Here is a 57,671-nt window from a genome sequence, read left to right as displayed (position 1 = left end):
TGGGTTAATTACTGTATCAAATATAAGTGTTAAAATCTTACAAATAATAAAAACGTATAAAAATATCGACCAACAACATATTTAACCGATAAACTATTTATTGAAAATAACTTCTAATATTTCTATTTACCGGAATCATATTTATTGGTGATTCTACTTCTGGCCAAGTACCATCGGCATTTGCACATTGGTCGTAATCTGTAACCACCGTACAACTAGCACAGGTTCCAAAAGTTACAGTACTATCCATATCACTAACAGTGCCAAAGCAACCTGCTTGTGTTGAAGACCCGTTATTATTTAAAAAGTTTAAGTTTCCTTTTAAAACAGCCGGCCCATTAGAGGTTCCATACATTACAAACTGCCCATAATTAGTAGAAGTTGAATGGGTTGGCTGATTACTAGAACCCGGACCATATAATTTTACATCATATACAGCACTACTAGTAAACTCAACATACCCCTCGTTATAGAAGATTCCTCCACTACCCATGGTAATACCTTGTAAAGACATGGTACTATAATTTTCTATACTTCCGGTAGATGCAAAAGCCACAGAACTTTGCACTACCGTCATATCACCTGTATTAATAATAGTACCCTGCAAGTTAGCCCAGTTTTGACTCATATGTAGTGTTCCACAATTAGAGAAAAAACTCCCCACAGTATCATCATAATTAGCATGCGTACTCATATCTCCTTCATTCTTCATATGCAAGGTAGGGTCTGTAGAATACAAACCATTACAGCTAAATGTCCCGTAATTCTCAAACTTGTTAGGCCCATTAGAACCATAGGTCATATTGGAAGTCATCACTAACTCACCATCTCCATAATTATACAACTCTAATTTTGTACTCTGGCTATTCATTTCACCACTAATGGTTAATTTCCCTGTATTATTAACAATATTAGTACCACTATTGGATCCAATATTAAAGTTACCTCCAATGCTTAATTCACCAGAATTGGTTAAATTTAACAAACAACCACCAACAGATAAATCACTATAATATAAGGTTATGCTTCCTTCATTAACAATATTGGCAATATCAGTATCACTCAATAAAAACTGTTTACAAGCAATTGTTCCTCCTGATGAAACATTAATATCTAATGTATCCCCATTAAAATCAAAATCTTGCCATTGAGAGTTATTCGTTCCTGTAAACACTCCTCCATTAAAAATATTTAATGTAGGACTAAAAGGAATTGCATTAGGAGCATATAACTTACCCGAAACATTAAAAGTAACTGCATTGGAAGATTGATTACCCGTTGAAGCCCAACCATTACCACAAGCCAAAACAGCACCTGAAGGAATACAAATAGTCACATTATTTCCGAATGTAACAGTGTAATTAAAAGTAACGGTACCGCTTATGCAATACGTTTTATTAGGTAAAAAAGTGTAATAATCGGCATTATTAGCAGAAGTTAATGTAATATCCGCTCCTGTACAATCGGTACATTGTGCCTGCCCTACCCAAACGGTAAATATCACTAATAATAAGCTTAAAATCTTTTTCATAAACTAAATACTATTTTAAGCTAAAACTACTTAACTACCAATACAACATTGATGTACGACCATTCCGAAGCGCTACCAACTACAGTATACGTTAATTGACCTGTACTTGTTATAGATAACGAATCCGGATCAATAACTTCAGAATCAATAGCAGTCACATAATATTCTAAGTCGCTTGCTTCGAAGTACGGAATACTTCCACTTGCACCACTACTTGCGGCAATTGGTGTGTTAAATTGTGATTTATATGCCGAATATAAATCTACGGTTTTAACCCCGTTTGAAGAAACATCTAAATTAATACTAGGCATGTAAAAGAATCTCGTTGCAGCTTCTGTTTTTAAGCACATCCAATCTGGAGCAGCAGCAGTACCCACATTTTGACTTAAACAGTGATAATCGGTATTAAAAATCAATAATCCCGGTGCAGGATTAGCAATAGCATCTCTTTGAGTGGAAGTCATTCTAGGAATTAATAATCCAGCTTCTGTACTTTGAATATCCAATGCGGATGAAGAATTTGGGTTGGTTGTTCCAATACCCACTTGGGCTGTCATAACATTGCAGCATGCAATGAAAATAATAAGTAGAATAAATTTTTTCATGATGTAGGGAAATTTTTTCGATTGTAAATATACCCTACTACAATAGACTACAATAACATTGGAGAATTAAATCGTTTAAGCGAGGATAAAATCCGACAAAGTACTATTAACGGTTCTTTTATAAAATGTGAAATTTAGATTTATATACTCATCATTATTCTGAATATTTATTAGATAACTCAGTCTATTTGCAGAAGTCTTTACTTTATTGTAACATTACGGTTTGATTATTAAAACAACCTTAACAACCAATGGAAAGCCAAGAAATAAAACCACAAAACCCTGAAGAAGAACCGATTATTACTAATAAAAAATTAAGTATTGAGGCTTCTTTAATTCCTATCATTGCTTTGGTTGGTATGTTGGCTTTTAATGTTTTAGGCGTTTTTGGTGATGATGCTTTAAGTGGATCTAACCAGTTTATATTATTGCTTGGAGCGGCAGTTGCTGCTATAGTTGGGTTCGCAAACAACGTTTCGTACGATGCCATGATGGAAGAGGTTGCCCAAAATTTCAAATCTACTGCTAGTGCTATTCTCATCTTACTTTTTGTAGGTGCCCTATCAGGAACTTGGCTCATTAGTGGTATTATACCTTCTATGATCTATTATGGTTTAGATATTTTGAACCCTACCATATTTTTACCTGCTTCTGTAGTTATTTGTGCCATCATTTCTGTTGCTACAGGAAGTAGTTGGACCACTTCTGCAACAGTAGGTATTGCACTTGTCGGAATTGGAAATGCTTTAGGTATTTCACCAGGGATGACTGCCGGTGCTGTTATTTCTGGAGCCTATTTTGGTGATAAATTATCTCCTCTAAGCGATACTACCAATTTGGCTCCTGCCATGGCCGGTACCGACTTGTTTACGCATATTAGATATATGCTAATCACTACAGTACCTAGTTTAGTAATTACATTAATACTATTTATTATTATAGGGCTTACGCTAGATACTTCTGGAACACCGGATGTACATGAGATTAAAGATGCAATTAGCCATTCTTTTAATACCTCGCCATGGTTATTTTTAGTTCCTGCTATTGTCATTTTTATGATTGTTAGAAAAACACAACCACTTATAGCTTTATTAATAGGTACACTTTTAGGTGGCATTTTTGCCTTAATTTTTCAGCCAGATATTGTTGCGCAAGTAGCTGGAGTTGAAGCATTAGATTTTAAGAATGCATATAAAGGCATCATAAATGCGATTACTGTAGATGTTGCAATTGAAACTGAAAACACAAAACTTAATGATCTTTTTTCTTCTGGTGGAATGAACGGAATGCTGGGAACCATTTGGTTGATTCTTTGTGCTATGACCTTTGGTGGAATTATGGAAGCGATTGGCGCATTGTCTAGAATTACCGAAGCCTTACTAAAGCTCTTCAACTCTGTTTTCGGATTATTTGCCAGTACTGTTGCCAGTTGTTTGGCATTGAATGTAACCGCATCAGACCAGTATTTAGCAATTGTTGTACCCGGTAAAATGTTTGCAAAAGCCTATAAAGATAAAGGTCTCGCTCCTGAAAACTTGAGTAGAACATTAGAAGATGCTGGAACAGTAACCTCAGTTTTAGTTCCATGGAATACTTGCGGAGCTTATCAATCTAAGGTATTATTAGGGCAAGCCGGTTTAACCAGTTATATTCCCTATGCTTTCTTCAATATCTTAAGTCCGTTTATGACATTACTATTTGCTGCTTTGTCAATCAAGATTAAAATGATTAAAGATAAAGAGTAAACTCCATTCATTTTAAGAATATAACAAATACTAGCATTATATTTTACGAATTACCTGAATATTTAGCTTAAATATTTATTCGATTGTCGGTGTTTATAACTTCATAAGAAATAGTAATTATAATCTATTCTTACACTAGCAGTAATGCCTACTTTTGCAGTGTACTTAATTAATTATATAAAAAGAAACTTATGACACTAGTAGGTAAAAATTTCCCAAATTTATCAGTAGACGCTATGAACGAAATGGGCGATACTTTTAAATTAAATGTTTTAGAAGAAGCTAAAAAAAACAATAAAAAAGTTCTATTATTCTGGTATCCAAAAGATTTCACTTTTGTTTGTCCTACTGAGTTACATGCTTTCCAAGAAGCCCTTCCTGAGTTCGAAAAAAGAAACACTATTGTAATTGGTGCTTCTTGTGATACTCCAGAAGTTCACTTTGCATGGTTAAACACTTCTAAAGATAACGGTGGAATCGAAGGTGTTACTTATCCAATTTTAGCGGATAGCAACAGAAACTTAGCAAATACTTTGGGTATTTTAGATATTCAAAAAGAAACTTTCAACGAAGAAACTAACACGTACATTGTAGAAGGTGACAACGTTACTTACCGCGCTACTTACTTAATTGATGAAGAAGGTAAAGTATTTCACGAAGGTGTGAATGATATGCCACTTGGTAGAAACGTAAAAGAATTTATGAGAATGATTGATGCTTATGCTCACGTTCAAACTCATGGAGAAGTTTGTCCAGCTAACTGGGAAGAAGGTAAAGAGGCTATGAAAGCAGATAGAGACGGTGTTGCTTCTTACCTAAGCGCAAACTAAGAAAGTTTAATACAAAAAATAAAACGTTATGATTCAAGAATTAAGTCAAGATAACTTATCAGACATTGTAGCGGAAAATGATACAGTAATTGTACAATATTCTGCAACATGGTGTGGTAACTGCCGTATAATGAAACCAAAGTTCAAAAAATTGTCGAACGACGTTGAAGCAACTTTTGTTATCGCAGATGCTGAAAAGTTTCCAGAATCTAGAAAATTGGCTACCGTAGATAATTTACCAACTTTTGCTACTTTTAAAGGAGGAAAATTTGTGAACCAAGTTCAGACAAACAAGTTTGAAAACTTAAAAGAATTAGTAGATGAAGTTACCAGTAATTAAACATTTAACTCAGTTCATTGAAGAGAACGACGAAGATTATATCAACGAAACGCTTGAAGTTTTAGAAGCGCTTTGTGAAGTGTCCTCTCTTAAAGATGAAGAATTAGATGTCATCGGAGAGTTAATTTCTAACATGTACGGTGCATTAGAAGTTGACAAAATGATCAAAAATGATAAAATGTCACAAAAAGAAGCTCTTAACACTTTCATGAAACGTGTTTTAGGTTCTATCGACAAATAAAATAACCATCATTCATTTGATATTATCAAAGTCCTCTGTTTTCAGAGGACTTTTTTTATGGTTTATTTAAACTTAGTTTATGATTAAAATTTTACATTTGAAAAAACTAATAAACAATTATGGCTACAATTACATTTAAAGGAAGCGACGTAAACACAAAAGGAAGTTTACCTACTGTTGGTGAAAAAGCACCAGAATTTACATTAACTTCTACAGACTTAAGCTCAAAAACTTTAGCTGATTTTGCTGGAAGCAAATTAGTCCTTAATATTTTTCCAAGTGTAGACACAGGAGTTTGCGCAGCATCTGTAAGAAAATTTAATGAAGAAGCTTCTACATTAGAAAACACCAAAGTATTATGTATTTCTAAAGATCTTCCATTTGCTTTCAATCGTTTTTGTGGCGCGGAAGGTTTAGAAGACGTAATCTCATTATCAGATTTCAAAGGAGGTTTCAGTGCTTATGAAACAGAATTCACAGATGGTCCATTAGCTGGTTTATTATCTCGTGCTGTTGTAGTTCTTGATGAAGAAGGAAAAGTTCTTTACACAGAGCAAGTAGCGGAAACTACAGAAGAGCCAAATTACGAAGAAGCTATTGCTGCTTTAAAATAATTTGCTTCATGATCGATTTTATTACTAAAAGAATTAAAAGCGTAAAATATGCCTTCAAAGGCGCGTACCTTTTAGTAACCACAGAAGCAAGTGTAAAAGTTCAGGCATTTATTGCCATTGTTATGACCATTGCAGGTTTTGCTTTTGATATTTCCAGAATAGAATGGATTATTCAAATATTCACCATTGCATTGATCATGAGTATTGAAGGTCTCAATACTGCAGTAGAGAAAATTGCCGACTTTATACATCCAGAGCATCATCAAAAAATCGGTTTTATAAAAGATATTGCAGCAGGCGCCGTATTCATTACGGCAATTGCTGCTATCATCATCGGATGCTTCATTTATCTTCCAAAATTTTTCTAGCAGATAAACGTTAGTTTATTTGTATTTTTGCTCTCTTATTAAACCCCGAAAATATCTAATGGCTAAAACAAAAAGTAAAAAAACAACCACTACATCTAAATTCAAAATACCGGCTTTAGCCCTTAGCAGACCCTATAAAATCATTGTAGGAAGTTTGTTAATGCTATTTAGTGTTGCGTTGTTTATTTCTTTTATCTCCTATTTTTTCACTTGGAAACAAGATCAAAGCGAAATAGAACAGTTTGCCAATAGAGCTGCTCAAACTCAAAATTTATTGAAAAAATTTGGAGCTTCGGTAAGTGATTTTTTTATTTATGACGGCTTTGGTATCGCGGCTTTTATTTTTGCTTATTTATTCTTTGTCACTGGTTTAGCACTGTTTTTCAATTCTAATAAAAAAGCAATCGGAAGTAAATGGCTTTGGGGAGTTCTTTCCGCCACATGGTTAGCCATTCTATTCGGATTTTTTATTGAAAAAGCACCTCTTTTAGGTGGAACTATTGGTTTTGAAATGAATAGCTTTCTACAAGATTATGTTGGTAAAATCGGAGTTATTCTCATACTAGTTTTTGGTTTGATTTTTTATTTAACCATTAAAGTTAGACTCACTCCAGAACAGTTTGTAGATTTTTATATCAAAAAACGTGATGCTTACAAAGAAGCCGCAGCTTTAAAGAAACAATCTGCTGATGAATCACTTGAAAATGATCAAGATGATTTGCAATCAAATGACGAAACAACTGTTGCAACTTCCAATTTGGAAGAAATTCATACGGAATCAGAAGAAGAACCCACATTTAAGAAATCTTCTTTTGAAATGGCAATAGAAAATTCTACTCCTACCATAAAAAATCATTCTACAATCTCAAAAGATGATGATGTTGCTATTGAAAACTCTTTTGAAGTAAAAGTTGCCGAAGAGGAAGCATCAACCGAAACTTCAGCCATAGAATTGGATAAAGGAAGTAACCTACCTCCTACTCCTCCAAAAGAAGAGAAAGAAGATACAGATCTTGAAATGGAGGTTGAAACTACTGAGGAAGAAGAAGTAACTGATAATCTTGCTGATAAAATAGTAAAAGACTTTGGTGAATTTGACCCAACTTTAGATTTAAGTAATTACAAGTTTCCTATTTTAGAGCTTCTTGCCGAACATGGAAAAGGAAGTAGTATTACTATAAATCAAGAAGAGTTAGAAGAAAACAAAAATACCATTGTAAATACCCTTAAGAATTATAAGATTGAAATAGCACAGATAAAAGCTACTATTGGTCCAACGGTTACTTTGTATGAGATTGTACCGGAAGCTGGTATCAGAATTTCAAAAATTAAAAATTTGGAGGACGATATCGCGCTTTCACTTGCTGCATTGGGTATTCGTATTATTGCGCCAATTCCAGGAAAAGGAACTATTGGTATTGAAGTTCCTAACAAAAATCCATCAATGGTTTCCATGCGCTCGGTAATAGCTGCTCAGCGTTTTCAAACTGCTGAAATGGAATTGCCTATTGCTTTTGGTAAAAACATTAGCAACGAGACTTTTGTAGTGGACCTTGCAAAAATGCCTCACTTATTGATGGCCGGTGCAACTGGTCAAGGTAAATCTGTTGGTTTAAATGCTATTCTTACGTCTTTACTTTACAAAAAACATCCTGCGGAAGTTAAGTTTGTTTTAGTAGATCCTAAAAAAGTAGAACTTACGCTTTTCAATAAAATAGAACGTCATTTCTTGGCAAAATTACCAGATTCTGAAGAAGCTATTATTACAGATAACACTAAGGTAATCAATACACTAAATTCGCTTTGTATAGAAATGGATAACCGTTATGAGTTATTGAAAAATGCAATGGTTCGTAATATCAAAGAATATAACGCCAAGTTTAAGTCACGCAAACTAAACCCGAATGACGGACACAAGTTTTTACCTTACATTGTTTTAGTTGTTGATGAGTTCGCAGATTTAATTATGACTGCAGGTAAAGAAGTAGAAACTCCTATCGCGCGTTTGGCTCAGTTAGCCCGTGCAATTGGTATTCACTTAATTATTGCAACGCAAAGACCTTCGGTTAACGTAATTACCGGTATTATCAAAGCCAACTTCCCTGCCAGAGTGGCATTTCGAGTGACTTCAAAAATTGACTCCAGAACCATTTTAGATTCACCAGGTGCAGATCAATTAATTGGTAAAGGAGATATGCTTTATACCCAAGGAAATGCATTAACGCGTTTACAATGTGCTTTTGTAGATACTCCAGAAGTAGAAAAAATCACCGAATTTATTGGTTCACAACGTGCTTATCCAGAAGCGCATTTACTACCAGAATATGTTGGTGAAGATGAGGGTTCATCTCCATTGGACGTGGACATTGCAGATCGTGATAAATTGTTTAAGGATGCAGCGGAAGTCATCGTTACTGCACAACAGGGTTCGGCATCATTATTGCAAAGAAAGTTGAAACTTGGATATAACCGTGCCGGTCGATTGATAGATCAATTAGAAGCTGCCGGAATTGTTGGCCCTTTTGAAGGAAGCAAAGCCCGACAAGTTTTGGTACCAGATTTACTTGCATTAGAGCAGTTACTAGAAAATGAAAAAAATAATTAAAACAAAAAATATGAAGAAGATTGCATTAGCAATAGTGTTAATATGTATAGGAATGGGAGTTGCGAATGCTCAAAGTTCTCAAAAAGCAAAATCACTTTTAGACGAAGTTTACAACAAGGTAAAAAGTTATAATAATATCTATATTGACTTCAAATATGAATTAGATAACAAGGCAGAAGGTATACATCAAGAAACCAAAGGAAATGTTACTTTGGATGGTGACAAGTACGTTTTCAATTACCTTGGAGCTACAAAAATCTTTGATGGTAGTAAAATTTATACCATTATTCCAGATAACGAAGAAGTAACTATTGAAAGCAAAAATGCAGAAGATGAAGGTACAATTACACCTTCAAAAATGCTTACGTTTTACAAAGACGGTTACAATTATGCATGGAAAGAATCCAAAACAATCAAAGGAAGATCTATTCAATTGATTGAACTCACTCCTATTTCCTCTTCCGCAGAAGTGAAAAGTCTTTTATTGGGTATTGATACACAAACAAAACATATTTATAATCTAGTTGAAAATGGAGCCAATGGAACTTCTACAACTATTACAGTGATGAATATGAAAACAAATCAAACACTACCAAAAGGAACATTTGCTTTTGATAGAGATAAATATCAAAAACAAGGATACTACATTATAGACTAAAAAAGTTTATTAGCCGCACCAATTTTTGGGTATGAAAATTTTAGACAAATATATTTTAAAGAAGTTTTTACAGAACTTCTTTGGCGCATATATCATTTTAACCATCATCTTTATTTTTCAGTTTATCTGGATGTTTATTGATGATCTTGCCGGAAAAGGACTTGATCTGGGAATTATTTTAAAATTTCTTATTTACAATATTCCTGGACTTACACCTTTAGTTTTACCACTTACGGTATTGCTGGCTTCTATTTTAACCTTTGGTACATTTGCTGAAAACTATGAATTTGCGGCTATGAAATCTACAGGGTTCTCATTAATTAGAGCAATGAGACCTCTCATATTTTTCATGATCATTCTTAGCATTGTTACTTTTTTTATAAATAACAATCTAATTCCGGCTGCCGAACTTACTACTTTCAATCTTCGAAATAATATTAAGAAAGCTAAACCAGCGTTAGCCATTACAGAAGGTGCGTTTAATGACTTGGATATGTACAACATGAAAGTCGATGATAAATATGGCGAAAATGATCGATTTCTAAAAAATGTTGTAATTCATAAAAATTCCAAAGACAATAAGAATTATACAGTTATCAAGGCCAAAGATGGTGAACTGCTTAGTAGTGAAGAATCAAATATTTTGCAACTTATTTTAAAGGATGGATACTATTACGAGGATATTAAAAGTAACAATCCTAAAAAACGTGAAAATTATCCTTTTGCAAAAGCATACTTTGATACCTACACCATAAATGTTGACGTTTCCGGCTTTAATAATGAAGATTTAGATGAAGTAAAGATTGATAATACTTTTAAAATGATGAATGTTACAGAACTTCATCAAGCTGTAGATTCTATTGAAGATGGTTATAAAAACAACATGAATCAATTTGGTGAAAATCTTTTGAAAAGGTCGGGTTTTCAAGATATCAATACTAATATCATCAATAAAATTGATACTACTAAAGTTCAAGATTTTAGTAAAATAAATAGCTTAATTGCACTTGTAGATCCTGTTAAAAGAAAACAAGTTATTGATATAGCTTTGAACAGTACTTCGAACAAAATCAACACTTTAAACGGAAAAAAAGGAGATTATGCAATCCGAAAAAAAATGTTGAACAAACATATTATTACCTTTAATAATAAGTTTTCCCTTTCCGTAGCTTGTATGGTATTGTTCTTTGTTGGTGCGCCCTTAGGAGCTATAATTAGAAAAGGTGGTTTAGGTTTGCCTATCATCATTTCAATGATCATATTCTTGGCCTATCACTTTTTGGGAATGTTTACCGATAATTTTTCAGAAGATGGCTCTATTAGTCCGGCACTTGCTAGTTGGATTCCTACTTTGGTTATGCTCCCCATAGGAATTTATTTTACGGATAGAGCTTCCAAAGACCGTCCTATTGCAGATTGGTACAAGTACTACTCACCTTTCACAAGACTTTTTAAGAAAATCTTTAAAGCTTTGAACTCATTATAATACCTTTGTATTATGAAAACACTAGATAAACAAATACAATTGAACACCATTGAAGAAGCTATAGCAGACATCAGAAATGGTAAAATGGTGATTGTTGTAGATGATGAAGATCGTGAAAATGAAGGAGATTTTTTAGCTGCGGCTGAAACCATCACTCCCGAAATGATAAATTTTATGGCTACGCATGGACGTGGTCTTATTTGTGCTCCTTTAACCGAAAGCAGGTGTAAAGAACTTGGCTTGCATTCTATGGTAGTAAATAATACAGATCATATGGAAACTGCTTTTACAGTTTCTGTTGATTTAAGAGGTTATGGTGTTACCACAGGTATTTCAGCTGGAGATCGAGCAAAAACGGTCCAAGCACTTATAAATCCCGCTATAAAACCACATGAACTAGCAAGACCTGGACATATTTTTCCTTTAATTGCAAAAGAGGGCGGCGTTTTAAGAAGAACAGGACATACAGAAGCCGCTATTGATTTGGCTAGATTAGCTGGTTTTCAACCTGCCGGAGTAATTTGTGAAATCATGAACGAAAATGGTTCCATGGCTCGTTTACCTGAATTAGCAACCGTAGCAGAAAAATTTGATATTAAACTTATTTCTATTGAAGACTTGGTTGCTTACAGAATGCAACACGATAGTTTAATTGAAAAGAAAGAAGATTTCGATATTCAAACCAGATTTGGAGCGTTTAGATTAAGAGCTTATCAGCAAACTACCAACAATCAAATTCACATAGCGCTTACCAAAGGTAGTTGGAGCAACGGAGATGAAATTCTAACAAGAATTAATTCTACCATGGTGAACAATGATCTCTTAGGGACACTTACCAATAATGCCGATAAAAAATTAGACAATATGTTCAACGTTATAAATAAGGAAGGACGTGGTGCTATAATTTTTATCAATCAAAACAATCAAAGCAAAAGCATGTTAAGTCGTCTTTCAGAATTGAAAAAGCTACAAGCGGAGGGTGAAATGAAAGCACCTAAAGTTATGATGGACGATAAAGACTTTGGAATAGGAGCGCAAATTTTACACGATTTAGATATTTCAAAAATTAAATTAATATCTAATAGTCAACCAAAAGAACGTGTAGGTATTTCCGGTTACGGGCTGGACATTGTAGATTATCAAGCATACTAAATCATAGATTCGAAAAGAATAAAAAAGCTTACCAAATGGTAAGCTTTTTTGTTATAATTCTATTACGGTATCTTCAACATTTCTTCGCACCTTTTTAAAACCGGCAAACATATCATCAACCGCTCTGTAGCCTATTGGCATAATTAAAACTGACTTCAATTTTTTGTTTGATAACTGAAGTAATTCATCAAACTTTTGAGCATCAAATCCTTCCATTGGGCACGCGTCTATTCCTTCTACAGCACAAACCGTTAGTAAATTTCCCATGGCTAAGTATGCCTGTTTTGTAGACCATTGATGTATTTCTTCTATTGTTTTCTTACCAAAATCATTCACTAAAAAATCCTTATACGGATTTAATATTTCATCTGGAGTATCTCTAATACTTTTGACAAGTTTGAAATAATCATGAATAAATTCTGAAGTCACTTCCTCTAAAATTGCAAAAACCAGTACATGAGAAGCATCTCCCACTTGCTGTTGGTTAAATGCATTTTCCTGAAGTTTTGCTTTCAATTTTTCATCTTTTACAACAATCATGGTAACCGGTTGTAAACCGTATGAAGTTGCCGTTAAATTGAAGGCGTGTTTTAAAATCTCTATCTTGTCTTGAGGAATTTCTGTTCCTTTATCAAATTTTTTGGTAGCATAACGCCACTGCAGTTTCTCTATAATATTCATCTTCAACTTTTCTTTGGGCTTCAAAAGCATTACAAAATTACAACTCTTTTCAGGAATTATAAATTTCCGTGGATTTCCGGTATTCAGACGGACGTTTATCCATAATCTTAGTGAATGTATTACTAAACGTTGGAACGCTGTTATACCCCACCAAACCGGCAATTTCTGCAATGGTATAATTGGTTTCCAGAAGGTATTCCAACGATTTAAAAATCCTCAGCAACGTATAATATCTAATAAAAGACATTGAAACATCCTTCTTGAACAAACGATATAACGATTTCTCAGACATGTTAAATTTTGCCGCCAATCTTGTAATCTGCTGTTCTTCTTCAAGATGTTTGACCATATAATTGATGACACGCACCAAACGTTCCTCTGTTGCTTGCGGCAAGTTTAATAACAATGGCTGTGACGTGGTGGATTCTACCAAAACTTTTAATGCGTTTACTACCGCATATTTTTTGAATTCTTTTTTAAGAATATTGCCTTTCCAATTCTTTGTGTACATCAATAATTCTAAGAGAAGATTGTTTGTAGGATAAATTCCTTCTTTATAAAAAAAAGTTCCATCGGTATTTTTAAGAGGAAAATATAAATTACGCATGACCACTTTTGGCGAACTAGGATAAATAGCATGCTTAGTATTTGGTGGAATATACATAAAATGTCTTGCGGGCAAATAATGAGTAGCACTCGGCGTATGTACAAACACAACTCCGCCTTCGGTATACAAAAATTGTCCTTTTTGATGACTATGCCACTCTATAAATTGTTCTCCCATGAGATCATGATAACAATAGAAACTTTGTGGAATATGATCAACATCGGTAAGATAGTATTTTGAACTCATTACTTCATATTTTCAATAAACACCTAAATATGAACTAAATTAATACTTTAATGTCTTTTTTTAATAAAAAGACGATTATATACTTTGGTAACTTGCTATATCAAATTATGAAGTAAAAAATAGATCCAAGATATTTTTAATGATTTGATCAAAATAATTCCCAATTAACGCTAAAACCAAAAATATGAAAGACCAAAAACGAATACGTTATAGTAAGTATATAGATAAAATTACAACCGCGGAAATGGCCGCTACATTCATTCAACCTAAAGATGTTCTGGGTGTTAGTGGTTTTACCAAAGCTGGAGATAGTAAAACAGTTTTGCCTTGCGTTGCACAAAGAGGTTATAAAGAAAATCTGCAATTAACTGTGATAAGCGGAGCTTCGTTGGGTTACGATACTGATGCCGATTTAGCGAAAAGTGGAGCATTGTTAAAACGTTTACCTTTTCAGGCAGATCCTACATTACGAAAAAGTATAGATACGCATCAACTATTTTATGTAGATCAACATTTGGGACAAACTGCTGAAATACTTCAAAATTTACAAACGAAAATTGATGTAGCAATTATTGAGGCAGTAGCAATCACCAAAGAAGGCTATATTGTTCCAACCACTTCGGTAGGAAACTCAGCCACATTTACAGAAATGGCCGAAAAAATAATCATAGAAATCAATACTAGTTTCCCGGAAAATTTAGAAGGAATTCATGATATCAAACTTCAAAAACCACAACCCAATAGAGAAATCATTCCTATTACTCAGTCTTCAGATAGAATTGGTACGCCTTATATCAAAATAGATCCACATAAAGTAGCAGCCATCGTTTTTACAAAAGTTCCGGATGCTCCTGCACGCATTGCATCGCCAGATGCCAACACACAAGCTATAGCTAAGCATATTTTAAACTTTCTAGAAAATGAAGTAGCACTGGGTAGGCTCACTCCTTCTCTATTACCACTTCAAGCAGGAATTGGAAAAACAGCCAACGCCATTCTTTCTGGCTTTGTACATAGTAATTTTGAAAACCTCACCATGTATTCGGAAGTTTTGCAGGATAGTACATTTGAATTATTTGACGCTGGAAAATTGAAATTTGCCTCCGCCTCTTCCATTACGGTTTCCGAAGAATGTTTTGAAAAAGTTTTTACCAATTTTGAGAAATATAAAGATAAATTGGTACTAAGACCACAAAACATAAGTAATTCACCAGAGGTTATTAGAAGACTTGGGATCATTGGAATCAATACCGCTATTGAATTTGATATCTATGGAAATGTAAATTCCACTCATATTACCGGAACCAAAATGATGAATGGAATTGGGGGTTCGGGTGATTTTGCACGAAATGGCTATTTAAGTGTTTTTGTATGCCCGTCCATCTCAAAGAATGATACAATTTCACATATTGTTCCCATGGTTTCCCATACAGATCATACAGAACACGACGTGGACGTTTTGGTAACTGAGCAGGGTTTGGCCGATTTAAGAGGTTTGGCTCCTAGAGAACGTGCCAAATTGATTATAGAGAACTGCGCTCACCCTATTTATAAATCAGAATTAAAAACATATTTTGAAAGAGCCTCAAAATTTGGAGGTCAAACTCCACATCTTTTAGAAGAAGCCTTGAGCTGGCATCAGCGATTAAAATTACATGGAACCATGAAAAAAGTAAAGCAACAGGTAGCATCTCATTAAAAATATTAAAAAAAATAAATTGTAAATATTTTGTTATCAAATGATTACAAATTACTTCAAAAAAAATCTATTATTTTCTTTAAAAAAGTGTTTCAGGAACAAAAAATGTTTCTATATTTGCAACCGCAAAGGAGAAATGGCAGAGTGGTCGAATGCGGCAGTCTTGAAAACTGTTGAGGGTCACACCTCCGGGGGTTCGAATCCCTCTTTCTCCGCAGAGTGAGACTCACCTTATTTAAAAACCCAGTAAAACACTTGATTTTACTGGGTTTTTTAGTTTCTATCATTTTATTTAATATCAAATAAAACCAAATTATCACAACTAAAAAGGGACTGATTCGATAACTGTCGAATTTACAACCTACTGCCTCCCATACACTCCAAAACATGAAAAACTGTAGACTACCCTCTTTCTTCTGAATTCAAAATCATTCTCTTTTTAAAAATACTAGAATATAATTACCTTTGGAGCCAAATGAAGTATTGGATTCTCTACATAGCTATAATTACATTATTTGCTGCTACCGTTCCGTGTTGTAGCCTTGCAGACCTTTGTAGTGAAAATATTTCTCAAAGAGACCATACAAATCAAGATGATCATAATACGTGTAGTAACTGTTCTCCTTTTTTTGCCTGTGGTAGCTGTTCGGGCTGTGTACTGCCATCCGAGACCATTAAAAATGAAATTACTGTAACGCTTCCAGTTGAAAGAAAGAAAATTACACATTTCAAAACCATTACTCCCTTTCGTATTTTAAAGTGTATGTGGAAACCTCCACGCCATAATTCTATCCATACATAGGTTAACCACACATTTTTTATTCACTTTAAAATCAACTCATATGAAATTATTTTATGGGCTACTCTTGCTATGCTTTTATAGTCAAGTATCCCTTGCTCAACATAGTTTTCAGGTAATTGTAAAAGATCAAAATACTCAAGCCCCATTGATAGGGGTTTCGGTCCTAATTCCTGAATTACAACTAGGAGGCGCTACCAATTACAATGGTAAAGCAAGCATTACCAATATTCCGGAAGGAACCTATACACTAAAAATTCAATATCTTGGATATCAAACGCAAAGCTTTCGACAAGTGATTCCTACTGTTCAAACTACTCCTTTAACCATTTATCTAAAAGAAAATGAAGAAAAAATGGAAGAAGTTATTGTAACCTCTACCAGAAGTAGCCGAACTATTGAAGACATTCCTACCCGGGTTGAAGTGATTGCGGGAGAAGAACTGGCCGAAAAAGGAAATATGAAACCCGGCAATATTCGCATGCTTTTAAATGAAAGTACCGGAATTCAAACGCAGCAAACTTCGGCCACCAGTTTCAATTCGGGTATTCGTATTCAAGGACTCGATGGAAAATACACCCAATTGTTAAGAGACGGATTGCCTTTGTATTCGGGCTATTCCGGCGGATTAAGTTTAATGCAAATTGCCCCGCTAGATCTAAAACAGGTAGAAGTAATCAAAGGAGCTTCTTCTACTTTATACGGTGGCGGCGCCATTGCCGGTTTGGTAAACCTGATTAGTAAAACACCCGAGGGAAAACGCAGTCTGGATTTTATGGCTAACGGAACCTCTGCGTTAGGATTAGACTTAAGCGGATTTTACAGTGAAAAATTCGGAACCATTGGTACCACCGTTTTTGCATCGTACAACAAAGGTACAGCCTATGATCCGGCGGATATTAACCTAACCGCTATTCCTGAATTTGACCGATTTACCCTAAACCCGAAATTTTTTGTGTATCTCAATGATTTAGAAATGAATGTAGGATTCAACTATGTTACCGAAGATCGTTTGGGCGGAAATATGGCTTATATTGAAGGCGATGCCAACAGCGGTTATTTTGAAAACAATACTACCGACCGACTTTCTACGCAATTGAATGCTGCCTACACGCTTTCAGAACAAAGCAGTTTGCAACTAAAAAACAGCATTAGCTTTTTTGACAGAACGATTACCATTCCTGACTATGCCTTTTCCGGAAATCAGGTTTCTTCGTTTTCAGAAATCAATTACCACCGAAAAACAGAAAGTACCGATTGGATTTTTGGTTTAAATTTATGGACAGAAGATTTTACACATGAACCTTTTCAGAATGAAGAAAATCTCAGTTTTCAAAATACAACGGTAGGTGCTTTTGCTCAAAACACCTGGAATATGGCTGAAAAATGGACCTTAGAAACCGGACTTAGGACCGATTATCAATCGGATTACGGATGGTTTGTGCTTCCTAAATTTTCCCTTTTGTACGAACCTACAGAATTATTAACGCTAAGAACCGGCGGAGGTTTGGGTTACAAAACGCCTAGTATTTTTACAGAAGACAGCGAACGTTTACAATTTCAGCATATACAACCCATCGCTATCAATGATACCAAAGCCGAAGAATCTTTAGGTGCTAATATGGACATCAATTACAAATGGCCATTAAAAAGTACACTCGGAGTCACCACCAACCTTATGTTATTTTACACGCGTATTGATGATCCGTTAATGCTTACACCTGCCAACAACAATACCTACGAATTTACGCAACCCAACGGCTATTTGCATACTCAGGGAATTGAGGCTAATATGAAATTGAAATACCAAAACTGGAAACTATTTGTGGGCTATACCTATGCCGATGTAGATCAGCATTACAACAATACCAGAACACCTTATACATTGGTTTCTAAACACCGTCTCAACAATGTTTTGATGTATGAAAAGCACGAAAACTTTTGGATTGGTTTAGAAGGCTATTATTACAGTCCGCAAAAATTAAGTGATGGTGCTACCGGAAAAAGTTATTGGATTGTAGGTATTATGACTGAAAAACAATTTGGCGATCATTTCTCTATTTTTCTAAATTTTGAAAACTTCACAGATACACGTCAAACCCGTTTTGATACCATTTACACAGGTTCTATAGATAATCCGCAATTTAGAGACATCTACGCTCCGGTTGATGGTTTTGTAATCAATGGAGGATTTAAAATAAAACTATAAAGTAAAAGTCGGACTGTAAAATACGGTCTGACTTTTATCACTATTCTATCACTTTTTATCAACTCAATGAATTTATCCGAGTAAAACCTAAATAAGTTCAAATAGAAATTGATTCTTGTTTAGAATTTAATGCTTTAGTTTAATAAGCAAGCTATTTATCTAGTGTCTTAGCTATACATTTTCAACTTCAAAATCACTTGATTATTCTCTAGTTTTTCTCTTTAGTTTGCAATAGTTGTAATTCTTGATTTTAGTTATTTTTGACTTACAATAATCGGTATGAAAAACATGTTCCTCTAAGAATTTGATAGATTTTTCAATCTTTGACAACACCGGCTTTTTTGTTCTCAATTCAAGTTCTCTCCATACATTTTCATCACAATTTGTAAATTCAGTTGTCCCTACATGATAGGTATCAGCATCGGCTATTATTTTCTGTAATAACGTTTTGGGTACAGCTCCTGGCTTGGTTACCATAATACACTCTTCTATTGCCTTTATGGTTACCTGTGCTATCTCTTTGTTTTCAAAGTAAGATTTCATAATTGCTACACTTTTTTCTTCGTGTAAAGTGGTTTCTCCAAACAAATGTCCACAATCATGAAACCAGGCAGCGGTACTCACTATAAACTGATCTTGCTGATCCAAACCATAAAACATAGCCATTTCTTGCACCCTTTTTACAACTTGTTGGGTATGCTTAAGATTATGATAAACCAATTCAGTATACGCTTTGGTAGTATAAAGTTGCTCAACGTATGTTTTAATAGCTTGTAATTCTCTCATAACTAAAACATTAAAAATACAGACACTTCAATACTTAAAGTGCCTGTATGATAATCACACGATTTAGTTTTTTTCAAAAGTTAAATAATCTGAAGGCTCATCATCTTCTATATCACCTACTTCAATGGTAGTATCTGTAATACTTAAAATATCCCAATCGTCATTAAGATCTCTAAAGCTTACCGGAGAAGAAAAATATATGTTTAAATCTATATTGGTATCTGGTGGTGTATCATAGTCGTCATCGGCGACTACAGACCACGAACCTTCGTAGACTTGATTATTTCCATCAACTGCTACCATATTTCCTTCATTAAAAGTAAAATTATAGCCTTCAAAATTGATGGTTTTGTTGACTCCGTCTTCTTCAAAATTGGTTATTCTCCAAGTACCAGACATCAAAGCTGTTGAAGCAGGCGTGGTATCTATATCTAATGGAGTATCATCATCATCATTTTCACAGGAAGTAGTAATTAATACACTTGTTGCTAGCATAGAAATGGTTAAAATTTTTCGAATCATAATTTTTTTAATTAGTTAAACAATTTTTACTGCAAAGCATATGGCCTATTTGTGTTAGCTTATCTTTGCTTCTATTATAACAACCTTTCACTTTTGGTTTACCCTACCGTTTTTTTATTTTTTTTTGAGTAGGGTTTTTCAAAGTTTGAAGGTTGTATGTATATAAGATTGCATGTATGTCTAAAAAAAATATGTATCAAACCTGTAATGAACATCATTTTTCGTTCATCTTTAAAACATATGAAAAAAGCCTTCGGAATTTTCTTTACTACAAATTTGGTGATGAAGATCAAGCATTTGATACAGCTCAAGAAGCTTTTATAACACTATGGAAACATTGCAGTGATGTACCTTGGGAAAAAGCAAAAGGATATTTATTCACTGTTGCTTACAAAAAAGCATTAAAAGTAGTTGCCCATAAAAAGGTAGTGCTTCAATATGCTGAAAAAGTTGAACCTAATCTATCTACCAATGAAAGTCCAGAGTTTTTGATAGAAGAAGCACAATTTAAACAAAAATTACTCAACGCTATTGATGCCTTAAAACCTCATCAAAAAGAGGCGTTTTTAATGCATCGCATAGATAAAATAAAATATAGAGAAATAGCAGAAGCCTTAGATATAAGTGTTAAAGCTGTAGAAAAAAGAATACACCAAGCCATGCTAAACTTAAAAAAGCATATTGAACATCTCCATTAAACAGTATACTATGAAAGATGAAAATTATTTAGCAAAACTGTTAACAGATGAATTAACAGCTACTGAAAAAAATAAGATCCCACCTGAAGATCTACAGATTTTTGAGGCAATAAAAAAACATTCGGCCGAATTGGAGACTCCCTTAAACAAGGATGTTTCAAAAATGCTGGCTACCGTATTGCATTCGCCGAAAAAGAAAAAGAGATATCGTATGAGCATATTTCAATATGCATCTATAGCAGCTGCTGTTCTCATTTGTATTTCGTTAGGAATTTTTCTAAACAATCCTAAAACCACCTATTATGCTCAAAGAGGAACAGCTAAAAAAGTTGCATTGCCAGATGGCTCCGAGGTTCAACTCAATGCAGATTCACAAATTAGCTATAACACCAAAAATTGGAGCAAAGAACGCACCATTCAATTGGAAGGCGAAGCCTATTTTAAAGTAAAAAAAGGAAGCTCATTTCGTGTGGAAACCCAAAAGGGTACAGTAACTGTTTTAGGTACGCAATTCAATGTTAAAGATAGAGCTACATCACTTCTGGTAACCTGCTATGAAGGACGTGTACAAGTTTCCAATAACAATACATCTGTTATTTTAACACCAGGAAATTCCATTACTCTAACGAAAAACGAATGGATTGAAAACAAAACCTTCGTAAACCAACCAGAATGGACGCAACAACAAATTCGTTTTGAAAAAACACAGTTGCATGAAGTAATTGCAGAATTAGAACGAAAATATAACATTACCATACAAACAAATGGTTCTGTAAATAATAGTAAATACTATACAGGAACTATCCCTGCTAATGATTTAACTATTGCATTGTCCGTTATAGAACAGTCGTTTAAGGTTAGGTTTGAACAACAGAACCAAAATAGCTATACATTAAAAGAACACTAAATTGTCTCCAAAAATATTTCGCTTTTTGATCCTACATTTGTTTAGTTTTATTTCCTGGTCACAATCAGGAAACAACACTATTTCTTTAGCAGATGCACTTCATAGTATAGAGGCTAAAACTGCTATAAAATTCAACTATATTGAACAGGAAATTCAGCATATCACTCTTTCTTATATTCCCAATGGAGCTATTACACATATTATTGATGATTTAGAAAAACAAACTCAGTTGGTCTTTACAAAAGTGAGCGATCATTACTATGTAATTCAAACAAAAAAAGAGATAGTGAATGCTTCTTGTTTCCTTGTTTTAGATAGCTTACACAAACAGCCCTTAGCAAATGTGCAGATCTATTTTAAAGAGAGTCTTTCCACTATATTCACAGATCAAACAGGTAGGTTTTGCATACCAAATATGACCAAAGATGAGCTTGTTTTGTCATTATTAGGCTATCAAGATCTTACTCTTTCTGTACAAACACTACTTAAAAAACCAGCTACCGAAATTCTAATGCAACCAAAACTCTTAGAGCTTGAAGAAGTGGAAGTGGTACAACTGTTAACGCGGGGTATTCAACAACAACGCAATGGGAGCTATAAAGTGCATTCCAAAAATACAGGATTACTTCCAGGATTAACAGAACCCGATGTATTGCAAACCTTACAGCAATTGCCTGGAGCTATCAGTTTAGACGAAACCATCTCCAACATTAGTTTACGTGGCGGAACCAACGACCAAAATCTTATTTTATGGAATGGAATTCGCATGTATCAATCTGGTCATTTTTTTGGACTCATTTCAGCTTTTAATCCAAATTTATCTCAATCCATTACCGTCTTTAAAAATGCTACTCCGGCACAATACGGGCAATCAGTTAGCGGCACAGTTTTGATTGACACTCATTTAGAAAATAACCTAGCTAATGAAAACTCCATTGGAGTTAATTTGTTAAATGTAGACTTTAATACTTCTTTCAATACCTCTAAAAATACTATTTGGCAATTTAGTGGTAGAAGATCTACTACAAACTTCTATCAATCACCTACCTACAAAAGTTATTTGAAAAGAATTTTTCAGAACACTACGATTACCAACTTATTTCTGGATGAAACAGTAGCTTATCAAAGTACAGAAGATTTTTATTTTTATGATCTCACTGCACAAGTACATCAAAAAATTGGCAACACTTCATCTTTACAAATTAACAGTATTTTCATAGGAAATGATCTTGATGTAAATCAAACAATTACTGAAAACACTACACAAACTACAGAAAACAGCACGCTGAAACAGCATACACTTGCTGCCAATATGACTTTTTCAAAGCAATGGAATACAAAACTTGCCACCTCATTAACCGGGCATTTCAATACCTATCAAATTCAATCACACAATTTATTTATAGAAAATGTGCGTGAGTTAGCACAAGAAAGTACTGTTGAAGACAAAGGTTTTATTTTACAAAACACCTACAAACAAAATAGCAACGTCACGTACACCGTTGGTTATGAACTCTCTGATATTACTATGAATAACTTGAATAAAGACAACACCATGGTATTGAATAATGAGCGCCAAAACCTTACTACACATTCACTTTTCTCCCAAGCTACCGCCCAATTACAAAAACTCTACTTTACAGCAGGATTACGCCAAAGCTATTACAGCTCGTTAAAGCGCTATTATCTAGAGCCCAGATTCTTAGTTCGATACACTCCAAATACAAATATTTCTGTAGCATTACAAGGAGAAATGAAGAGTCAAGCCACTCACCAAGTCACACAACAAGAGGAAGATTTTTTGGGATTGGAAAAAAAACGATGGACATTGGCAAATGAAACCGATTTACCTGTTAGTTATAGCCATCAAATATCTACGAGTATACGTTTTACAAATAACCATTGGCTTCTTACAGCAGAACCATTCTTTAAAAATGTACAACACATTAACAGCAAAGCACAAGGCTTTAACAATCAATATGAGTTTGAAAATGCTTTGGGTATGTACACTGTCTATGGCATAGAATTTTTGGCTCAAAAACAGTGGAATACCATAACAGCTTGGATAAATTACCAATACAATCATAATAAGTATTCCTTTAAAGACTTACACCATACTTCATTTACGAGCAATCAAGAGGTGCCACATGCACTACGAAGTGGTTTTATTTATGATGACAAACAATGGCAATTTGGTATTGGAGCTACCTATACTTCGGGCAGGTACTATACGCAGCCTGCCTCTAGAGTACCTGTTTACGATGCAAATCAAAACTTAGTAATTTCCTATGAAAATGTAAATACAAGTCAATTGAATAACTACCTACAGTTCAACTCTTCTGCTAGTTTCACTCATTCCTTATCAAAACGATTAACCATAAAACTTGGAGTTTCTTGTCTAAATCTATTTAACTCCTCAGAAACGATTCATAAAAATTACCGTATCAATTCTCAAAACTCTACTATCCAAGAAATTAATGTTAGCGCATTAGAACGTACGTTCAATGGGTTTATTAGACTCTATTTTTAATTTTTCAAGCGTCCTTTTATAGTAGCGACAAATACTAAAACTTCACCTGTGCCTAAATTCGCATCAAACTTCCTTTTTGAGGATTTTTTGATTTAAATTTTCTAAGGCTAGTACTTAAAAACATTTAAATTTTGCATTTACCTATAGTTATGGTTATCTTCCATAAAAAATTATATTCCCTATGACCAAACACTATTATGCAGATATCTTGGCACGTACCTCTGAAGTTGCCAAAATGGGGAGTTGGGAAGTGGATTTGCAAGAAGAAACTATTTACTGGAGTGAAATAACAAAAATGATCCATGGGGTTCCTCTAGAGTTCGAATGCGATTTTGAACAGGCTATTGGATTTTATAAAGATGCTGATTCCTATAATACTATTACAACTGCATTTCAGAACGCCGTAGAAAAGCATAAAGAATATGACGTAAAAGTATTGATAACTACTTTACAAGGCCAAGAAAAATGGGTTAGAGCTATAGGAATTCCAGTTGTAGAAAATGGGATATGTATACGCGTTTACGGACTTTTTCAAGACATTGATTTAGAAACCAGAGAACATCAGAAATATGTTGAGGAACTTTCAAAATTTCAGGAAATTTTCAAAAACAGTTTTGTTGGATTGGCATTGGTAAATATAAAAGGAGAGTTTACCGAAGTGAACGACAATTTTTGTCAAATGTTAGGATATTCTAAACCTGAATTTCTCCAACGAAGTTTTAAGGATATTACGCACCCCGAAGATCAACCACAGGCATTACTTCATTTTAAAGAACTAAAAGAAGGCGCAGACCATATTTCAACTGAAAAAAGATATGTTACCAGAAATAATGCTACTATTTGGGCACAAATATTTGTTTCTCCGGTAAAAGATGAAAAAGGAAATACTTTACATTATATAGCCCAAGTAATTAATATAGACCAACGTAAAAAAGCTGAAATAAAATCTAAGGAATTACAAAGCGTTACAGAAGAACAAAATAAACGATTATTGAATTTTGCCCACATAGTTTCCCATAATTTAAGATCCCATTCTGGTAATATAAACATGCTTTTAGACATCGTTTATAATAGTATTCCTGATTTTGCTACCAATGAAGCAGGTAAACATCTAGTAACTGCAGCAGAAAACCTTACCGAAACTATTCATCACCTAAACGAAGTTGTAGCTGTACAGGCACAATCACACAATCTTAAGAGATTAAATTTAGTAAATTACGTAGGAAATACTCTAAAAGTTTTGGCCGGTGAAATTATAGATAGTAAGTGTGTTATTTTCAATAATGTTGATGAAAATATATTTATCAACTTTGTTCCGGCTTATCTGGAAAGTATTTTGCTAAATATTCTGAGTAATGCAATTAAGTACAAAGCTCCCAATAGAATACCGGAAATTCATATAACTACTAGTGATACGCAAGAGTATATTTCTATTGCCATAGCAGATAATGGTCGCGGTATTGATTTAAATAGATATGGGCAAAAATTATTTGGCATGTACAAAACCTTTCATGAACATAAAGAAGCTCGTGGTATAGGATTGTTCATTACTAAAAATCAAATGGAATCTCTTCAAGGAAAAATTGAAGTAGCTAGTATTGTAGATAAAGGAAGTACTTTTACACTGAGTTTCAAAAAGAGTAGTTAGTAAACATTTAGAGTACTTTAACATTCATTTGGCATAAATGCTTTAATTTAGTTGTTTATACGTGTGAATGGAAAGCTCTTTTTACATAACTCTATTTTTTCTCCTTGCAGTATGTACCTATGTGCTACCTTATGGATTCAATAAAAGAAGACTCACTAAATTAGCCTCATTAGAAGCCGATAAAACGTATTATACCATTTTTAAACAGAATTATTCGTATCAAGTTACAGTTGAGATTTCTATTGATGATTACCAAATGTTTAAAAAGTACATTACTCCCTATAAGCCTATCATGTATGAAGGAAACCAATGCTTTATGGGTGATTCAAACATAAACATTCATTTTCCTGAACAATCTGTATCTATTTCAGGAAAATTCAATTCTATACAATGTGGCAAGGCAGATATTTCTAAAACTACTGTCTCTATTGAAAAAGCTATTATTCTGAAAACTTTTAAAAGCAATATACCAAATATAATAGCTTTGGAAATAGCCCTATCTATTTAAAGGATTCTATTCTATACTATTAAACTTTTGTAAGTAGCCTGTTATAGAACTTATAAACTGCTTTTTTCCTTCATGAAACGAAATTGGTTTCTCTAATAAGCATAAATCATTTGTTTCCTGCTTACGCACATATTTTTTACCTGTCATCATCAATATAGGCATGGGTTTGTTCTCAAAATAGTCTTTTACATTATCTACAAACTCCCATCCATCCATTATAGGCATATTTACGTCTACCAAGATTAGTGTAGGAGATAAAGAAGGAGATGTCAATTGAAGGTGATTCATAAGGTGCATAGCTTCTTTTCCATTTGAAAACGTAAAACATTGGTCTACAATACCAGCCTCTTTCAATAATGTCTTCAAACTGAAAAGAAATGGAGCATCATCATCTATGATAAAGAAAGTTGTTAAGGTTGTTAATTTCATTTTTAAATACTTTAAAGGTCTTTAAAAAAACTTTTTACTGAATCTTTGAATTGTGTTGCTGTTACTTGTGGATACGATTTTGCCCTTCTAATGTCCTCTGGACTTGCAGAATTTGTTAAAACATAAAGTGACGATGTTTCCCAACAAGAGTTGGTGCGCGTAGCTTCTAAAAAACTCCAACCATCATAAATAGGAAGATGTAGATCTAAAAAAATCATATTTGGAAGTTTATATTCTGTTTTATTACATAATTCCAATGCTCCTAAAGCCTCTGGTACACTTTTAAAATGCTTAAAACAAACTTGTGGAAACTGCTCTGCATATTTTCCTACTACAAATCCAAATAGCTCTGAATCATCTACCAGCCAAATTAATTTCTCCATATGTCATCATCTTTTTAAAATATAATTGGACAGTGGTTCCCTTTCCAAGTGTACTAGATAATTGTACTTTTCCCTGTAAAGCTTCCATTTGATGCTTTACTAAAAACAACCCTACTCCACGATTAGAATTGCCTACCGCAAAGGTTTTATACAAACCAAAAATTTGATCATGGTATCTATCCAAATCAATACCAATACCGTTATCTGAAATTTTTATAATATCATATTGCTCATTGGATTCGTGTTTAAAATCTAATATTAAATCAACATCTTTTTTCTTGAATTTTACTGAATTCTCTATAATTTGGTTAAGAATACAGTACAACAGCTTTGGTGAATGCACTATACCTAATGTTTGGGGTATTGAATTTTGAATAATCACTTTTGATGCTATTGAACTTTTAAAAATATGTTTCTGTAAAGAAGCTTCTATGGTATTATAAATCATCAATTTTGATAAATCATATGATTGATTTGTGTGCAACGTAATAATTTCATTCAAATCAGATATAGTTTGTTGCAAACCTTCTACAGAGTTATCTAAATAGTTTAAATATTCTTCTGTCAACTCCTGGTTCTTCATTTTTAAGAGCTGTGTTAACATTGCCAAATTTGATGTATGAGAACGTATATTATGAGATACTATATAGGTAAACTCCATAAATCGTTTGTTCTGATTGGTCACTATTTCTAAAAGAGAAGCCAATTTCCCTTTTGATTGATATAATTGAAATAAATTACTTGCTTGAATTACAAAATGTAACGGAGATCCTGAGGTATTTTTTGTAATACTAATCATCAAAAAGATAGGTATTCTGTGACCTTTCCTATTTACATACATTTTCTCTCCAGAATACTTATGGATTTTCCCCGTTAAAAATTTCACCAAAATATGCTCCATTTCCTCAAAATCTTCGGGAGGAACAAAATCTATCAAGGATTTTTCAAGCAACTCTTCTTTTTCATACCCCAACATTTTACATAAATACGGATTGGCCTCTATAAACCTACCATTTAAATTTACCATTCCTATGCCCGAAATAGCATGTTCAAAACTATCTATAAGCACTTCTTTAGATCCAATATCTCTTGAAACACCTGTAGAAGATCCTACATCCATAAACAATAAACCAACTGTTTCTTTGGCCTCTAAACTATGGGTAAGAGTCCCAATAACCCTCAACCATTTTTGTTCTCCCCGAAAAGTTACAAGCAGTAAAGTAATATCAAATTTCTGCTCCCCTTTTTTCAAAGAATCAAGGGCAATTCGTATTGCTTGTCGTGATTTCTGGTGTAAATACAACTTGCGTAACTTCATAAAAGTGAACGCTGCATCTGCATTCGTAAGGTCATGTAACTTACATGCAACTGTATCTAAATGAAAAAAATTTGTAGCATAGTCGTAGTATCCTCGGCCTACGCCTGCGTGTTTCAAAGTTTCTAATCCAATAACATCTAACTCTTTTTTTGACGCTTCTAAATCTTTCGTACGAAAAGTATCCTCCACTCTACTAGTTTGCATAATTGGCCTGATTTTTTACCCAATTTACATTTAACAGAACCCTGAAATGATAAAAACTCTATAAAAGTTTATTTTCAATAGTTAATTCGCAAAAAAATATCGACCAATGGTATTCTCACATATTGGGTGCAAGTTCAGACATCATCTGCTGTAAAGTGGCTATAGTCATCGGTTTGATGAGATAATTTGAAACCTGACTATAAGACTTAGCTCTTTGAATATCCACAGGGTTTATAGATGAACTTATTACGTAAATAGTAAGGCTCTTTTCTGTTGGTACTTTAATTATATGATCTAAAAATTCCCAACCATCCATAATTGGCATATTTATATCCAGTAAAATTACATCTGGCATAACAGATTTAGATTCTATAAGATTCACCAACGCTTTCAAAGCCTCTTCTCCATTTTGATACACTAAAAAGTTTTTACAAAAATTGGCCAGTTCCATAAGTGTCTTAGTCCCGTACACAAAAATTGGATCATCATCAATTATACAGGCTAAATCTATAGGTTTTATCATAATAATAAAAATTGTTGTTTATCTTAAAAAATATCCATAATCTTCATCTACAAAATTACTCTTATAGAGTGTATTTAATACCTAAGAAATTCCTTCGAGTAACTTTGTTTAGCATTGCTTCATACAGGCAAAATAAATCTTTTTTGAGAGAATATTACGCCACTAAGTCTTCCAAATACCTAAAACTATCGATTAAATACATTTAAATATCGTTCAATAACAAACTACACCAATAGATCTAGTTAAAAATTTAATACATGAATTATTTCAAAACTCTATCATTTCTAATATAAAATCATTACTTTTAGAATACAATAACAAAATCATTCCCTCTCCCTAGTTTATTAATTAGATTTCTATCTAAATAGATTTTAATGAATCATATTTAGATATCGCTATATCATTGTTTAAAACAGTTTCATTTTTAAAACAGTTTTAGCTATGATAAAAATTACCCAAAATCTTTTAATTACCTTATTCCTTGTTTTGATGAGCGTAAACGCTCACTGCCAAATTACAGAACAAATTACCCAAACCGGATCTGGTTCTTTTACCATCCCATGTGGTACCACTACTATAACCGTAGAATTATGGGGTGCCGGTGGTGCTGGAGGAGGATGTTTGAACAATGGTAATGGAGGTGGTTCTGGAGGCGGTTCTGGAGCGTATGCTTCTAAAACTTTTAGTGGTCTTTCCGGTGGAGAAATTATTTACTATACTGTGGGTTCTGGTGGCACTGCAGTCCTAGGAAACAACGGAAATAGTGGACAAAGTAGTACATTAACTTTTCAAAGTACTACCATTACCGCAGGTGGTGGTGGTGGTGGCGTTCGTCAATCTGGAGCTGCCGGAATTGGTGGTACAGCTAGCGGTGGTGATACAAATACTAATGGTAACCAAGGAAATGTTGGTGGTTCTAGCGCTGGAGGTAGTGGAGCTAGTGCACCAAATGGTGGTTTTGGCGGTAACGGAGTTAGTAATGGAAATGGAGCAAATGGCGCTGCACCAGGTGGCGGCGGCGGTGGTGGTGAATCCTGGAATACTACAGATGCTGCGGGAGGAAACGGAGGAAATGGACGTATAGAAATAACTTATGGCTATTGCCAAACAGATGTTACCACTGATTATGTGGTACCCATAACTTCTGTAAATTTTCAAAATATATCAAACAATGTTGTAGGCACATCAGAACAAGAATCCTTTTGTCAAACAGCAAATGTTCAAACAGGAAATTCCTATTCTCTTACCGTTCAGGCTCAAACAGCAGGTGCTTATACCTTTTATATATCTGCATATTTTGATTGGGATCAAAATGGTGTTTTTGGAAATAATAGTAACGAAATATATACAATTGGAACCATCTATAACTCTAATGGTAATGATGGTATTAACGCTACTAGTTCTATAACAATCCCAGAAAACATACCTGTTGGAACTTCAAAAATGCGTATTATTTCTGCTTTCAATGGTTACACTTCTACACCGTGTAGCGTAAATTATGGCCAAGCAGAAGATTACATAATTTCGGTAAGTTCCGGCCCTTGTACTACGCCCACGGCAGCACCTAGCAATTTGGTGTTAACTAATAATGATACTACTATTGAAGGAAACTTTTCTCCCGCCAATCCTTCGGCAGACAATTACTTAGTATTTTATAGCACCTCTAGCACACCTCCAGAGCCAAGTAACGGAGCTACCTATACGGTTGGTTCTACTTATGGAGATTATATTGTAGCTTCAAACAGCAGCAGTACTTCGTTCACTTTAAATGATATTGCTGTAGGTACCCAATACCACTTCTTTGTTTACGCAAACAATAGTTATTGTTCAGGGGGTCCTTTATATTTTACAGAAACATATGAATATGCATCTTACGAAATTCCAATTACCTATTGCGATGCCTTGACTACAAGTGATCCAAGTACTCGTTACATTCATCAGGTTGATTTTATTGGAACACTTAATGATGTTTCAAACTCATCTACATTTACAAATGGATTGGAAGATTATCAAAGTTTAACTAATAAAAGTATTCAGGCTCAAGGTGAAGGAATCAATTTATACACAGAAGCAAATTCTCGTGGTAGATGGAAAGCTTGGGTAGATTGGAACAAAGATGGAGACTTTGATGACACTGATGAAACTGTATACGACCCTGGGCCATATGCTGGTTTAGGAATTACCTTTGGCTTTGTAATACCAGAAAACATTGCACCTGGAAATTATACCATTAGAATAAGAGTTTATAATAGCTTTACAACCATCAACGGATCATCTGTAGAGAACTTTGGAATCGATTTTAATTATTGTGAAACCTTTGATTCTTACCAAATGTATGATCAAGGTGCTAACCGTACTTATATAGAATATGGGGAAGCAGAAGATTATCAATTTACTGTAATACCTAGCTGTAGTGCTAATATTACAGCTACTACATCTGGTGAAACTTGCGGCTCGGGTACCGTAGACTTGCAAGTAACAGGAAGTGAAGGCGTTACTTCATACCTATGGTACGACGCACAAACCGGAGGTAATTTACTAGCTACCACCACTGATGGATTATGGACTACTCCTTCCCTTAGTAGCACTACCTCGTATTATGTAACGGCGAGCAATGGTAGCTGTGAATCCTATGAGAGAACGAGAATTGTAGCTTATGTAAGGCCAATACCTACATTAAATTTTACGCCCGAAAATCCTGTGGTATGTGGTGAAGAGGCTGTTGTTTCTCTAGCTGCCGGTGGGGATACAGAACAAGTGTATTTGATTAATGAAACTTTTGAAACAGGAGATCTGGGCGTTTTTAGCAGTATTAATAACGATGCAAATGATAGTAGTTATGATGTAAATACTCAGTGGATGAATTATACCAGTACTATTGTTCCGGATGGATTGGTTTGGTTTCCGGCAGTTTCATCGGGGTTTGGCCATGACAAGTTTGTAATGGCTACATCAGATATTAGTAATAGTCCGGCTCCCAATAATATCAATACTATGCTAACCTTAACAAATCCTGTTAATACTACAGATTTTTTAAACCTTACCCTAGAATTAGAACTCTACTACTCTAGGTATTTACCTAATGATGCCATTTACCCAGATTATCCTGAAAATATATCCATTGAAACTTCAACAGATAATGGAGCTAGCTGGACTCCCTTAACTACATACACTGCCGATGTTGGTATTGGTACAAGATTTACTGATGTTAGCATAGATTTGTCAGCTTTTGTTAATTACAGTTCATTTCAAATTAGATTTAATCACTATTCATATTCAGGAGAAGGATGGCTTCCAGACGGAGTTGCTGTAGATGATATAAAACTCTATGGTGATAAACCTCTAACTACTGCATTTGAGTGGGATAGTGATAGCCCCGTAAATGCATTTGAAGACGAAGCGTGTACCATTCCGTATGTAGAAGGTTCAGAGATTGCTACGGTCTATGTAAAACCAACGTTAACACAGCTAGAAACCGGTTCTTACACCTTTACGGCAAGTGCTGTGCTTTCTAATGGCTGTTATGCAAGTACCGATGTTACTGTAACAAACACCTCAAAAGTATGGCAAGGTATTTCAGACGATTGGACAGATCCAAATAACTGGCTACCTGTTGGTGTTCCTACGGACGAAAATTGCGTAATTGTAAAAGATATATTCAACGCATATCTTCCAGAAAATGTAGATGGAGATGCAAAAACATTTAGAGTTAAAGATGGTGGTGAATTTACCATTAAAAAGAATGCTTCATTAACCGTACAGGAATGGGTAGAAATTGAAGATGGCGGATATTTTCACATAGAAGATGACGGTAGTTTAGTTCAAATAGAAGATATTGCCAACATAGGTAGTTTGAGTGCAGCACGTGAAACTCAAATCAGTTTATATGACTATGTATATTGGTCATCACCTGTATCCAATTTTAGTCTACCCCAAGTATCTCCTTCTTCTCCTAGCTGGGCTTTTTATGAATGGTTGCCCACAGTGAATAATCAATTTGGAAATTGGTCTTTTACAAATGAAAACATGCAAGCTGGTAAAGGATATATTGTGAGAGCTCCTGAGAGTTACCCTTTAAGTACGGATCAAATTTATACAGCACAGTTTGAAGGAACTCCAAATAATGGAACCATTACCAGAACGGTAGAACGAGGGAATTATACTGGTGAAAATTACACAAATAGCAATGGAATTACAGTAACAAATTTAGATGATAATTATAACTTATTGGGAAATCCATATCCATCTGCTTTAGATGCTGTTGCCTTTTTGGAAGCCAACACAAACTTAGAAGGTAATGTACATATTTGGACACACGGAAACGATCCAAACCCAGTAACAAGTGATCCTTTTTATGATAATTTCACCTACAATTATACGCCTGGTGATTATATAATTTACAACGCTACCGGAGCATCAACGGGAGCAGGTTCTTTTGATGGTTACATAGGTTCAGGTCAAGGATTTTTTGTAGCTATGACGGATGGTGCTGCCACTACAGAAAATGTAACCTTTACAAATACCATGCGAAGCAAAGACTTTAATAATGGTCAATTTTATAGAGTAGCACAAACTGATGATAATAATGATTTTCCCGTAAATGAAGAAGGTCGCCTATGGTTGGACTTAATTGATCCTCAAAACCAAACAAGCCGTATGCTCCTTGGATATTTAAATGGTGCCACCAATGGTGAAGATCGTTTATACGATGCCAGAGTGCGAGCTAATAGTAATCAAAAAATATACTCTATACTCAATGAAAATCAAATGCTTATTCAAGGAAGATCGCTACCATTTTCTATGGAAGACACTGTTCCGTTAGGGATCAAAGTTGCTACACCTGGTATTTACACCATAGCCATTGCACAACATACCGGTTTCTTCCAAAACAACGAGAGCCTAACTGTATTTTTAAAAGATTATGACATGAATACCATTCATGATCTAAACAGTAATCCATATGTATTTACTACATCCGTTTCAGGACTACTTGAGAACAGATTTGAAATTGTCTATCAAAATGATAACAGTCTAGATAATCCTAGTCATGAGAAACACGCTTTTGATGTACAAATTACATCGAGAGATGACCATCACATCTTTGTTAAAAGTAATTATAAAAATATCTCTACAATTAAAATCTATGATATTCTAGGTAAAAAAATTCTAGAAACTACAGCTATTCACAAAGATCAATTTTTAATAAATATGAAGAAGAAAAATAGTGTACTATTGATAGAAATTTCAGGAGAAAATGGAGAGAAAGTTGTTAAGAAATTAATTCACTAGTCGAAAAAATAATTACATCTGTTATGCTATAACAAAGTACATACAAACTGATATAAAAAACCTCCAATCAAATACCCAAACAGGATTGGAGGTTTATATGAATGTGTAAATTTCCCCTTAAAAACACATCCATTCTTATTTTTAACTAAAATCAGACATTATAATCTTGATTCAAATTTATGAATCATCGCATCTATCAATTATAAAATTCGATTGATTGCAAACCACATTCGATTAAATACCAAAATGTTACGTTAAAAACATCCTCTAATTCCTGATGAATTCATAAAACATCATTTTCCCAAAAATTGTATAGAAAAATCAAAGAAAACACCAAAATCCTAAGGTAAAACTCCTTCTAAGTTTACAGCACAGTTTCTTTGGTTTCGTATTCTTTAAACAGCAAATCTTTGATAATTTTTACTTCGCTCTGCAATATTGTATTTTTTCGCATTCCAAAATACAATGGACTTTCTATAGGCGTATATCCATCCCAAATTTTGTGGATTGTATTAGTATCCAATGCTTCTCCACAAATAAAATCGGGCAACACGGCTAATCCTTCGCCCATTGCTAAACATCTCATAATAGAAAACTTATTTGGCACAATGTAGTTCGGCAGAAAATCTGGTAATTCCTTAAAATTTTGTTCCCAAAATAATTTTAACAATCGAAGATCGGAAGCCGTATTATACCAAAGTTGAGACTTTAACCATGTTTTTAGCTCTGTCTTGTTCTGTTTATTTAATTGATGGAACTCATCTAGGTTTACTTTCGCTCCGCCAACCAACACCAATTTTTCCATAGTGAACAATTCAAAATCTAATTGTTTATTGCTACTTCTTTTGCTAGTTAATACCAGATCTATAGTTCCCTTCTCTAGGGCTGCCGTTAGTTTTTCATTAGAATCAAACTGCATAATTAAATTGAAGGGCAGCTGTGGTAAATGCTTTTCTAGTGCTTGCTGAAAAGTTTCCACACACATTCCTACATTTAACGTTGCTCTTTGTGCTCCTGCTTTCTTTTTAAAACGAATTTCTATTTCTTCTAAACCTTTTAAAGAACTGTTGATTTGTTGATATAGAAGTATGCCACGTTCTGTTGGAATCATTTTACGAGAAGTACGCTCAAATAATGGAAATCCCGTATATGCTTCTAAAGCATTTAAATGTAAGCCTACTCCAGGTTGTGACACGTATAGCATTTTAGCTGCACCACTCATTGTACCCGTTTCATATATTGCCTTAAAAGTTCTAAACCATTCTAAATTTGCTTGCATCATCTATAACTTAAATTATACTTAGCGCAAATTTAGATTATTTTTATTAGACATATACTCATTGTAATTTTGATTTCAATTATTAATACTTAGTTATGAAAAAATCAATAGCATTTATTTTTACTATTCTCACAGGAGTAGTACAGACTCAATTGGCTAGTGCACAAAATTCTTCTTCAAAAAAGGTTTTATTCGTTGTTTCCAGCCATTCACAGAAGGGAAATACAGGAGAAACTACAGGATATTACTTATCAGAAGTCAGTCATACCTGGGATGTATTAACAAAAGCTGGTTATGAAATAGACTTTGTAAGTCCACAAGGTGGCGAACCACCAGTAGACGGTTTTGACCTTGAAGACCCGATCAATAAAAAGTTTTGGGAAAACAAAAAGTATCATCAAAAAATATCTAACAGCTTAAAACCTTCGGAAGTAACACCAAGTAATTATGCTGCTATATTTTATGCTGGCGGACATGGTACTATGTGGGATTTTGCAGATAACAAAAAACTAGCAAAAATTGCTGCCTCTATTTATGAAGCAAACGGTGTGGTTGCCGCAGTTTGTCATGGCCCATCTGGTTTAATCAACATTAAATTGACTGACAATACCTATCTTATTGATGGAAAAAAGATTAGTGGTTTTACTAATGAAGAGGAAGAAGCCGTTGGGTTAACAGATGTTGTTCCCTACAGTCTAGAAAACAAGCTTATTCAACGTGGCGCCAAATTTGAAAAATCAAAACCATGGGAAGTACAAGTAAGTGTAGACCAACGCCTAATTACAGGACAAAACCCACAATCTGCGCATGCTGTAGGTGAGGCTATTGTAAACGTGCTTGATAAACAATAATCCTTTTTAATTTAAATTTTCATGAAAAAAATATTTGTAATTAACGGTGGAAAAAAATTCGCCCATAGTGGAGGCGCATTTAACAAAATGCTTCTTGAATTGGATAAAAATTATTTTACAGAAGCCAATGGCTTTGAATTAAAATATACCGACATCAATGAAACCTACAATCTTACCACAGAAATAGAAAAGTTTGTATGGGCAGATGTAGTTATCTATCATTTTCCGGCATGGTGGATGGGTATGCCCTACGCCTTAAAAGAATATATAGACCGTGTGTTTACCGCAGGCCATAGAAAAGGAATGTATTATAGCGATGGTAGAAAGGCTGAAAACCCAAGTATTAACTACGGAAAAGGTGGTCTTCTAAAAGCAAAATATATGGTTACTACAACTTGGAATGCGCCCGAAACTGCTTTTACCTTACCTAATGAATTCTTTCAACAAAAAAGTGTAGACGAAGGTATTTTATTCGGGTTTCATAGAATGAATGAATTTATTGGCTTATCTTCCTTACCAAGTATTCATTTTCATGATGTAGAAAAGAATAATGGTGAAGCTCAAATTGCATTGCATCAAGAAAACTATATGAAACATTTACATCAACATTTTCCAACTTTTATAATACATGAATAGTATGAGAATAGTGTATGCAAGTCTCTTAGGTTTGGTGCTATTATTTAATAGTTGCCATGAAAACACAAAAGGAAACAGCACAAAACAAAGTAAAACCGATCAAAAAAAACCTGTTAAAGTGGCTACATTCAAAGGCCAGCAAGTAACCGGAGTTTCGGTAAGTTCTGAAGGAAAAGTTTTTGCTAATTTTCCTAGATGGCGAACAGGTGTTGCAAATGCTGTTGTTGTGTTAGATTCGCTGGGAAATCCTACTCCTTACCCTAGCAAACAATGGAATACTTGGGAAGTTGGTCAACCTATTACCGATAGTGTTTTTGTGGGAATTCAATCTGTAGTGGCTCACCATAATAAACTGTATGTTTTAGATACCAGAAATGCGTTGTGGAAAGGAGTCATGGATGCGCCTAGAATTTTTGTCTTCAATCTTACTTCCAATACACTTGAAGATATGTATACATTGTCAGCAGATAGTTATAAGCAAAATTCCTATATCAATGATTTAAGAATTGATCCTTCCGATCAATATATTTACATGACCGACTCTAATGAAAGTGCTTTGGTAGTTTATAACATTAAAGAACGCTCTTCAAAACGTGTACTAGATAACCATTTCTCTACACAAGCTACGTTAAAAGAATTAGATTTTAATGGCACCAAATGGGGAAATCCGGTTCATTCTGATGGTATTGCCCTAAACACCAAAAACAACAGATTGTATTACCATAGCCTTACCGGATACGATTTATATTCGGTAAGTACATCCCTTTTACAATCCGGAACGGAAGAAGCCATTGCAAACGATGTAAGAAAAGAAGCTGTTACCGGTGCTCCGGACGGAATGATTTTTGACGCGCATCAAAATTTATACTTAGCCAATTTAGAAAAAGGGAGTATTGATATTTTGAAACCAAATGATGCTATTGCTACGTTTTATACAGGGAACGAAGTACGCTGGGCAGACACATTTAGTATTTACAATGATGATTTATATTATACCAATTCAAGAATAAACGAAGTTCAAGGAGCTATTAACAATATGGAGTTCAGTATTTACAAGATTCCTTTACCGTAAATATGTGAATCATAAAACAAAAAATACCTTTGTAAAATTATAAAGGTATTTTTTGTTTCTACATCTCGAATTCTTAAGAGACTTTTTGCACAGCCTTCACCAAACCATTCAACCATTCTTGATGCGCATTTATCATTGGATTTGGGATAGCTATAGCCAACTCTTGTGCCGGAATTCCACATTGAGTTTCTTGGGTTAAAATACGTAGGCGATTTTCTGAAAGCTCTTCCAATATCCAGGCATGATGCACATCTAAACGTTCCTGCTCATCTCCTTCTACCCATCCATGCCAAGCTAATCTAGCTGCTTTACCTTTTTTAAAAGGCTTGAACTCTACTACTCTACTCTCAACTACAAAACCAAAGGTTGTAAATTTAAACCGTGACCCTAAATTAAGCAAAGGACCACTTTCATCATAAAATTCTATATTCTTTGCATTACTGTAGTACGTTGGCCATTTTCTGGTATCTGTAAGGTATTCCCAGGTTTTAGCTAAAGATATATTTGCTACTATTACTTCATTAGAACAAAAGTTATCTGTTGTTCCTGGTAAGTACCCATTTGGCCATTCTATTGCTGCTTGCATATGTTATATTTTATACTATAATTATTATAGTTGCAAAATTAATTTGAGTTCTTTTTATTTGCAATAACTATACAAAACGATAGTACTATGAAACCAGAAGAATGTAAAGAAGAAACTGTTATGTTTAAGGGGATTTCATTTCCATGTACCGTTAGCCTTGCTATGAGTTTAATAGGAGGTAAATGGAAAGCGGTTATTTTATATCATCTTATGAATGGGTCTAAAAGATATCACGAATTACGTACTGAAATGCCTACCGTTACAGAAATGACACTTAGCATACAATTAAAACAGCTTGCAGAAGATGGTTTGATAAAAAGAAAAGTGAATGGATCTAAACCACCTTTAAAAGTAACCTATTCATTAACTGCATTAGGAAAAACAGTTATCCCTGTTTTAAATAATTTGACGGATTGGGGTAACTATTTGGCAAGAATATCTCCCTCACCTAAATAGATTTGATTCTTAAAAAACTTTCATTGTTCAGTTATCTATGAAATAGTTTACGAGAGAAGAACAAATATGCCGTGTCAAAATAATTATTCAATACCTATATTTTCTGAATCCTTTAATTAATCCATGCCATACCATCAGGTCTGGCTCCTACAGAAAATCTTCCTACCTCTTTCATCTCATCTAAATCTACTACCGCAATATAACCATCTATAGGACATGAGATAAAAACACGATTCAAAATCGTATCCATAAGCATTTCTCCTCCTTGAGCCATTTTAAATGTTGCTACTTTTTTACGGGTGGCAACTTCATACTTTACTACTTCACCGGTAGCTACACTAACTATTACAGCAAATGTATTATCTGGTGTAAATTGCAACCTATGCGCTCCTTTGATTCCAGTTTCTAATTGAATTTTTTCCTCAGGATTCTTTAGATTAATTATGGTTAACAAACCTGTAGGCGTCACAGCCCACAATTCTTCTTCATTATTTGTAACATCAAATCCTTCTACGCCTATTCCAGCATCTATAAGCTTCTGTTCCCAATCCCAATGAGATTTTGCATTTGGAGGTAATTTACCAGTGGGCGGTACAGTAGGTTCCAATAAAGTATGTTTAAATATACTTATGGTTCCAGATTGAACATTAGTTGTATAAAAAGATTGTTGATCTGGCGATACATGAATCATGTGTGTTACATCTTGCCCAGTACCCATTGTCCAGTCGAATGTTTTAGATTTTATATTGTAGCAAACTACAGTTTTAGAACCTTGTGCTGTAAACCATAAATTATCGCCTATTAATTGTAATCCGTGTGGGCCTAAAAATGGTGATGTATCAATATTTTCTAATGCTTGATGCTGTTCTAAATCTATAACATTTATTTCATGTAAATCACTGTTTCCTGGATTGGAAATGTACGCAGTCTTGCCATCATCAGTCACCACCACTTCATGCGTATTAGGTCCTGCAGGTATGCTAACCAAGGTTTCAAAAGTTGTGGCATTAACAATTGATAAAGTATGCTCTGCTTTAGAAACTGCTACCAAATACCGATTAGATTCTTGAGCTACAACAACACAACTAGTACAAAATATACACAATATCAGCACCATATTCCTTATATTTTTCATACTAACTCTAATTTAATATTGAAATTAACATACGCCCTTCAAACAGAAAATTGGAAGTAAAACTTGATTGCGATAACATATACTTTACGTAATCTTGACAAGCTGCTTTATCTGCATTATCTGCAATCACTACGGCCTTTTCACTTAATTTTGGCGACAATCTTTTGAAAATGGGTAAGTACAAATCTTTAGCCCCATCTAAAAACAATAAATCAATACCTGCTGTTACACTCAGTAACGTTCCTAAAGCATTTCCTTCTAAAATTGTGGTATATGCATCCAATCCTGCGCTATATAGATTGGCTTTCGCCTGAATTACTTTATGAGGCTCAAATTCTGAACTAATCACAGCACCTCCATTATCTTTTGCGGCTGCAGCTAGATAGATTGTAGAAATACCAAATGAACAGCCAAATTCTACAATATGCTTTGCATTTATTTCTTTAGCCACCGCATTTAAATATGCTCCCTCTTCCTTGGTGACAGACATATACGCGGTTTTCTTAGATTGCTCCATTCCTGTCTGCTTTTCCAATAATTTTCTATTCTGAAAATCTTCAATAGATTTTCTATGTAAGTCCTGCAATAAGTGGCTGACTTTAGCCGAATGTAAAGTATCCATGGTTAATTTAGTTTATAAAATTAAGGATGTATCCAGCTTTATTTTCCAAGCACTTCCTTTAAAAAATCATCTTTGTACGATCTTCCAATCGGAATTTTAATATCATCCTGTAACACCACTACATTGGTGGCTATTTTTTGCACCTTTGCCAAATTGATGATATACGATTTGTGCATTCTGTAAAAACCATTTGGCGTTAACGTATCTGCCCAATACCGCAACGAATCATAGGTTAAATGTTTCTTTTGCTTACTCACGTACACCTCTGTAAAATCTGCATCTGATTTGATATAGATGATTTCATTCAATGGCACTCGAATGTGTTCATAGCCTGTTTTAATGTAAATTTCTTCTTTTACTGCTTCAGGAGCAGTCAGTATTTCTGTAGGCTTTTCGGTTTGTTTAGTAGGTACTTTTTTAACGGCTTTTACAAAGCGTTCAAACGAAAAAGGTTTTAATAAATAATCTATCACGCTGTATTCGTAACTTTCCAAAGCATACTCGGGAAAAGCTGTAGTTAAAATTACGTTGGGTTGGCGTTGTAACGTTTTTAGAAAATTGAGTCCGGATAGTTTTGGCAAGTGAATATCTAAAAAAATTAAATCCACTGAATTTGATTCTAAAAAGTGCATGGCCGTTAAGGCATCTGAAAAAGTACCTAACAAGGTAAGCGCACCAAAATCAGTAATGTATTTTTGCAGCAATCGTTGTGCTGGCGGTTGATCTTCAATAATAATACACTTCATCTACTTAAGATTTTAAACGCATTTTTAAGGTTACGGTATACACTTCTTCTTGAGGTTCTATCACTAATTGATAGTCATCTTCATATAAAAAATCCAAACGTTTGCGCACGTTTTGCAACCCAATTCCTTTGCTTAAATTATCATTATTACTCTGTAAACCAAAGCTATTTTTACACTGAAAGAACAATTCATCTTTCTTTACATGTAAGGAGATATGAACAAAAATGTTGCTAGACTGGCTTGCTGTACTATGTTTAAAAGCATTTTCTATAAATACATTGAGAATCAATGGAGCTATTTTGTATGTACTCACTACTTCCGGAACATCGAGTATCACTTCTCCTCTATTTTCAATCTGAAGTTCGTTCAGTTTTGTGAAATTTTGAACGTGTTCAATTTCCTTTTCTAACGGAACAAAATCTTCTTTACAATCGTACAACATATAGCGCAAAACCGAAGCTAGTTCTAAAATAATAGATGGCGTTTTCTTTGAATTTTCTATAGCGTACGAGTAGAGATTATTCAAATTATTAAATAAAAAATGCGGATTGATCTGTGTTTTTAAAAACTGCAACTCGCTCTCTTTTACCAAGGTTCTAAGTTTATTTAATTCTTGCTGTTTTTTCACAGAATCCCAGGCGAATTTAAACCCTACCAACAGCATCATTACCGGTAATACATCTATAAAAGTGTACACCACATTTCCAATTATTCTACCACGGGTATCAGGAAAAAAAATAGGTTCTAAAACGCCTTCTTCCATCAACATCAACCAAAAAACCACCCCTAAAACACTTAAAGCAAATAGCTTATACTTTTCATGATAGAAAAATTTAGGTAACAAAACATAACTAATAAACATTGCTGCACTTGCGTAATTAAGGTAATAAAAGGGAGTCCATAGTGCTATAGTACACTTTGGCACCTCTATAGCATACGAAAGAAATAAAATCAGGTTTAAGATTACCTGAAAAATAATTTCCTTTTTATGACTCAAATTTTGTTCGCTCTGCATATTCATACTCCAAAAATAAGATATATCGTAAGAAAAAATCAATCAACTATTTCAACAACCAAATTATACCATTAAACAACCATTTGTAGCCTGTGTTACGTTTCCGGTGCTCATTGTGCCGTTCAAAGAAAAAGTTACCTACTATACTATGGTTACTTCATATTTGTATTGAAAAATTAAAACACCCAATTGAAGAATGAAACTGAATAGTATTCTTATATGCTTATTCCTGACTTTAGGATTACAGGCTCAACAAATTAAAGTGGTTGGAACTGTAAAAGAAGCTGGTAGTCAACAACCTGTACCTTATGCTGCTGTGGCTCTAAAAAGTAGCAGCGACCAAACGGTACTTACCGGTGCTACCACAGATGATAACGGCCATTTTGAACTGATGAGTCCGTCTTCTGAAATTCTTGTTGAAATTACGTTTATGGGTTTCAAAACCAAAACCATCAAAAATATTTCTGTTAAAAACAACAACATTGATCTGGGAATAATTCTTTTAGAAGAAGATGCGCAACAACTAGACGAAGTAGTTGTAGAAGGCGAAGTTTCTCAGACGGTTTTTAAACTAGACAAACGCGTATTTAATATTGGTAAAGATTTAAGCAATACCGGGGTTGGTGCTTTAGATGTATTGAGTAATGTACCTTCTGTAAACGTAAGTATTGAAGGAACCATTAGTTTAAGAGGAAGCAGTGGCGTAGAGATTTTAATCAACGGAAAACCATCGGTTTTAGCAAGTGAAGAAGGAAATGCGTTGGGAACTATTACTTCGGATATGATTGAAAGCATTGAAGTGATTACCAATCCGTCTGCCAAATACAATGCAGAAGGTACGTCGGGAATTATCAATATCATTCTGAAAAAAGATGATCGACAAGGCACCAATGGTTCAGTTACTCTAAATACAGGTATCCCAAACAATCATAGTTTAGGATTAAGCATTAATCGCCGTAGTGAAAAGTTTAATTTGTTTAGTCAATTAGGCGTTGGCCGAAGAACACGCCCAAGAGAAACCGAAATGGAAAGTGTAGATACCAGTTCAAATTCGGTAGTAACCAGCAAAGGAGATGGCGATAAAAATGAAACGTTTGTCAATTTTACCTTAGGAACAGATTATATCATCAACGATAACAACATGATCACACTTTCTGGTAATTATGCCTTTGAAAAAGAGGATGAAAACTATAGCACCCTATTTAATACGTACGAAAATGACGAACTCACCAGCACGTACGACCGTAGAGAAAATGTAACTGCCGATAATCCTAAATATCAGTTTGAATTTAATTACAACAAAGATTTTGACCGTGACGAAGACCAAAAACTAATTTTTAGTGCGTTGGGTAATTTCTTCGGAAAAGATCAATCTTCGCAATTTGATAATTTGTACTCTTTTGGAACTATTGAAGATACCCAGCAACAAACAACTACCGATTTTAAAGAATCTGAATATACCTTCAAACTTGACTATACACACCCTATCAATGACATTCACTCCATAGAAACCGGAGCGCAATACATTTTGGATGATGTATCCAACGATTATGCCATTAGTAATTTAGAAAATGGTGAATTTGTTATTGATGAAGATTTATCCAATGTTTTCAACTTTACCCAAAACGTTCTAGCTTTTTACGGAACCTATGCATACGAGAAAGAAAAATGGGGTGTAAAACTTGGAGCACGTATTGAAAATACCCACGTTAATACGTTATTAGAAAACACCAACGAAGAAAATACAAAAGACTATACCAACCTATTCCCAAGTGCACATACATCGTATAAATTTTCAGATAATGTCTCTTTACAAGCCGGATATTCTAAACGTATTTACAGACCACGTTTGTGGGATTTAAATCCGTTTTTAAACATTCAAAATCAATATAGTTTACGTAGCGGTAACCCAAATTTAAATCCAGAATACACCGACTCTTACGAAATTACCAATATTTACAAAATTGGTAAATTATCACTAAACATTGGTGCTTATTTTAGACATACCGATGATGTCATTGAACGCATTGTAACCTACGAAGGAAACGTGAGTACATCTATGCCTGCAAACATAGGGACCAATGATGCTTTTGGAGCTGAATTGAACGCCAAATATGTACCTACCAAGTGGTTGACCTTATCATTAGACGGAAATTACAATTCTTACAGTAGAAAAGGAACTTATAACACTCAAGTTTTTGATTTTGATGCAGATCAATATACCACCAAATTGCAAACCAAGCTTAAACTTCCTGCAGATGTTGATTTAGAATTTTCTGGAAATTACAATTCATCTTACGAAACCATTCAAGGAGAACAATCAGGCACTTGGTTTATGGATGCCGGTCTACGTAAAAAAATATTCAAAGGAAAAGCTATTGCAAACTTAAGTGTGCGCGATGTATTTGCCAGTAGAATTCAAGAAACCTACACCTACCAAACCGATTTTTACCAAAGAAACTGGAGCAAAAGAGGTCGATTTGTAACTTTCGGAATCAGTTTTGGTTTTGGAAAAGGAGAAGCTATGGAATTTAGCAGTGGAAAAAGACATTAATTTAAATCCGAAAAAAGCATTACAAACAACACAACACTAATTGGTGTTGCATTTCCCCTTCATTTTTCAAGTACAGCCATTTAAAAGATGGCTGTACTTTTTTTGTTTAGGTAGTTGCTAATTCAAAAATTCGAGCATAATTGCCTCCTATTATTTTAAGAATTTCATCATGATGAAAACCTTTCGCCAACATGGATGTTACCAAACTTTCTAGTAAACCATTTTCCATGCCTTTAAAGCAACTATTGGTTGCATTTCCAAAACGGTGCTCTCCTTTTGTTGGGTTTATCATTTTTGTATCTGTTCCAATAGCTACATGATCTACTCCCATAACATCAACCAAAGCTGCGATGTTTACAGCCATATCGTCTGTATTGTTGGCTAAGTGAGTCCAAACGCCAACTACCCCATCTGCTTCTGCTACTCGTTTGGCTTGTTCTTTACTTATCAAACGTGGCATCATCATGTTGGCCATACGCTCATCGGTTCCTAATTGTGTATTCAATCCCGTATGAGAAATGAGTACCGGCGTATCTAAAAGTTCAATTGCTTGGTTAACAGCAGCATCGCTACAATGCGCTAAATCTACCACCATGCCTAAAGCACTTGCTTTTTTAATCACTTGTTTACCTAAATCGGTGAGCCCCCCAAATTGAGGTTCGTTGGTGTAAATATCTCCCAATGGAAAAGCCGATTGTGCATCGTGCAATAATCCAAAATGACGTAAACCTCGCTCGTAGGCAACCTCCAAACGGTCTACATCATCTTCTATAAAAAGTCCGCCTTCCACGGCTTGAATTACGATAGGTTGTTGCTGTTTTTTAGCTTTCTTCCAATCTTTAAACGTTAAGGCTCGTTTCATAGCATTGGCTTCCAACAACGCATCCATTTCGTTCATAGCTGTAGTAAAACGTTCAAAAGCTTCTCCTTTATACGCTAATTTTGGTCGGTCTACGCAAAACGTCATTCCGATAGCAGATAAACCAGCAGTTTTCATTTGCATAGGTAATGCATTCTTTTCATTGGAAAAATTTGCGGTATCAAAGGGCACATCTACATGATTGTGCATATCTATACTTATAGCCTCTGCTAGGATTTTTACCACTGCATCTTGCCATGCTTCCTCCATACTCCACCCAATGGTTGGTAGCATAGCAGCTCCAATGGTTCCTAATCCTAGAGAGGTCATAAAGTTTCTTCTATTCCAGGTCTCTTTCATTTTTAAAAATGGATGTATTTATAAATTTTCTATGAAATTTTCACCTATAGTTACATAATCTTGATTACCAAGTTTCGTTGCTTTTTCAATCAACAATTTGGCTGTAGCTTTGGCTTTTTTAGTCTCCCCTAGTTTTTCGTAGATCTGTGCTTGTAACCAAAACATGTGTAACATATTGGCATGTTTTTCATCTGCAGTTGCTTTTTCTATCCAAGTCTTTGCTTGGTTTAAATCTCTATCGGTATCAAAATAATATTGAGCAGCTGCATAATATGGCTTGCTATCTTGCTGGAAAATCGCATCTATTTGTTTTGTAATTTTTGAATCGATATCTGTTGAGATAGGAACACTCACCAAACTATGATCCCAACGTAATTGTAGCTCACAACTGTTTAAAGTAAACTTAGCAAAATCAATACTAAAGGTTTCCTCTTGCACCTGTAGTTTGGTAACCGGAATAGTAACACTAGCTATATCGTGTTCTTTTTGATACTTGCTAGGTAAGTTTACATTAAGATCCGATGTTAAAATTACAGTCCATTCGTTCTCATTTGGGATACTTAATAATCCGTACGTTCCTTTGGTTACTTTGGTTGTTCCAAACGTTACTGCATCTGTAAACGTAATGGTGGTCGCTCCATTGGCTCCTGTTCTCCACAATTTTCCGTAAGGAACAAAATCTGTTCCTATGGTTCTTCCTTTTAATCCCGGTCTACTGTAAGCAACTTCTATACTACCAATGGCAAATTCTTGAGTGAGGTGCTGGGTTGGTGATGGTTTTGGAATTTCTAGTTGTTGTGCTTGCAATGCAGTTACACTCATAACTGCGACAGCGATGGAAGTAATTACCCTATTTTTCATGTTGATTCTATATTTTAATACCCCAAGTTGCTTATTAATTTTACAGATTGGTTGCTAAATTCTTTGAACAACCGAACGCTTCTTGTAAACAACAACAGCAACCTACACGTTGCAGGTTGCTGTCTTATCAAAATATGCTCATAAATAATTGTTATTGATGCTGTTGAAACAGCCAATCTCTCGCAGGGGTAAGCATATAAGCATAATCAAAAGAATACATATGCTCTGCTCCACCACGGCTTTCGCTGCTTGGAGGAACCGTTCCTTTTGTAAACTGAACCATATGTATGTTTGCATCACTTTGTAGTGCTTCGGTAATGGCAGTATTTTTATCTTGTTCTGAAGCTTTTGCCGAAAACTTAGACGTAGTATAAGGTACTTTTACCGCTGTAAGCATTTCTTTTACTTCCTGCATACCACCTGAAGCTTTTTCATCTCCTTCGGAAGTGATATAGAAAAAATTTTCTTTTGCCAAAGGTTGCAGTACATTAATATCCCATTGACTCCCCACAAATAACTCTGCAGCAAACAAATCTGGATATTTGGATGTAAGATAAAATGAAATCATACCTCCCATAGATTGTCCTGTAGTATATATTCTGGTGGTATCTACATTATAAAAATAGATTACATCTTCTAGTAGATGCAAAACAGTAGCTACTTCGTTACTTGTTTCAAAATCATCATTTACTGCGGCTTCGGGTCCTTTGAAACTTGGTACTAAAACAAAACTTGGGTGTTTAGCCTGTTCTTCCGCTGTTGCCCAAATTATACCTCCATATCCTTGCATCAAAGGCGCTTTAACACCTTTACCTACCGTACTGGCATCTGCCATAAAAAGTACTAGTGGATATACTTTGGTATCGTCATAATCTTTCGGGATATAAAGATTATATTCCATAGTAACGCCGGTTTCCTTATCTTCAAAACTAAAGGTTTTGAACGTTGGAGCTACTTTTTTTCGCATCGCTAGCAAATTAGTGTCATACGATTTATCTACGCCTCCATACGAAGAATCCCAAGTGTTGGTAGTTTCCTCTGTGTTTGCTTTTTCTACCGCTTCAATCTCTTGTTTTTTATCAGTAGTACATGATACCAAAATGCTGATTAAAAGCATCAAAATCATTTTAGATCTAACCATAATTTTCTTTTTATTACGATGTTAAGTTGAAATTCAGCATGGAAAATTCTTTTTCTTTGAACAACTTAATACGTACTCCTTAATGCATTATAAAACGTACATAACGCAGATATCCTGTTCCTTCATGAGAGCCATTGAGATTCTCGGTGGTTAACGGAATACGAAGTTCGTTTTCATAATATTTATTGTGCTCTACAGCGCTTTCTACTTGAATACTATAACCTTTATCTACATAGGTTTGCGCTATTTTAAAGGCTATAACACTTCGATCTCCCGGTGTAATGGTAGCACCACTGATGGCATCTACATCGCTGTCTTTGCCAATACTGGTATACCAATTTACTAAACTATCATACCAGCGTTCTTCATCTCCAATAACATACAAGGTTTTTTGATAATTTCCTGCTTCATCTACCAATGAAATGGCTATATAAGCGCCCTCGCCAGCATATTTTTTGGTTTGAACCAAACATTTTACGGTTAATTCCTTTTCTTGAAATGGCTCGCTTGTAAAACTTAAACAAACCAAACTAACGAAAATACTTATTGCTATATTCAATTTCATACCCTGGTTGTTTTATGGTTTTAAGAAATCTAGATTCACATGCTTCTTTTTCAAGGTTTCATTTTCTTTTGCCAAATCGTAAGCTGTTTCTCCAAAATCCGTTTGTTGCGTAACATCTGCTCCTTTATCAACAAAATAGTGTAGTACTGCAACATCATCTGTGTTCAATGCCGCAATGTGTAGTGCTGTAGCTCCTTCGTTATCTTTTTGATTTATTGGAATTTTATAGGCTGCTAGATGCTTTAAAAGTTCCAAGTTATTTTTAGTAGCAGCCAAGTGATAAGCAGTTTCTCCATTGCCTTGAACTTTTGTAAAATCTACACCAGCCTTTTGTAATAAATCCATTTTAGCATAGAAATTTGCACGCTCTTTTTCAATAATTGTTCCTCTAAAACCTCTACCTCCTTTTCTCTCCACAGGAAAAGATGCTAATAACGTATACACTAAAGTATTCCCTCTTGCATCTGTTACCTTTGCCTTGGCTCCGTTTTCTAAGAGCAATGCAACAGTTTCTGCCGTTCCGCTTGCTACAGCGTTCATAAGAATAGTTTCACCTTTAGCATTTGAAATATTGATGTTTTTCTTCTGAAAGCTCGACCACATGGCTTGCACTACATCAAAGTTTTTACCTCCGGCTGCTATGAAAAATGGTGAAGTTCCTGAAAGGTCTTGCTTATTTACATCTACTCCTTTTCCTATGAAATAATTGACAACCTCTTGTTGATCTCTTTTTTTAGCAATGTAGTGCAACGCATTTTTCCCTTCTTTATCAGTAGCTTTTGCATTCAACTTTAAATTTTCAACCAAGTACTGAAAGATTTCTAAGGTATTTGCACTACGGTATGTACCTTGGGCTGCAATGAGTAATGCATCATCCGAAGGTTTTACGCCCAATTGTATTAATTTTTCAAACTGTTTGATGTCTCCCACTTTAGCAGCATGGTCAAAAGCTGTATGTCCATATTTATCTACACTATTCCAAGACAAACCTTTAGCTACCAAATACGAAGTTATTGTTAAATCTTTATCATAAGGTATTGCAATCAATAGGATATTGGCATCATCTTTAGCGGGGTATTTGCGCTTTAAATCGATACCATGTTTGATAAATACATCAATCATTTCCGGCGTTAAATGCCCTTGAAATCCAGCAAAAGTAAACGCAGTGTGTCCGTTACCATCTAAGAAATACATATCAGAACCTTTGTTTAATAAGGCATCTACGGCTGCTACTTGACCTGCATTGGCCGCTAAGTGCAAATAAATTCTACCCTCCACAATCAGTTTTTTAACATCTACGCCGGGCTGCGATAATAAATAGGTTAAAACCTCTGGTGCTGCTTCGTTTCGGATTGCATAGACAATAGGATCTTGCATACTTACCGTTTTAGAAAAATCAAATCCCTTGTTTACTTCGGCTTTTACGCTCGCTAAAGAAGGTTGACTTTTCCAAAAATCTTGCTCTATTAATTTACTTTGTGCGTGTAAAGTAGAGAGTGCCAAAAACAGCACTCCTACTCCAAGATTTATTAATTTTTTCATTTTGATTTACTTAATTACTCTGCCGGCGTATAGCTTAGTACTCCAATAGCTGTTACATCATCTGCTTGAACTTCGATACCTTGTGTTGCAATTCCTGTAGCGGGATCTATCTCATAAATATGCGGATAAGCTCCAGAAATTGTCACAGGTATATACATCATACCATCATACCCGTAAGGATCTCCTACAGAAACAATAGCATCTTTAGCTGGCATAGCACCATTTACCCAAGTAAATGTTTTTTCTTCCATTTTAACAATACCATACTGAGTTGCTGCTGCGGAACTACCAGAAGGTTCTAAATCATTGTAAAATTCTAACAAGAAATAATCATCTGTTATATGCCATACCTGACGGAATTTGTACCCATCACTTAAAGATTGAATATCAAAATAGTAATCATCATCAAAGTCTGTAGCTCCGTCATTTATACGTAAGGCTCCTGCATTTTTGGTGGTATTAGAATCATAAGATCCCGAAAATACATATACATTATTATCATCGTCTTTAGAAATCATAGAATAGTAGCGAGATCGGTATCTACCTGAAGCATAACTAATTCTATCATCTTTGTATATACGTTGTAATTCTAAGTTTTCATTAAACGCTCCTACCCAAACACTGTCTGGAGAACTCACCACAGTAGAAGCATCACCAGCTTCATCATATTGCACTTCACTCATGACCAAGCCCGATAAGAACTCTCCGTTTCCTAAATCTACAATTCCAGAAAAGTTAGCTTGTTGACCATTACCTGCCATATCCAACGTATTGATAGATTTTTCACTTACGGTTAATGAATTATCTTCATTGAAGTGAATAAAATTAAATACAGTAGCATCTGAACGTTCATGACCTTCATCATCTAGTAACGGATTTCCACTTTCGTCTACAGGTGTTTGTCCGCTGGCACTGGTTAACGCATAATCACCAAAGAAGCCATAATTTGAAAAACGAGTAGTTAATTGAAACCCTTGCGAGCTTCCAAAAACATTTAATTCACCCGTTTCATCCAAATCATAGGCAACACCAGTTCCTGGATCTCCTTGATTGTAAATCAATCCTAAAGCCACTGAAGGATCATCGTTAAACAACCATGTTTGAATGCTGCTTTCCATCTCTGTACCGTTTCCTACTACAGACGTTGAACCTTCGGAAACTCCATCAGTTAATAGCGCATACTGACTTTCACCCGCCGCTGCAGAAATAAAAAATCTATCTGTTGCTGCAGTAGTTCCTCCACCGCTCTCACCGCCTGTGTCGGTATCATCATCACTACAAGATGCTAGTAATGCTATACACACTAAAGGTGTAACAATACTTTGTAGTCTTATTAGTTGAAATACATTCTTTTTTTTCATCTCTTCTAAAATTTTTGAGTTAGTAATGTGTTAATTCGTTTTTATAAAATAGTATCTGAGTTTTATAGCAAAACTTCTTCCCGGTTTCTGTAAACTATAATTATCATACAAGAGTTCGTTGGTAAAATTTTGAGTTTCAAGACTTATGTTGTACATCCCATTTTTTAAAGAAAGGGTTGCACTAAAATCATGTGAAAGTTGGGTAGGAATGGTAATCTTTGAGTTAGACGACCCGTAACTTTCCCAATACCTGAAGAATTCATGAGTGTAATTTAAGTTATATTGAAATTGAAGTCTATTCTTCTTATTATGAAAAACATTGAGTAATTGATACGACACTTGTCCATTTCCGAACAAATACGGAACGTTGGGCATTCTGTCTTCATAATTTAAGGCAATGGTATTATTGGTGGTATATTTTTCTCGATTGGTAACACTTTGGTAGGTTGCATTTCCTCCTATTACCAAACGTTTATTAAATACGTACTGTAACTCGGCATCAAACCCTATGGTTTTTACTTTTCCATGGTTGGTATAGTAAGCTCCTCCATAACGTTCTTCTATAACTCTCCTTATATAATCTTGTGTGTTTCTATAGATAAAACCAGTGGTAATAAAAAAGTCGTGCTTTTTAGCAAAAGTGCGCTGATATGTTATGTTGGCATTGATGTTATTGCTGTGTTCTGCCTTTAAAGATGCGTCACCAGCTTCTATCAATTCATCACCAAATAATTCGTTTTGAGAAGGCAATCTATATGTTTTCTCATAAGATCCTTTTAACTGTAAATCTTTTGCTAGTAAATAACTCGCTGTAGCTCCATAACCTTCTACATTGTAATTGGTACTATACAGCTCGTAAGATGCATGGTTAGGATCATCATTTCCATTTACGTTTACAGGGCCTGTAACATCTACATAGTAATATTTTCCAAAAGCAGAAACATTCCAAATATCGTTAGGTCTATAGTTGTAAGCCGCTCCTAAAACATTCTTTATACTTATTTTATCTAAAGAAGCAGATGATGACGTATTATCTAAAACTTCGGTAGCATTATCACTATTTCTAACAAACTTGCTCCAGGTGTTATTAAGTGAAAAATGATGCTTCTTTGAAGGATTATACACTGCATTGAAACGTGCTGTACTACTCGTATTATTAAACTCTGACAAGGTATAAGCGGCTTCTCCTGATGATGATTTAGTTTTATAATCTCCTGCCCAATTGTACTGTCTTGCCAGCGTGTCTAAACTATTGTTCTTTACGCTACTATAATTTGCATTAGCTGTTATATCTAAATGCTTAATGAATACATTTTTCTTACGGTATTGCATGGTAGCCATACGTGTTTTGGCATTGCGCTCTACACCACCAAAAGCTATTTTCATCAATGCTGAATTTTGCACTTGATTATCTTCATTCCCCAAGGTTCCACCAATTAAAAATAAATCTGCCCATGATTTGTTTACAAACCCAACTTTCGCTATTACCGTTTCGTTATGGTAACGGTCATGAAAGCGCTTGAACCATTGTGGTTCATCACTATAAACTCCGGTATCTAAATTGAGTAAATATGTTTTTACCTTATAATTATTATCGGAATAATTCTGAAAAGCATTCAAACGAAATGTAAAACCAGATTTACCGGTATAATTTACGTTCACATTAGATTTATGTGTATTGAATGATCCATAAGAATAGGATGCATCTACGTTAGTTTGCGGTTTGTTATTGGTTACAATATTTATAGCTCCACCCAATGCATCTGCTCCTAATTCAATAGGAACTACTCCTTTATAAATTTCGATACGCTCTGCAAGGTTTACCGGAATGTTATTAATTTGAAAAGCCGAACCAAATCCCTGCATAGGCATACCATCCATAAAAATTTTCACATGCCTACCACTAAAACCATTCAAAGAAATAGAAGCGTTAGAGCCTACGCCACCTGTTCTTCTAATTTTAACCCCGGAAGCGGTTTCTAGCACATCTGCTAAATCTGCAGTAGTATTGGCCATTTGTTGTGCATCTATAGCCACCACGTTATAGGCAGATTCCTTTACATTTTGAAGTAAGGATTTAGCGGACACTTCCACTTCATCTAAAGAAGTACTTTTATCTAATACCAAATTGAAACTTATACTCGGTGTCTGTGCAGATACCTCAATTTCTATAACTTGCTTGGTAAACCCTACAAAAGAACATGATAGGGAATGTTTACCTTCTTTAAGGTATAACTTAAAGCTACCTTTACTATCGGTTACTGCATAAATAGGACTATTTTCTATAAAAACAGTTGCCCCTTCTAATGGTTTTCTTAAATGATCTAAAACAATTCCTTGAACCAATTGCTTTTTGTGATGCTGTTGTTGAGCCATTCCAATCTGTTGTACACAGCATGTAAACAGTAGTACACAGATGATATAGAGGTGTTGAATTCGCACTTATTTTTATTTAAATTAATTCTAAATTATCTTTGTACAAAGATGAACACCCTTATTTTCTTAGTCATAGCTGAAAAGGAAAATAAAATAACACTATCAGAAATATGTTGTTACAATCGTACTACCCAGAAATAGATACTGTATATTATAAAATAAATCTAGAAGGTTTACAAAGCAATACCAGCTTACCCTTTCATGTAGGTTTTAAACACTTAGAGAATCATATAGAAGGTCGTGTATTTGCTCATCAAAATTTTTGTATAGTTCACAGCAAACGAAATTTTAAGCAACAACTTTTAGAACAAGTTTCTATAAAAGGAGCACATATAAAAATAGCATACCTTAAAAGAGGAAACATACAAATTACCAGAATCAATCAAGATCAAAACAACATTTCACACGGAAAGGTTCACATTGGTTTTGGTAATATAGTAGAGAATGCAGTTCATATTCCTTCAGGATATTCTGAATCTATTTTACTATTTATACCATTAGATTTTTTTAATAGTACTCTAAAAAAGGCTTCATGGTACTTTGAAAATGACATCTACAATCACATTTATCATCATCAAAAAGAAGATCCGGAAATTGGAACATTTGCTGCCGATGTAGCTTTGCATAAGTTGTTTGAAGAAATGATTCACCTACATGAACAACGTGCTTTAAAAGCTCAGTTTATGGAACTAAAACTTCAAGAATTATTATTGTACCTTCATGAACATCCTCACATAACTACAGACCGTGAGGCACAAATTCATCCACTTATCAAAGAAAAGCTTGTACAGGCAAAAACGTATATAGATAAGTATTATATGAAAACTCCAACACTGAAATTTCTTGCCAGGCATATTTTATTGAATGAAATGCAACTGAAAACAGAATTTAAAAATCTATACGGATATACAGTACGTTCTTACATCATTCAATTAAAAATGGAAAAATCGTTGGAACTATTAAAAACATACCCAGTGAATGAAGTAAGTACTCGCTTAGGCTATAGAAGTACCTCGCATTTTATTTCAACATTCAAAAAATACTACGGAACTACTCCCGCTGCTGCAAAGTTATAGTTCTAGACTAAGGGGAGTTGGTATTTTTAAGCAATGGTTTGCCAACTAGAATACAAGTTTTTTATACTTAAAAATAAATAACAACTCACTACTATCATCAATAAAAAAATCAGTTTGGCTAGCATTATTCAACATCTAGTTAGTATTGATGTTTCTCTATATATTCATTTAATTTCAAACATTATCTCCATTGAACAGTGAAGTATTCATGAGATTTGGTAAAATGATCTGGTACAGAATGAATAATACTATCGCGCAGTTCTTTCAAGAGTACTTCTTTGGTGAAACTCCCATGAACTACCATTCCTATTTGTCTGGCAGGTTGGGGATCCTTAAAGGGACGAACCCATTTCTGATCTTGAATATCAATTGCCAATTCAGGAATTAATGTAAATCCTTTATGATTTTGAATCATACGTTTAAGCGTCTCTATAGATCCTGTTTTAAATTGGATAGGTTGGGTAGTCTCTTGGGCATTTGTTTGACAAACATTTAGTATTTGATCTCTAAAACAATGCCCTTGCTGTAAAAGCCATAAATCTTCTTTTGGAAGTTCTGCCGCGTCTATAGCTTGCTTTTTTAATAACTTATGACCTTCGGCTGCAAAAACCCAAAATGGCTCTTGAAATAATTTTATTTCTCGCAATTGCGGAATGTGTGTAGGCGTTACTAAAAGTCCAATATCTAGCTGTCCCACTCGTAACTGTTCTAAGATTACATCGCTTTGTAATTCTAAAATTTCAAGAGATACTTTGGGAAGTTTCTCTTGAAACACCTTTAAAAACAACGGCAAAATATAAGGCGCCAACGTGGGTATAATTCCTATTTTAAAATTCCCTTCAACAGATTGCCTATCTTGATTCACCATTTCTTTCAGGCCTTCCACTTCTCTTAGTATTTGTCTTGCCCTTACAATAAATCGAGCTCCTTGTGGCGTTGGTTCAAGTGGTTTTACACTCCGGTCAAAAAGTGTTAAATGTACCTCTTCTTCTAACTTCTTTACTTGGAGCGTTAATGTAGGTTGTGCTACAAAACAACTTTCCGCTGCTTTTACAAAATGTCTATGCGTATCCAAGGCTACTACATATTGCAATTGTTGTAAAGTCATACCTATATTTATTTTTTAAATATACATTACAAATATATCAATTTGATAAATAAATGTATAATGAAGAGCTTTGCATCAGAAAATTATTCAGATATCAAAAGAAAAACTTATGAAAACATTTTTATCATTATTTATTGGTCTTGTAGTAACGTTAAGTAGTTTTGGTCAACAAACTATTTTTGATGCTGCTCAAAGTGGAGATATTGCTGCCCTGAAATCCATAATTACTAAAGATGCTTTAGCTATTAATAAGCAAAATAATGAAGGATACACGCCTTTAATGTTAGCCGTTAATAATGGGGATCTCAATACTATAAACTACCTTTTAAAAAACGGAGCTAATGTAAATGCTCAAGATCACTCCGGTAATACTGCATTGATGAGTGCTGCTTATAAAAACCACACCACTATTGCAAAACAACTATTAGCTTATGATGCTTCTGTTGTTGTAATGAATTTTGATCAAGCTACAGCACTAACGTTAGCTACTCAGTATGAAAATTATAAAATTGCAGCTTTACTTTTAGCACATGGTGCTAATGTTCATACCAAAGATTCTAACGGAAAATCAGCGCTAGATTATGCCAAATCTCAACAAAATAAAGATTTCATAGAATTAGTAACTAATCAAGGAAATAAAACCAACAAAGTGGAGACAAAACGAGTTGGGTCTTATATGAGTAATTCTATTAAAACACTGGAATTACATAAAAACAAGCCTACACAAATAGCCGGATGCTATATGCAGTAGAATTATATTCCAAAATCAATTTTTAATCACCCCAAGGAGTCCTGTGAAATCAATATTTCACGGGATTCTTTTTGTTGAATTCCTTTAAAACTATTCAATATACATCTGGAACTTCGGAAAAAAATAAGACCGCTTATAAGCGGTCTTATTACCATCCAACATTATTTGACTAAAACTCTATGCTTGTTTTAATCTATAATACTATTTCAGAATAATAAAATCTGATCTTCTGTTTTTAGCGTGATCTTCTTTGCTACACTTGTTTTTACAGTCTACAAGCGGATTGCTTTCTCCAAATCCTTCGCTACTTAATCTTTCTTTAGCGATGCCTTTAGAGATCAAGTATTGTACGGTTGATCTTGCACGTTTGTCGGATAATTCTAGGTTGTATTTTTCACTTCCGCGAATATCAGTATGTGTTTCTACTTTTACTTCCATCTGTGGGTATTTGTTCATAATACCTACCAGTTTGTCTAGCTCAAATGCTGCTTGTTGCGT

The 57,671-nt window shown here is 34.5% G+C and carries 51 protein-coding genes and 1 tRNA gene; 27 read left to right on the top strand and 25 right to left on the bottom strand.

The features are described 5' to 3' along the window. Positions 1–97 precede the first annotated feature (97 nt). Both BM383_RS17100 and BM383_RS17095 read right to left on the bottom strand, forming a co-directional pair. Positions 98–1,531 (bottom strand): hypothetical protein, encoded by a 1,434-nt coding sequence (locus BM383_RS17100; RefSeq protein ID WP_093026367.1) that lies wholly within the window; start codon positions 1,529–1,531, stop codon positions 98–100. 26 nt (positions 1,532–1,557) lie between these two features. Next, a complete protein-coding gene (locus BM383_RS17095; protein WP_143106458.1) occupies positions 1,558–2,136 on the bottom strand; it encodes a hypothetical protein in 579 nt (192 codons plus the stop codon). 251 nt (positions 2,137–2,387) lie between these two features. On the opposite strand from BM383_RS17095, the gene nhaC reads away from it, so the two are divergent. The 10 genes from nhaC to ribB all read left to right on the top strand — a co-directional run bounded on the left by nhaC (position 2,388) and on the right by ribB (position 12,175). After that, positions 2,388–3,881: a Na+/H+ antiporter NhaC gene (gene nhaC / locus BM383_RS17090; protein WP_093026365.1), complete on the top strand. Its 1,494-nt coding sequence runs from the start codon at positions 2,388–2,390 to the stop codon at positions 3,879–3,881. A 191-nt stretch (positions 3,882–4,072) separates the two neighbouring features. Further along, positions 4,073–4,711 carry a peroxiredoxin gene (locus BM383_RS17085; RefSeq protein ID WP_093026364.1) on the top strand — a complete coding sequence of 213 codons (639 nt, stop codon included), beginning with the start codon at positions 4,073–4,075 and terminating at the stop codon, positions 4,709–4,711. Between the two features lie 28 nt (positions 4,712–4,739). Beyond that, positions 4,740–5,051 carry a thioredoxin family protein gene (locus tag BM383_RS17080; RefSeq protein WP_093026363.1) on the top strand — a complete coding sequence of 104 codons (312 nt, stop codon included), beginning with the start codon at positions 4,740–4,742 and terminating at the stop codon, positions 5,049–5,051. Next, complete coding sequence (locus BM383_RS17075) at positions 5,032–5,292, top strand: DUF6952 family protein (RefSeq protein ID WP_093026362.1); 261 nt, start codon at positions 5,032–5,034, stop codon at positions 5,290–5,292. The genes BM383_RS17080 and BM383_RS17075 overlap by 20 nt, the downstream gene beginning before the upstream one ends. A 119-nt stretch (positions 5,293–5,411) precedes the next feature. After that, a complete protein-coding gene (tpx, locus tag BM383_RS17070) occupies positions 5,412–5,906 on the top strand; it encodes a thiol peroxidase (protein WP_093026361.1) in 495 nt (164 codons plus the stop codon). A gap of 8 nt (positions 5,907–5,914) precedes the next feature. After that, positions 5,915–6,274 carry a diacylglycerol kinase gene (locus BM383_RS17065; RefSeq protein ID WP_093026360.1) on the top strand — a complete coding sequence of 120 codons (360 nt, stop codon included), beginning with the start codon at positions 5,915–5,917 and terminating at the stop codon, positions 6,272–6,274. 58 nt (positions 6,275–6,332) lie between these two features. After that, positions 6,333–8,879 carry a DNA translocase FtsK gene (locus tag BM383_RS17060; protein ID WP_093026359.1) on the top strand — a complete coding sequence of 849 codons (2,547 nt, stop codon included), beginning with the start codon at positions 6,333–6,335 and terminating at the stop codon, positions 8,877–8,879. Positions 8,880–8,889: 10 nt separating this feature from the next. After that, the gene (locus tag BM383_RS17055; RefSeq protein WP_093026384.1) at positions 8,890–9,537 is read left to right on the top strand and encodes an outer membrane lipoprotein periplasmic chaperone LolA1; all 648 of its coding nucleotides are present in this window, start codon (positions 8,890–8,892) and stop codon (positions 9,535–9,537) included. A gap of 31 nt (positions 9,538–9,568) precedes the next feature. Next, positions 9,569–11,023, top strand: coding sequence for an LptF/LptG family permease (locus BM383_RS17050; protein WP_093026358.1), 1,455 nt, complete (start codon positions 9,569–9,571; stop codon positions 11,021–11,023). A gap of 12 nt (positions 11,024–11,035) precedes the next feature. Further along, positions 11,036–12,175 carry a 3,4-dihydroxy-2-butanone-4-phosphate synthase gene (ribB, locus tag BM383_RS17045; protein ID WP_093026357.1) on the top strand — a complete coding sequence of 380 codons (1,140 nt, stop codon included), beginning with the start codon at positions 11,036–11,038 and terminating at the stop codon, positions 12,173–12,175. A gap of 51 nt (positions 12,176–12,226) precedes the next feature. Here the strand turns inward: ribB and BM383_RS17040 are convergent, their stop codons facing one another. Together BM383_RS17040 and BM383_RS17035 are read right to left on the bottom strand one after the other, a co-directional pair. Beyond that, on the bottom strand, positions 12,227–12,856 hold the full coding sequence (locus BM383_RS17040; RefSeq protein WP_093026383.1) for an NAD(P)H-dependent oxidoreductase: 630 nt from the start codon (positions 12,854–12,856) through the stop codon (positions 12,227–12,229). A 49-nt stretch (positions 12,857–12,905) separates the two neighbouring features. Beyond that, a complete protein-coding gene (locus tag BM383_RS17035) occupies positions 12,906–13,709 on the bottom strand; it encodes a helix-turn-helix domain-containing protein (protein WP_093026356.1) in 804 nt (267 codons plus the stop codon). 184 nt (positions 13,710–13,893) lie between these two features. Here BM383_RS17035 and BM383_RS17030 point away from each other — a divergent pair, with 184 nt between their 5' ends. From BM383_RS17030 to BM383_RS17015, 4 genes are all read left to right on the top strand, one after another. After that, on the top strand, positions 13,894–15,408 hold the full coding sequence (locus BM383_RS17030; RefSeq protein WP_093026355.1) for a succinate CoA transferase: 1,515 nt from the start codon (positions 13,894–13,896) through the stop codon (positions 15,406–15,408). A 130-nt stretch (positions 15,409–15,538) separates the two neighbouring features. After that, a tRNA-Ser gene (locus BM383_RS17025) sits at positions 15,539–15,623 on the top strand. A 260-nt stretch (positions 15,624–15,883) separates the two neighbouring features. Then, on the top strand, positions 15,884–16,210 hold the full coding sequence (locus BM383_RS17020; RefSeq protein WP_093026354.1) for a hypothetical protein: 327 nt from the start codon (positions 15,884–15,886) through the stop codon (positions 16,208–16,210). Between the two features lie 40 nt (positions 16,211–16,250). Beyond that, on the top strand, positions 16,251–18,416 hold the full coding sequence (locus BM383_RS17015) for a TonB-dependent receptor (protein ID WP_093026353.1): 2,166 nt from the start codon (positions 16,251–16,253) through the stop codon (positions 18,414–18,416). Between the two features lie 201 nt (positions 18,417–18,617). Here the strand turns inward: BM383_RS17015 and BM383_RS17010 are convergent, their stop codons facing one another. Beyond that, a complete protein-coding gene (locus BM383_RS17010; protein ID WP_093026352.1) occupies positions 18,618–19,202 on the bottom strand; it encodes an HD domain-containing protein in 585 nt (194 codons plus the stop codon). A 63-nt stretch (positions 19,203–19,265) separates the two neighbouring features. After that, the gene (locus BM383_RS17005; protein WP_093026351.1) at positions 19,266–19,724 is read right to left on the bottom strand and encodes a hypothetical protein; all 459 of its coding nucleotides are present in this window, start codon (positions 19,722–19,724) and stop codon (positions 19,266–19,268) included. 176 nt (positions 19,725–19,900) lie between these two features. On the opposite strand from BM383_RS17005, the gene BM383_RS17000 reads away from it, so the two are divergent. From BM383_RS17000 to BM383_RS16980, 5 genes are all read left to right on the top strand, one after another. Beyond that, positions 19,901–20,422, top strand: coding sequence for an RNA polymerase sigma factor (locus BM383_RS17000; protein WP_093026350.1), 522 nt, complete (start codon positions 19,901–19,903; stop codon positions 20,420–20,422). 10 nt (positions 20,423–20,432) lie between these two features. Continuing rightward, positions 20,433–21,329, top strand: coding sequence for a FecR family protein (locus BM383_RS16995; RefSeq protein ID WP_093026349.1), 897 nt, complete (start codon positions 20,433–20,435; stop codon positions 21,327–21,329). A gap of 25 nt (positions 21,330–21,354) precedes the next feature. Beyond that, positions 21,355–23,859, top strand: coding sequence for a TonB-dependent receptor (locus BM383_RS16990; protein ID WP_177229156.1), 2,505 nt, complete (start codon positions 21,355–21,357; stop codon positions 23,857–23,859). 181 nt (positions 23,860–24,040) lie between these two features. Further along, positions 24,041–25,507 (top strand): PAS domain-containing sensor histidine kinase, encoded by a 1,467-nt coding sequence (locus BM383_RS16985; protein WP_093026347.1) that lies wholly within the window; start codon positions 24,041–24,043, stop codon positions 25,505–25,507. Positions 25,508–25,574: 67 nt separating this feature from the next. Then, a complete protein-coding gene (locus tag BM383_RS16980) occupies positions 25,575–26,015 on the top strand; it encodes a hypothetical protein (RefSeq protein WP_093026346.1) in 441 nt (146 codons plus the stop codon). A 6-nt stretch (positions 26,016–26,021) separates the two neighbouring features. On the opposite strand, the gene BM383_RS16975 is transcribed toward BM383_RS16980, so the two are convergent. The 4 genes from BM383_RS16975 to BM383_RS16960 form a co-directional block, all read right to left on the bottom strand. Further along, positions 26,022–26,444 (bottom strand): response regulator, encoded by a 423-nt coding sequence (locus tag BM383_RS16975; RefSeq protein ID WP_093026345.1) that lies wholly within the window; start codon positions 26,442–26,444, stop codon positions 26,022–26,024. 11 nt (positions 26,445–26,455) lie between these two features. Continuing rightward, positions 26,456–26,827: a response regulator gene (locus BM383_RS16970; RefSeq protein ID WP_093026344.1), complete on the bottom strand. Its 372-nt coding sequence runs from the start codon at positions 26,825–26,827 to the stop codon at positions 26,456–26,458. Beyond that, positions 26,799–28,349, bottom strand: a complete 1,551-nt coding sequence (locus tag BM383_RS16965) for a sensor histidine kinase (protein WP_093026343.1) — start codon at positions 28,347–28,349, stop codon at positions 26,799–26,801. The genes BM383_RS16970 and BM383_RS16965 overlap by 29 nt, the downstream gene beginning before the upstream one ends. Positions 28,350–28,464: 115 nt before the next feature. Continuing rightward, entirely contained in the window at positions 28,465–28,872 is a 408-nt protein-coding gene (locus BM383_RS16960) for a response regulator (RefSeq protein WP_245766614.1), read from the bottom strand. Positions 28,873–29,313: 441 nt separating this feature from the next. Here BM383_RS16960 and BM383_RS16955 point away from each other — a divergent pair, with 441 nt between their 5' ends. After that, complete coding sequence (locus BM383_RS16955) at positions 29,314–34,161, top strand: GEVED domain-containing protein (protein ID WP_093026342.1); 4,848 nt, start codon at positions 29,314–29,316, stop codon at positions 34,159–34,161. Between the two features lie 364 nt (positions 34,162–34,525). On the opposite strand, the gene BM383_RS16950 is transcribed toward BM383_RS16955, so the two are convergent. Next, on the bottom strand, positions 34,526–35,443 hold the full coding sequence (locus tag BM383_RS16950; protein ID WP_245766613.1) for a LysR family transcriptional regulator: 918 nt from the start codon (positions 35,441–35,443) through the stop codon (positions 34,526–34,528). A gap of 92 nt (positions 35,444–35,535) precedes the next feature. On the opposite strand from BM383_RS16950, the gene BM383_RS16945 reads away from it, so the two are divergent. The 3 genes from BM383_RS16945 to BM383_RS16935 are packed head-to-tail and all read left to right on the top strand — an operon-like array spanning position 35,536 to position 37,999. Next, positions 35,536–36,291 (top strand): type 1 glutamine amidotransferase domain-containing protein, encoded by a 756-nt coding sequence (locus tag BM383_RS16945; protein ID WP_093026341.1) that lies wholly within the window; start codon positions 35,536–35,538, stop codon positions 36,289–36,291. Positions 36,292–36,312: 21 nt separating this feature from the next. Beyond that, positions 36,313–36,927 carry an NAD(P)H-dependent oxidoreductase gene (locus tag BM383_RS16940; protein WP_093026340.1) on the top strand — a complete coding sequence of 205 codons (615 nt, stop codon included), beginning with the start codon at positions 36,313–36,315 and terminating at the stop codon, positions 36,925–36,927. 1 nt (position 36,928) lies between these two features. Next, a complete protein-coding gene (locus tag BM383_RS16935; RefSeq protein ID WP_093026380.1) occupies positions 36,929–37,999 on the top strand; it encodes an L-dopachrome tautomerase-related protein in 1,071 nt (356 codons plus the stop codon). A 73-nt stretch (positions 38,000–38,072) separates the two neighbouring features. Here BM383_RS16935 and BM383_RS16930 read toward each other — a convergent pair whose 3' ends face one another. Then, on the bottom strand, positions 38,073–38,585 hold the full coding sequence (locus BM383_RS16930) for an SRPBCC family protein (protein WP_093026339.1): 513 nt from the start codon (positions 38,583–38,585) through the stop codon (positions 38,073–38,075). Positions 38,586–38,672: 87 nt separating this feature from the next. On the opposite strand from BM383_RS16930, the gene BM383_RS16925 reads away from it, so the two are divergent. Next, positions 38,673–39,041: a winged helix-turn-helix transcriptional regulator gene (locus BM383_RS16925; protein ID WP_093026338.1), complete on the top strand. Its 369-nt coding sequence runs from the start codon at positions 38,673–38,675 to the stop codon at positions 39,039–39,041. Positions 39,042–39,153: 112 nt separating this feature from the next. On the opposite strand, the gene BM383_RS16920 is transcribed toward BM383_RS16925, so the two are convergent. The 4 genes from BM383_RS16920 to BM383_RS16905 are packed head-to-tail and all read right to left on the bottom strand — an operon-like array spanning position 39,154 to position 42,559. Continuing rightward, positions 39,154–40,176, bottom strand: coding sequence for a YncE family protein (locus tag BM383_RS16920; RefSeq protein ID WP_143106457.1), 1,023 nt, complete (start codon positions 40,174–40,176; stop codon positions 39,154–39,156). A 7-nt stretch (positions 40,177–40,183) separates the two neighbouring features. Continuing rightward, a complete protein-coding gene (locus tag BM383_RS16915) occupies positions 40,184–40,798 on the bottom strand; it encodes an O-methyltransferase (protein WP_093026336.1) in 615 nt (204 codons plus the stop codon). A 38-nt stretch (positions 40,799–40,836) separates the two neighbouring features. Then, positions 40,837–41,544, bottom strand: a complete 708-nt coding sequence (locus BM383_RS16910; protein ID WP_093026335.1) for a LytR/AlgR family response regulator transcription factor — start codon at positions 41,542–41,544, stop codon at positions 40,837–40,839. A 4-nt stretch (positions 41,545–41,548) separates the two neighbouring features. Further along, positions 41,549–42,559: a sensor histidine kinase gene (locus tag BM383_RS16905; protein ID WP_093026379.1), complete on the bottom strand. Its 1,011-nt coding sequence runs from the start codon at positions 42,557–42,559 to the stop codon at positions 41,549–41,551. Positions 42,560–42,755: 196 nt separating this feature from the next. On the opposite strand from BM383_RS16905, the gene BM383_RS16900 reads away from it, so the two are divergent. After that, positions 42,756–45,113, top strand: coding sequence for a TonB-dependent receptor (locus BM383_RS16900; RefSeq protein WP_093026334.1), 2,358 nt, complete (start codon positions 42,756–42,758; stop codon positions 45,111–45,113). A 106-nt stretch (positions 45,114–45,219) separates the two neighbouring features. On the opposite strand, the gene BM383_RS16895 is transcribed toward BM383_RS16900, so the two are convergent. From BM383_RS16895 to BM383_RS16865, 7 genes are all read right to left on the bottom strand, one after another. Continuing rightward, complete coding sequence (locus tag BM383_RS16895; RefSeq protein WP_093026333.1) at positions 45,220–46,332, bottom strand: dipeptidase; 1,113 nt, start codon at positions 46,330–46,332, stop codon at positions 45,220–45,222. 18 nt (positions 46,333–46,350) lie between these two features. Further along, entirely contained in the window at positions 46,351–47,193 is an 843-nt protein-coding gene (locus BM383_RS16890) for a DUF2911 domain-containing protein (RefSeq protein WP_093026332.1), read from the bottom strand. Between the two features lie 151 nt (positions 47,194–47,344). Continuing rightward, on the bottom strand, positions 47,345–48,334 hold the full coding sequence (locus BM383_RS16885; protein WP_093026331.1) for a carboxylesterase family protein: 990 nt from the start codon (positions 48,332–48,334) through the stop codon (positions 47,345–47,347). Between the two features lie 79 nt (positions 48,335–48,413). Then, the gene (locus BM383_RS16880; RefSeq protein WP_218157962.1) at positions 48,414–48,899 is read right to left on the bottom strand and encodes a DUF2271 domain-containing protein; all 486 of its coding nucleotides are present in this window, start codon (positions 48,897–48,899) and stop codon (positions 48,414–48,416) included. Between the two features lie 12 nt (positions 48,900–48,911). Then, complete coding sequence (locus tag BM383_RS16875) at positions 48,912–50,441, bottom strand: ankyrin repeat domain-containing protein (protein ID WP_093026330.1); 1,530 nt, start codon at positions 50,439–50,441, stop codon at positions 48,912–48,914. 14 nt (positions 50,442–50,455) lie between these two features. Continuing rightward, complete coding sequence (locus BM383_RS16870) at positions 50,456–51,802, bottom strand: DUF4374 domain-containing protein (protein WP_093026329.1); 1,347 nt, start codon at positions 51,800–51,802, stop codon at positions 50,456–50,458. 30 nt (positions 51,803–51,832) lie between these two features. After that, entirely contained in the window at positions 51,833–54,178 is a 2,346-nt protein-coding gene (locus BM383_RS16865) for a TonB-dependent receptor (RefSeq protein WP_093026328.1), read from the bottom strand. 170 nt (positions 54,179–54,348) lie between these two features. Here BM383_RS16865 and BM383_RS16860 point away from each other — a divergent pair, with 170 nt between their 5' ends. Next, positions 54,349–55,314 (top strand): helix-turn-helix transcriptional regulator, encoded by a 966-nt coding sequence (locus tag BM383_RS16860; RefSeq protein ID WP_093026327.1) that lies wholly within the window; start codon positions 54,349–54,351, stop codon positions 55,312–55,314. A gap of 181 nt (positions 55,315–55,495) precedes the next feature. Here the strand turns inward: BM383_RS16860 and BM383_RS16855 are convergent, their stop codons facing one another. Further along, complete coding sequence (locus tag BM383_RS16855) at positions 55,496–56,422, bottom strand: hydrogen peroxide-inducible genes activator (RefSeq protein ID WP_093026326.1); 927 nt, start codon at positions 56,420–56,422, stop codon at positions 55,496–55,498. A gap of 109 nt (positions 56,423–56,531) precedes the next feature. Between BM383_RS16855 and BM383_RS16850 the strand changes: the two genes are divergently transcribed. Next, entirely contained in the window at positions 56,532–57,173 is a 642-nt protein-coding gene (locus tag BM383_RS16850; protein ID WP_143106456.1) for an ankyrin repeat domain-containing protein, read from the top strand. Positions 57,174–57,374: 201 nt separating this feature from the next. On the opposite strand, the gene BM383_RS16845 is transcribed toward BM383_RS16850, so the two are convergent. Then, the coding region (locus BM383_RS16845; RefSeq protein WP_143106455.1) for an OmpA family protein at positions 57,375–57,671 on the bottom strand (297 nt) is incomplete at its 5' end.

It is taken from the genome of Pustulibacterium marinum (assembly GCF_900116665.1).
GTDB lineage: Bacteria > Bacteroidota > Bacteroidia > Flavobacteriales > Flavobacteriaceae > Pustulibacterium > Pustulibacterium marinum.
Note: the sequence above shows the minus strand (reverse complement) of the source record. Positions and strands in the feature narration are given on the sequence as shown.

What these genes read in the sequence shown, in the direction of transcription:
- BM383_RS17100 (WP_093026367.1), bottom strand. Translation starts at nt 1,531, where the DNA reads ATGAAAAAGATTTTAAGCTTATTATTAGTGATATTTACCGTTTGGGTA.
- BM383_RS17095 (WP_143106458.1), bottom strand. Translation starts at nt 2,136, where the DNA reads ATGAAAAAATTTATTCTACTTATTATTTTCATTGCATGCTGCAATGTT.
- nhaC (WP_093026365.1), top strand. Translation starts at nt 2,388, where the DNA reads ATGGAAAGCCAAGAAATAAAACCACAAAACCCTGAAGAAGAACCGATT.
- BM383_RS17085 (WP_093026364.1), top strand. Translation starts at nt 4,073, where the DNA reads ATGACACTAGTAGGTAAAAATTTCCCAAATTTATCAGTAGACGCTATG.
- BM383_RS17080 (WP_093026363.1), top strand. Translation starts at nt 4,740, where the DNA reads ATGATTCAAGAATTAAGTCAAGATAACTTATCAGACATTGTAGCGGAA.
- BM383_RS17075 (WP_093026362.1), top strand. Translation starts at nt 5,032, where the DNA reads ATGAAGTTACCAGTAATTAAACATTTAACTCAGTTCATTGAAGAGAAC.
- tpx (WP_093026361.1), top strand. Translation starts at nt 5,412, where the DNA reads ATGGCTACAATTACATTTAAAGGAAGCGACGTAAACACAAAAGGAAGT.
- BM383_RS17065 (WP_093026360.1), top strand. Translation starts at nt 5,915, where the DNA reads ATGATCGATTTTATTACTAAAAGAATTAAAAGCGTAAAATATGCCTTC.
- BM383_RS17060 (WP_093026359.1), top strand. Translation starts at nt 6,333, where the DNA reads ATGGCTAAAACAAAAAGTAAAAAAACAACCACTACATCTAAATTCAAA.
- BM383_RS17055 (WP_093026384.1), top strand. Translation starts at nt 8,890, where the DNA reads ATGAAGAAGATTGCATTAGCAATAGTGTTAATATGTATAGGAATGGGA.
- BM383_RS17050 (WP_093026358.1), top strand. Translation starts at nt 9,569, where the DNA reads ATGAAAATTTTAGACAAATATATTTTAAAGAAGTTTTTACAGAACTTC.
- ribB (WP_093026357.1), top strand. Translation starts at nt 11,036, where the DNA reads ATGAAAACACTAGATAAACAAATACAATTGAACACCATTGAAGAAGCT.
- BM383_RS17040 (WP_093026383.1), bottom strand. Translation starts at nt 12,856, where the DNA reads ATGAATATTATAGAGAAACTGCAGTGGCGTTATGCTACCAAAAAATTT.
- BM383_RS17035 (WP_093026356.1), bottom strand. Translation starts at nt 13,709, where the DNA reads ATGAGTTCAAAATACTATCTTACCGATGTTGATCATATTCCACAAAGT.
- BM383_RS17030 (WP_093026355.1), top strand. Translation starts at nt 13,894, where the DNA reads ATGAAAGACCAAAAACGAATACGTTATAGTAAGTATATAGATAAAATT.
- BM383_RS17020 (WP_093026354.1), top strand. Translation starts at nt 15,884, where the DNA reads ATGAAGTATTGGATTCTCTACATAGCTATAATTACATTATTTGCTGCT.
- BM383_RS17015 (WP_093026353.1), top strand. Translation starts at nt 16,251, where the DNA reads ATGAAATTATTTTATGGGCTACTCTTGCTATGCTTTTATAGTCAAGTA.
- BM383_RS17010 (WP_093026352.1), bottom strand. Translation starts at nt 19,202, where the DNA reads ATGAGAGAATTACAAGCTATTAAAACATACGTTGAGCAACTTTATACT.
- BM383_RS17005 (WP_093026351.1), bottom strand. Translation starts at nt 19,724, where the DNA reads ATGATTCGAAAAATTTTAACCATTTCTATGCTAGCAACAAGTGTATTA.
- BM383_RS17000 (WP_093026350.1), top strand. Translation starts at nt 19,901, where the DNA reads ATGTCTAAAAAAAATATGTATCAAACCTGTAATGAACATCATTTTTCG.
- BM383_RS16995 (WP_093026349.1), top strand. Translation starts at nt 20,433, where the DNA reads ATGAAAGATGAAAATTATTTAGCAAAACTGTTAACAGATGAATTAACA.
- BM383_RS16985 (WP_093026347.1), top strand. Translation starts at nt 24,041, where the DNA reads ATGACCAAACACTATTATGCAGATATCTTGGCACGTACCTCTGAAGTT.
- BM383_RS16980 (WP_093026346.1), top strand. Translation starts at nt 25,575, where the DNA reads ATGGAAAGCTCTTTTTACATAACTCTATTTTTTCTCCTTGCAGTATGT.
- BM383_RS16975 (WP_093026345.1), bottom strand. Translation starts at nt 26,444, where the DNA reads ATGAAATTAACAACCTTAACAACTTTCTTTATCATAGATGATGATGCT.
- BM383_RS16970 (WP_093026344.1), bottom strand. Translation starts at nt 26,827, where the DNA reads ATGGAGAAATTAATTTGGCTGGTAGATGATTCAGAGCTATTTGGATTT.
- BM383_RS16965 (WP_093026343.1), bottom strand. Translation starts at nt 28,349, where the DNA reads ATGCAAACTAGTAGAGTGGAGGATACTTTTCGTACGAAAGATTTAGAA.
- BM383_RS16960 (WP_245766614.1), bottom strand. Translation starts at nt 28,872, where the DNA reads ATGATAAAACCTATAGATTTAGCCTGTATAATTGATGATGATCCAATT.
- BM383_RS16955 (WP_093026342.1), top strand. Translation starts at nt 29,314, where the DNA reads ATGATAAAAATTACCCAAAATCTTTTAATTACCTTATTCCTTGTTTTG.
- BM383_RS16950 (WP_245766613.1), bottom strand. Translation starts at nt 35,443, where the DNA reads ATGATGCAAGCAAATTTAGAATGGTTTAGAACTTTTAAGGCAATATAT.
- BM383_RS16945 (WP_093026341.1), top strand. Translation starts at nt 35,536, where the DNA reads ATGAAAAAATCAATAGCATTTATTTTTACTATTCTCACAGGAGTAGTA.
- BM383_RS16940 (WP_093026340.1), top strand. Translation starts at nt 36,313, where the DNA reads ATGAAAAAAATATTTGTAATTAACGGTGGAAAAAAATTCGCCCATAGT.
- BM383_RS16935 (WP_093026380.1), top strand. Translation starts at nt 36,929, where the DNA reads ATGAGAATAGTGTATGCAAGTCTCTTAGGTTTGGTGCTATTATTTAAT.
- BM383_RS16930 (WP_093026339.1), bottom strand. Translation starts at nt 38,585, where the DNA reads ATGCAAGCAGCAATAGAATGGCCAAATGGGTACTTACCAGGAACAACA.
- BM383_RS16925 (WP_093026338.1), top strand. Translation starts at nt 38,673, where the DNA reads ATGAAACCAGAAGAATGTAAAGAAGAAACTGTTATGTTTAAGGGGATT.
- BM383_RS16920 (WP_143106457.1), bottom strand. Translation starts at nt 40,176, where the DNA reads ATGAAAAATATAAGGAATATGGTGCTGATATTGTGTATATTTTGTACT.
- BM383_RS16915 (WP_093026336.1), bottom strand. Translation starts at nt 40,798, where the DNA reads ATGGATACTTTACATTCGGCTAAAGTCAGCCACTTATTGCAGGACTTA.
- BM383_RS16910 (WP_093026335.1), bottom strand. Translation starts at nt 41,544, where the DNA reads ATGAAGTGTATTATTATTGAAGATCAACCGCCAGCACAACGATTGCTG.
- BM383_RS16905 (WP_093026379.1), bottom strand. Translation starts at nt 42,559, where the DNA reads ATGCAGAGCGAACAAAATTTGAGTCATAAAAAGGAAATTATTTTTCAG.
- BM383_RS16900 (WP_093026334.1), top strand. Translation starts at nt 42,756, where the DNA reads ATGAAACTGAATAGTATTCTTATATGCTTATTCCTGACTTTAGGATTA.
- BM383_RS16895 (WP_093026333.1), bottom strand. Translation starts at nt 46,332, where the DNA reads ATGAAAGAGACCTGGAATAGAAGAAACTTTATGACCTCTCTAGGATTA.
- BM383_RS16890 (WP_093026332.1), bottom strand. Translation starts at nt 47,193, where the DNA reads ATGAAAAATAGGGTAATTACTTCCATCGCTGTCGCAGTTATGAGTGTA.
- BM383_RS16885 (WP_093026331.1), bottom strand. Translation starts at nt 48,334, where the DNA reads ATGGTTAGATCTAAAATGATTTTGATGCTTTTAATCAGCATTTTGGTA.
- BM383_RS16880 (WP_218157962.1), bottom strand. Translation starts at nt 48,899, where the DNA reads ATGAAATTGAATATAGCAATAAGTATTTTCGTTAGTTTGGTTTGTTTA.
- BM383_RS16875 (WP_093026330.1), bottom strand. Translation starts at nt 50,441, where the DNA reads ATGAAAAAATTAATAAATCTTGGAGTAGGAGTGCTGTTTTTGGCACTC.
- BM383_RS16870 (WP_093026329.1), bottom strand. Translation starts at nt 51,802, where the DNA reads ATGAAAAAAAAGAATGTATTTCAACTAATAAGACTACAAAGTATTGTT.
- BM383_RS16865 (WP_093026328.1), bottom strand. Translation starts at nt 54,178, where the DNA reads ATGGCTCAACAACAGCATCACAAAAAGCAATTGGTTCAAGGAATTGTT.
- BM383_RS16860 (WP_093026327.1), top strand. Translation starts at nt 54,349, where the DNA reads ATGTTGTTACAATCGTACTACCCAGAAATAGATACTGTATATTATAAA.
- BM383_RS16855 (WP_093026326.1), bottom strand. Translation starts at nt 56,422, where the DNA reads ATGACTTTACAACAATTGCAATATGTAGTAGCCTTGGATACGCATAGA.
- BM383_RS16850 (WP_143106456.1), top strand. Translation starts at nt 56,532, where the DNA reads ATGAAAACATTTTTATCATTATTTATTGGTCTTGTAGTAACGTTAAGT.